This window comes from Marinomonas ushuaiensis DSM 15871 (genome assembly GCF_000521805.1).
GTDB lineage: Bacteria > Pseudomonadota > Gammaproteobacteria > Pseudomonadales > Marinomonadaceae > Marinomonas > Marinomonas ushuaiensis.
This window is the reverse complement of record NZ_JAMB01000001.1, coordinates 1-57,671: the sequence shown is the minus strand read 5'-3', so window position 1 is coordinate 57,671 and position 57,671 is coordinate 1. Positions and strand designations below refer to the sequence as shown.

The 57,671-nt window shown below is 41.2% G+C and carries 45 protein-coding genes, 1 tRNA gene and 1 riboswitch (1 of these 47 running past the window's edge); of the genes, 26 read left to right on the top strand and 20 right to left on the bottom strand.

The window, feature by feature from the left end:
- From MUS1_RS00225 to MUS1_RS16005, 3 genes are all read left to right on the top strand, one after another.
- Nucleotides 1–989 carry the 3' end of a bifunctional diguanylate cyclase/phosphodiesterase gene (locus tag MUS1_RS00225; RefSeq protein WP_036157449.1) on the top strand. 1,216 nt of this gene lie to the left of the window's left edge, so 989 of the gene's 2,205 nt are visible here — the last part of the coding sequence; the start codon falls outside the window, past its left edge; its stop codon occupies nt 987–989.
- Nucleotides 980–2,893 (top strand): sensor histidine kinase, encoded by a 1,914-nt coding sequence (locus MUS1_RS00220; RefSeq protein WP_245595698.1) that lies wholly within the window; start codon nt 980–982, stop codon nt 2,891–2,893. The genes MUS1_RS00225 and MUS1_RS00220 overlap by 10 nt, the downstream gene beginning before the upstream one ends.
- Before the next feature lie 200 nt (nt 2,894–3,093).
- Nucleotides 3,094–3,252 (top strand): hypothetical protein, encoded by a 159-nt coding sequence (locus MUS1_RS16005; RefSeq protein WP_156924841.1) that lies wholly within the window; start codon nt 3,094–3,096, stop codon nt 3,250–3,252.
- Between the two features lie 40 nt (nt 3,253–3,292).
- Here the strand turns inward: MUS1_RS16005 and MUS1_RS00215 are convergent, their stop codons facing one another.
- The 3 genes from MUS1_RS00215 to MUS1_RS00205 all read right to left on the bottom strand — a co-directional run bounded on the left by MUS1_RS00215 (nt 3,293) and on the right by MUS1_RS00205 (nt 8,120).
- The gene (locus MUS1_RS00215; protein ID WP_036157447.1) at nt 3,293–4,576 is read right to left on the bottom strand and encodes a hypothetical protein; all 1,284 of its coding nucleotides are present in this window, start codon (nt 4,574–4,576) and stop codon (nt 3,293–3,295) included.
- Nucleotides 4,577–4,818: 242 nt separating this feature from the next.
- Nucleotides 4,819–6,516: a sensor domain-containing diguanylate cyclase gene (locus MUS1_RS00210; protein ID WP_036157442.1), complete on the bottom strand. Its 1,698-nt coding sequence runs from the start codon at nt 6,514–6,516 to the stop codon at nt 4,819–4,821.
- A 737-nt stretch (nt 6,517–7,253) separates the two neighbouring features.
- On the bottom strand, nt 7,254–8,120 hold the full coding sequence (locus MUS1_RS00205; protein ID WP_036157439.1) for a YicC/YloC family endoribonuclease: 867 nt from the start codon (nt 8,118–8,120) through the stop codon (nt 7,254–7,256).
- A 173-nt stretch (nt 8,121–8,293) separates the two neighbouring features.
- Between MUS1_RS00205 and rph the strand changes: the two genes are divergently transcribed.
- From rph to MUS1_RS00190, 3 genes are all read left to right on the top strand, one after another.
- On the top strand, nt 8,294–9,013 hold the full coding sequence (rph, locus tag MUS1_RS00200) for a ribonuclease PH (protein ID WP_036157436.1): 720 nt from the start codon (nt 8,294–8,296) through the stop codon (nt 9,011–9,013).
- A gap of 177 nt (nt 9,014–9,190) precedes the next feature.
- Nucleotides 9,191–11,593: a putative bifunctional diguanylate cyclase/phosphodiesterase gene (locus MUS1_RS00195; protein WP_051436009.1), complete on the top strand. Its 2,403-nt coding sequence runs from the start codon at nt 9,191–9,193 to the stop codon at nt 11,591–11,593.
- Nucleotides 11,594–11,707: 114 nt separating this feature from the next.
- Nucleotides 11,708–12,214, top strand: a complete 507-nt coding sequence (locus tag MUS1_RS00190; RefSeq protein ID WP_036157433.1) for a hypothetical protein — start codon at nt 11,708–11,710, stop codon at nt 12,212–12,214.
- Between the two features lie 106 nt (nt 12,215–12,320).
- On the opposite strand, the gene ushA is transcribed toward MUS1_RS00190, so the two are convergent.
- Entirely contained in the window at nt 12,321–13,928 is a 1,608-nt protein-coding gene (gene ushA / locus MUS1_RS00185; RefSeq protein ID WP_036157431.1) for a bifunctional UDP-sugar hydrolase/5'-nucleotidase UshA, read from the bottom strand.
- A gap of 413 nt (nt 13,929–14,341) precedes the next feature.
- On the opposite strand from ushA, the gene MUS1_RS00180 reads away from it, so the two are divergent.
- Nucleotides 14,342–15,313 carry a carbohydrate kinase family protein gene (locus MUS1_RS00180; RefSeq protein WP_036157428.1) on the top strand — a complete coding sequence of 324 codons (972 nt, stop codon included), beginning with the start codon at nt 14,342–14,344 and terminating at the stop codon, nt 15,311–15,313.
- A 277-nt stretch (nt 15,314–15,590) separates the two neighbouring features.
- On the opposite strand, the gene MUS1_RS00175 is transcribed toward MUS1_RS00180, so the two are convergent.
- The 10 genes from MUS1_RS00175 to MUS1_RS00130 form a co-directional block, all read right to left on the bottom strand.
- Complete coding sequence (locus tag MUS1_RS00175) at nt 15,591–16,304, bottom strand: 3'-5' exonuclease (RefSeq protein ID WP_036157426.1); 714 nt, start codon at nt 16,302–16,304, stop codon at nt 15,591–15,593.
- Nucleotides 16,305–18,161 carry a DUF294 nucleotidyltransferase-like domain-containing protein gene (locus MUS1_RS00170; RefSeq protein WP_036157422.1) on the bottom strand — a complete coding sequence of 619 codons (1,857 nt, stop codon included), beginning with the start codon at nt 18,159–18,161 and terminating at the stop codon, nt 16,305–16,307.
- Nucleotides 18,162–18,213: 52 nt separating this feature from the next.
- A complete protein-coding gene (locus tag MUS1_RS00165) occupies nt 18,214–18,780 on the bottom strand; it encodes a TMEM165/GDT1 family protein (protein ID WP_036157419.1) in 567 nt (188 codons plus the stop codon).
- Between the two features lie 9 nt (nt 18,781–18,789).
- A riboswitch (yybP-ykoY riboswitch) is annotated at nt 18,790–19,007 on the bottom strand.
- 111 nt (nt 19,008–19,118) lie between these two features.
- Complete coding sequence (locus MUS1_RS00160) at nt 19,119–20,702, bottom strand: BCCT family transporter (RefSeq protein ID WP_036157417.1); 1,584 nt, start codon at nt 20,700–20,702, stop codon at nt 19,119–19,121.
- Nucleotides 20,703–21,090: 388 nt separating this feature from the next.
- Entirely contained in the window at nt 21,091–22,260 is a 1,170-nt protein-coding gene (gene hemW, locus MUS1_RS00155; RefSeq protein ID WP_036157414.1) for a radical SAM family heme chaperone HemW, read from the bottom strand.
- On the bottom strand, nt 22,257–22,877 hold the full coding sequence (gene rdgB, locus MUS1_RS00150; RefSeq protein WP_036157411.1) for an RdgB/HAM1 family non-canonical purine NTP pyrophosphatase: 621 nt from the start codon (nt 22,875–22,877) through the stop codon (nt 22,257–22,259). The genes hemW and rdgB overlap by 4 nt, the downstream gene beginning before the upstream one ends.
- A gap of 81 nt (nt 22,878–22,958) precedes the next feature.
- Nucleotides 22,959–23,549 carry a methionine biosynthesis protein MetW gene (metW, locus tag MUS1_RS00145; protein ID WP_036157407.1) on the bottom strand — a complete coding sequence of 197 codons (591 nt, stop codon included), beginning with the start codon at nt 23,547–23,549 and terminating at the stop codon, nt 22,959–22,961.
- On the bottom strand, nt 23,549–24,706 hold the full coding sequence (gene metX / locus MUS1_RS00140) for a homoserine O-succinyltransferase MetX (RefSeq protein WP_036157404.1): 1,158 nt from the start codon (nt 24,704–24,706) through the stop codon (nt 23,549–23,551). Before metX ends, metW begins: the two co-directional genes overlap by 1 nt.
- 158 nt (nt 24,707–24,864) lie before the next feature.
- Nucleotides 24,865–25,491, bottom strand: a complete 627-nt coding sequence (gene rsmD / locus MUS1_RS00135) for a 16S rRNA (guanine(966)-N(2))-methyltransferase RsmD (protein WP_036157402.1) — start codon at nt 25,489–25,491, stop codon at nt 24,865–24,867.
- Nucleotides 25,488–26,816: a peptidase M16 family protein gene (locus MUS1_RS00130; RefSeq protein WP_036157399.1), complete on the bottom strand. Its 1,329-nt coding sequence runs from the start codon at nt 26,814–26,816 to the stop codon at nt 25,488–25,490. Before MUS1_RS00130 ends, rsmD begins: the two co-directional genes overlap by 4 nt.
- A gap of 173 nt (nt 26,817–26,989) precedes the next feature.
- Between MUS1_RS00130 and ftsY the strand changes: the two genes are divergently transcribed.
- The 4 genes from ftsY (at nt 26,990) to rpoH (ending at nt 30,926) form a co-directional block, all read left to right on the top strand.
- Nucleotides 26,990–28,201, top strand: a complete 1,212-nt coding sequence (ftsY, locus tag MUS1_RS00125) for a signal recognition particle-docking protein FtsY (RefSeq protein ID WP_036157396.1) — start codon at nt 26,990–26,992, stop codon at nt 28,199–28,201.
- A 48-nt stretch (nt 28,202–28,249) separates the two neighbouring features.
- Nucleotides 28,250–28,921: a cell division ATP-binding protein FtsE gene (gene ftsE / locus MUS1_RS00120; protein WP_036157394.1), complete on the top strand. Its 672-nt coding sequence runs from the start codon at nt 28,250–28,252 to the stop codon at nt 28,919–28,921.
- Nucleotides 28,922–29,929 carry a permease-like cell division protein FtsX gene (gene ftsX, locus MUS1_RS00115; RefSeq protein ID WP_036157389.1) on the top strand — a complete coding sequence of 336 codons (1,008 nt, stop codon included), beginning with the start codon at nt 28,922–28,924 and terminating at the stop codon, nt 29,927–29,929. It abuts the gene before it with no gap.
- A 130-nt stretch (nt 29,930–30,059) separates the two neighbouring features.
- The gene (gene rpoH / locus MUS1_RS00110) at nt 30,060–30,926 is read left to right on the top strand and encodes an RNA polymerase sigma factor RpoH (protein ID WP_036157385.1); all 867 of its coding nucleotides are present in this window, start codon (nt 30,060–30,062) and stop codon (nt 30,924–30,926) included.
- Nucleotides 30,927–31,022: 96 nt separating this feature from the next.
- Here the strand turns inward: rpoH and MUS1_RS00105 are convergent, their stop codons facing one another.
- From MUS1_RS00105 to metK, 5 genes are all read right to left on the bottom strand, one after another.
- Complete coding sequence (locus MUS1_RS00105; protein ID WP_036157382.1) at nt 31,023–31,883, bottom strand: energy transducer TonB; 861 nt, start codon at nt 31,881–31,883, stop codon at nt 31,023–31,025.
- A 6-nt stretch (nt 31,884–31,889) separates the two neighbouring features.
- Nucleotides 31,890–32,837: a glutathione synthase gene (gene gshB / locus MUS1_RS00100; RefSeq protein WP_036157379.1), complete on the bottom strand. Its 948-nt coding sequence runs from the start codon at nt 32,835–32,837 to the stop codon at nt 31,890–31,892.
- A 287-nt stretch (nt 32,838–33,124) separates the two neighbouring features.
- On the bottom strand, nt 33,125–34,624 hold the full coding sequence (locus MUS1_RS00095; RefSeq protein ID WP_036157376.1) for a TolC family outer membrane protein: 1,500 nt from the start codon (nt 34,622–34,624) through the stop codon (nt 33,125–33,127).
- A gap of 108 nt (nt 34,625–34,732) precedes the next feature.
- The gene (locus MUS1_RS00090) at nt 34,733–35,467 is read right to left on the bottom strand and encodes a 16S rRNA (uracil(1498)-N(3))-methyltransferase (RefSeq protein ID WP_036157373.1); all 735 of its coding nucleotides are present in this window, start codon (nt 35,465–35,467) and stop codon (nt 34,733–34,735) included.
- A gap of 106 nt (nt 35,468–35,573) precedes the next feature.
- The gene (gene metK / locus MUS1_RS00085) at nt 35,574–36,737 is read right to left on the bottom strand and encodes a methionine adenosyltransferase (RefSeq protein WP_036157370.1); all 1,164 of its coding nucleotides are present in this window, start codon (nt 36,735–36,737) and stop codon (nt 35,574–35,576) included.
- A gap of 365 nt (nt 36,738–37,102) precedes the next feature.
- Here metK and tkt point away from each other — a divergent pair, with 365 nt between their 5' ends.
- The 11 genes from tkt (at nt 37,103) to serA (ending at nt 51,202) form a co-directional block, all read left to right on the top strand.
- Nucleotides 37,103–39,103: a transketolase gene (gene tkt / locus MUS1_RS00080; RefSeq protein WP_036157367.1), complete on the top strand. Its 2,001-nt coding sequence runs from the start codon at nt 37,103–37,105 to the stop codon at nt 39,101–39,103.
- A 113-nt stretch (nt 39,104–39,216) separates the two neighbouring features.
- Nucleotides 39,217–40,236 carry a type I glyceraldehyde-3-phosphate dehydrogenase gene (locus MUS1_RS00075; RefSeq protein ID WP_036157362.1) on the top strand — a complete coding sequence of 340 codons (1,020 nt, stop codon included), beginning with the start codon at nt 39,217–39,219 and terminating at the stop codon, nt 40,234–40,236.
- Between the two features lie 45 nt (nt 40,237–40,281).
- Entirely contained in the window at nt 40,282–41,445 is a 1,164-nt protein-coding gene (locus MUS1_RS00070) for a phosphoglycerate kinase (RefSeq protein WP_036157359.1), read from the top strand.
- A gap of 281 nt (nt 41,446–41,726) precedes the next feature.
- Nucleotides 41,727–42,794, top strand: a complete 1,068-nt coding sequence (gene fba, locus MUS1_RS00065) for a class II fructose-bisphosphate aldolase (protein WP_036157356.1) — start codon at nt 41,727–41,729, stop codon at nt 42,792–42,794.
- Nucleotides 42,795–42,936: 142 nt separating this feature from the next.
- Nucleotides 42,937–43,021 (top strand) — tRNA-Leu (locus tag MUS1_RS00060).
- Between the two features lie 242 nt (nt 43,022–43,263).
- The gene (locus MUS1_RS00055) at nt 43,264–44,319 is read left to right on the top strand and encodes a type 1 periplasmic-binding domain-containing protein (protein WP_245595697.1); all 1,056 of its coding nucleotides are present in this window, start codon (nt 43,264–43,266) and stop codon (nt 44,317–44,319) included.
- Complete coding sequence (locus MUS1_RS00050; RefSeq protein ID WP_036157349.1) at nt 44,307–46,880, top strand: hypothetical protein; 2,574 nt, start codon at nt 44,307–44,309, stop codon at nt 46,878–46,880. The genes MUS1_RS00055 and MUS1_RS00050 overlap by 13 nt, the downstream gene beginning before the upstream one ends.
- A 29-nt stretch (nt 46,881–46,909) precedes the next feature.
- Nucleotides 46,910–47,605 carry a 5'-methylthioadenosine/S-adenosylhomocysteine nucleosidase gene (gene mtnN / locus MUS1_RS00045; RefSeq protein WP_036157346.1) on the top strand — a complete coding sequence of 232 codons (696 nt, stop codon included), beginning with the start codon at nt 46,910–46,912 and terminating at the stop codon, nt 47,603–47,605.
- 45 nt (nt 47,606–47,650) lie between these two features.
- The gene (locus MUS1_RS00040) at nt 47,651–48,583 is read left to right on the top strand and encodes a hypothetical protein (protein ID WP_245595696.1); all 933 of its coding nucleotides are present in this window, start codon (nt 47,651–47,653) and stop codon (nt 48,581–48,583) included.
- Nucleotides 48,584–48,687: 104 nt separating this feature from the next.
- Nucleotides 48,688–49,782: a tRNA (uridine(54)-C5)-methyltransferase TrmA gene (gene trmA / locus MUS1_RS00035; RefSeq protein ID WP_036157339.1), complete on the top strand. Its 1,095-nt coding sequence runs from the start codon at nt 48,688–48,690 to the stop codon at nt 49,780–49,782.
- A gap of 190 nt (nt 49,783–49,972) precedes the next feature.
- On the top strand, nt 49,973–51,202 hold the full coding sequence (gene serA / locus MUS1_RS00030; RefSeq protein WP_036157336.1) for a phosphoglycerate dehydrogenase: 1,230 nt from the start codon (nt 49,973–49,975) through the stop codon (nt 51,200–51,202).
- 69 nt (nt 51,203–51,271) lie between these two features.
- Here the strand turns inward: serA and MUS1_RS00025 are convergent, their stop codons facing one another.
- A complete protein-coding gene (locus MUS1_RS00025) occupies nt 51,272–53,245 on the bottom strand; it encodes a methyl-accepting chemotaxis protein (protein ID WP_245595695.1) in 1,974 nt (657 codons plus the stop codon).
- Nucleotides 53,246–53,581: 336 nt separating this feature from the next.
- On the opposite strand from MUS1_RS00025, the gene MUS1_RS00020 reads away from it, so the two are divergent.
- The 4 genes from MUS1_RS00020 (at nt 53,582) to MUS1_RS00005 (ending at nt 57,525) form a co-directional block, all read left to right on the top strand.
- On the top strand, nt 53,582–54,694 hold the full coding sequence (locus MUS1_RS00020; protein WP_036157333.1) for an extracellular solute-binding protein: 1,113 nt from the start codon (nt 53,582–53,584) through the stop codon (nt 54,692–54,694).
- 77 nt (nt 54,695–54,771) lie between these two features.
- On the top strand, nt 54,772–55,854 hold the full coding sequence (locus MUS1_RS00015; protein ID WP_036158987.1) for an ABC transporter ATP-binding protein: 1,083 nt from the start codon (nt 54,772–54,774) through the stop codon (nt 55,852–55,854).
- Nucleotides 55,847–56,734, top strand: a complete 888-nt coding sequence (locus MUS1_RS00010; protein ID WP_036157329.1) for an ABC transporter permease — start codon at nt 55,847–55,849, stop codon at nt 56,732–56,734. The genes MUS1_RS00015 and MUS1_RS00010 overlap by 8 nt, the downstream gene beginning before the upstream one ends.
- Nucleotides 56,731–57,525 carry an ABC transporter permease gene (locus tag MUS1_RS00005; protein ID WP_036157324.1) on the top strand — a complete coding sequence of 265 codons (795 nt, stop codon included), beginning with the start codon at nt 56,731–56,733 and terminating at the stop codon, nt 57,523–57,525. Before MUS1_RS00010 ends, MUS1_RS00005 begins: the two co-directional genes overlap by 4 nt.
- Nucleotides 57,526–57,671 lie beyond the last annotated feature (146 nt).

Genomic DNA, 57,671 nt, shown 5'->3' with positions numbered 1-57,671 from the left:
ACTATGACGAAACGTCGCTTGAACGCATCATACATACGAATATTGATGTGGAAAATTCACCACATGCACTCGACTTAACCATCAGTTCTGTTGATTTCTCTGAATTCCCGGCATATGAAGCGGAACAACTGGTTAGCGCCGGAAAAAGCACGTTAGAAAGAGCCAAATACGATGGCATTTCTTATTTGGCTTTTTCGAACGAGCTAGCAACCGCGATGTTTGGACGATATGAGTTGCTAAAAGATTTACGTGAAGCTATTTCAAATGATGATATTGTCATTTACCTTCAACCTAAGATGAGCTTGACGACTAATGCTTTAGTTGGTTTTGAAGCGTTAGCGCGTTGGAATCATAAAAATGGCGGTTTGATTCCTCCTGATCAATTTATTCCTTTGGCAGAAAGTAGCGGTTTAATTGATAAGCTCGATCAACAGATGCTGCAGCAATCATGTCAGGCGATTAATGCATTAAAAAGCATTGGTATTAATGTGCCTATTTCTGTCAATGTCACTGGTAGTGAAATTATTAGACCAAATTACTTCGAGAACTTTAAAAAGCTATTGGAAGACGAAAAAATTCCGTATGACATGATTGAATTGGAGATCACTGAATCTCAAATTATCGAAGAGAAAAGCTCAATTAACACACATCTCTCAGTATTAAAAACGCTAGGAGTACGAGTAAATGTTGATGATTTTGGAACAGGGTATTCTTCACTTGCGTATTTGTCTACGCTCTCTGTATCAGTTCTTAAAATAGATCATAGCTTTGTTTGGCGAATGGAAGAATCAGAAAAAGATTGGCAAGTTTTGAAAATGATTATTGAGCTAGGCAATTCATTGGGATTGAGTGTTATTGCAGAAGGTATAGAAACGCAGCAACAAAGAGAGCATCTTCTTTCATTAGGGTGCGAAAATGGGCAAGGCTATTTATTCTCTAAGCCGATGCCATTAGATAAGACCATTGATTGGATTAAAACGTGTCTGTGAATTCTATGTTGTTTAGGTCGCATAATATTAAGAAAAAACCATTGTTGCTGATCTGCGTATCGGCAATTTTGTTGTTTGTTTTTTTATTAAGTTGGGGGAGCTATCGGTTTTTTCTTGAACATAAAGTGAGTGAACTTGCTGGGAATGAATCTGAAGTGTTATCTCGCAGTGTCAGCGTGTTTAGTCGGGAAATGGGATACATAAAACGCGTGACATTACTGTTGAGAAACAGTGTGAATGCACGTTTAGCATCACAAACAGAAGCAGAAAAATTCACGAATAATTGGAAGAGTCAAATTACAGAAGAGTTTGAGATGTTTGCTCAAACATCTGATCTTATTTCACAAGTGCGTTGGGTCATGCCAAATGGGAAAGAGCTCATTAGAGTAAACTCTAAATCAGGCGTTATTACCAAAGTTCCTGATGGGCAACTGCAAGACAAATCAGACCGCAGTTATATGGAAAATGCACCTAACAGTATAGATAATGGCGTTTATATATCTTCGCTTGATTTAAATATAGAAAACCAAGAAATTGTACGACCTTTTCAGCCGACCATTCGAGGTGTGGTGAAAGTGGAGACCTTTGTCACAGGTTTTTTAGTTGTGAACTATGACTTAAGTAAATTGTTTGAGCTTATGCGAACTTTTAGTAATGACAATGTACTTTTAGAAATATTGGACAGTAATGGCGATTGGGTTCTATCAGTAGATAAGTCATTAGAATGGGGAGGGATTTTACGTCCTAATAATTCCTATTTTAATATTGAAGCTCATTTTCCAGACATTTGGACATTTATTAATAGTTCAGACGGGCTCGAACAGCATTTTTATGGCGACCATTTATGGAGTTTTTTAACACTGCGTATTGATGAAAACTATGTCAATAACCAGAGTGGAGAAACGCCCCTTTTGTATTTTGTGGCTAAGTCGGATCGACAACAATTTCTTCAATGGCGTATGTCTCTTTTATTGATGATTTTTGCCATTGCTAGTGTGAGTTTTGTGATTCTTACCTGGTTATCTTGGCGACTAATTGCGGCAAGATTTGAAACACATCGATTATTAGAGCTGATACGACAGGAAAAATTTCAAGCAGAACAGGCAAATAGGAAACTGAGCTTTACGAATAAACGTCTTGTTGACTTACAAGATGAGTTAGTAGAAACCAGTAAGCTGTCTTCTTTAGGGCTTATGGTCGCAGGACTTTCCCATGAAATGTATACGCCATTGGGTGGCGTCAGAATGGCGTTGTCATCTTATAAAGTATGGTTAGACAGAGAGGCTGAAAACCTGTCTCCCGAAAGCCTCGTTAAAATGAATGACTCCATACTTATTGCAGAAAAAAATCTTATGCGAGCATTAGATGTTGTGGTCAGCTTCAAGCGAATTGCATCGGATCGAACCGCACAAGATATTCAGCCATTTATGTTTCATAACGTCCTAAACGACATTGTTTTTACCTTTAAGCCGATTTTGAAACAACATGAAGGCATTAGTATTAGGACTGAGTGTGCAGAAGATATTGATATGCAGGGCTTTCCCGGAGCGACTTCTCAAATCATTCAAAACCTTATCGACAATGCGCTTGGATATGCTTTTCAAAGGCCTGCTCAAGGCGTGATTTCAATTATTGCAAACAAGGAAGGCGACAACCTAGTTTTCACAGTGGAAGATAATGGAAACGGTATTTCTCCTTCTGTTCTAGACAGCATTTTTGAACCATTCGTAACAACAGGTCGTAAAAATCAGCATACAGGATTAGGTTTATATTTAGTTCATCAATGGGTTTATAAACTCATGAAAGGGCGAGTTGAAGTTAAGTCTGAGTTAGGCGTAGGCACAAAATTTACCTTTATTATTCCGTTGAAACAAATTTCAGAAACGGACAGTGAATCAAGCTGAATGTCAGCGTGTTCGGGAGGTAAGAATATACGTCATAGCAATGTGCCTTTTATTGATCGCTGGAAAAGTACTTTGAATAACCTGAAAGCACTGGAATAGCTTTCCATAAATACGCTATGACTGGATAGGGAGAGTTCAGCCTACTTAGTTGATAATGGTTTGATCTTTTCCGCTGCTTCACAACATATTTCTGGTCAGTGATGCCTGAGTTTCTCTGTCAGGAATACATTGCCAAAGGTGAATTAGTGGAACTGCCTTCTCCTATTGGGGCCAGAGAAATCACTTACTATTTAATTTGGTTGCCAAGTGCATTACGTCAGGTGCGAGAGGCCCATGCGCATCAAACCCTACTTAATTAATTGGGGGTAGCGGAGCCGTCCCGCTGAGTTTGACGATAAACTAGCTTGTAGATAATTTTACACGCTCAAGTTTTTCTATATTTGAATGGGATACTTTTAAACGATATCGCTCTATTTTGTGATTATTCAGACGAACAATGATGTTGATATCATGCAACCTAGAGAATTTACGTTTTACGAGCGCACCCTTTTCAAAACTAGAGTACCTTAGCGTCGTATCTGGCAGCAGTTCCAGTAAGGTACTAAGGTTAATATTCATTGTGTCTCTGATTTGGGAAAAACCGTTCAGGAACTTATCATTTACATCGTATTTTTTCTTGTAATAGATCACCACTTCACCTTCTTCTTTTTTAGTGAATTTCCCTTTCCCTCTAATGGCTAATATGTCCTCATCCGGTGTCGTAAATTCAGCAAGATCATAACAATGCCCAATGGTATGTTGCTCACTATCAATCAAAGTGCTTTTAACACTGTACTTTCCTTTTCCCATTTTTTTAGCAACATAATTACGGAACAACTCTTTGAACCTGTCCTTAAAAATGTAACTGACACAAAGGGCCATAAAAACCGCAAAAGACACGGTGCCATAACCTCTTTGAAAGTAAAATACGATCAATGTCGTTAACGACATTGATAAGAAAGCACTGATGCTAAAGGCAATTTGCTCTCTCATTAGTCCTAACGCCCGATTCTGTTGAGAGATGTTAATGGATTTACAGAAGAGGTCTTCTTTTTTGCGCATGTATTGAGCTTCTTTGGATTTTAAACCGTATTTTTGCTTTCTGTATTCTCGCTCTTCACTAACGAAATGAATAAGCTCGTCAAAGTTCACACCACTGACCTTTCTTTTTTGGCATTTATCATAATAGGTAAGCGTCATTTGTTCCGCGTAATAAGAACAAAGCTCGTCGGCAGAGCAGAAATCTTTTAGATTAACATCCGTAGTTGGAGTGCTTCTGAGGTCGTTCAATAATGACTCGGCGACTTCCAAAAACTCTCCACTTTTAGTTTTCGCATTGCTGGCGGTAATTTCCTGAATTACCTTAGAGAGCTTTAATTTGAATGCTTTCAAAAAAACAGGGAAATCGCTTTTACTTTCAGGTTTTTCTGCTTTTAACTTAAGCAAGGGGAATTTAGATTTAGAAACTGAGTAATGGTAGCGAGAAGCTTTAGAATCTAACAGTACACTGGCATTGATATCTCGCTCTCGTATCGCCATGTCTGTAGGTAAGAACACAAACATCTCAAGCAATGACTCTTTATTTTTAGTGACAGTCGTCCTTACTTCAATGGAAGTATCTAATACCTCAACATCTAACTTCACGCAGTGATTCATCCTTTTAATGAAATAGTTTAACTGAGAATAGCACCTTATTGATCTAGAAAGATTATTCTCCACAACTTAAACATGGCCTAAAAACGACAGGCTCGCAAGCAACTAATATTGTTAAGTTTTTTTTGGGAAGGCGTCGCCATTAACGCTGTTACCGTTATTTGATCAGACGTTTCGATTTACGATCTAGAGCCCGATTTAATTAGTGGACTTGTGTGGTGCTGGTGAGCTTCTTATTGATTAGTTTTATATACCTGAGTCTGATTCCGGCCATTATTCTTCGCATTATAAAGAGCTTTATCCGCTTGATTAATAGCGTCATCAAGGTCAATTTTTCTAGGTGATATTTCACTAATTCCCGCACTTATCCTAATACTTAAAGAGTGCTTGAGACCAATGTTCATTTTTTCGTTTTCGATGGTGGTTCGAATATTTTCTATCTGCGTCAATGCATCATCGAGTGTCGTGTTTGGCATTAAGATGATAAATTCTTCGCCGCCATAGCGAGCTAAGATATCTTGCTTTTTTGCTTGCGCACGAAATATATCCGCGGTTTTGATGATGACTTTATCGCCAGCAGTGTGACCGTACACATCGTTTACTTGTTTGAAATGGTCTATATCTATGATCGCGATACAAAGCGAGCCTTGTGATTCTTTTAATTCTTGATTTGCTGCAATACTGAAATATCGTCGATTGAACAGTAATGTTAATGGGTCTGTCGATGCTTGTAGTCGAAGCTCAGTTTGCGTCTCTTTTAAGCTCTTTATGGCTCTAATTCTATAGGCAATAATAAGCGATAAAACCAACGCTTCAAGGACGATACCAAGGCCTACACCATGGCTGTTTAGATAATTAAATTCGACTTTACCATTATAAAATAATAGGGCTCTCGTGCTGAAGATGAGGAAAAGAATATGTCCAATTAAGAAAAAACGGGCAATGACATGTTTTTTGATAAACATTGAAATGGATACTGAAAAGCTCACTAGCATCATGGCGCTTGCCAATGGACTTGCGATTTTTAGCGCATTCACTATGTCAAATAAACCATAGAGGAAGTTGACCATTAATAAAATCAGTATTGAGGCTAATGCCCAATGTTCAATTCGGTGCTTTTTCTTGGTTTCAAAAATATCCATCATGAAGAGCAATAGGAAAATAGGCATAGAAACCAGAGATAGATGCCATTTGAACGCCATTGAACCATATATATTGAAGAGGTCAGCCAATAGTCCGTATGAAAGAGCGATCCAAAATCCGCCCGATATTAAGTAGCATGAATAATAAAGGTGCTCTTTTAATCGAGACGAGAGAAATAATAAAAAATTATAAACAATCAGCGCAAGTAGCATACCCACGAGTAACGCAATATCTGTAAATTGACCTAACAAAGCTCTTTTGGACTCATTTTCACCATATAGATTCAAAGAAAACCATTGGTGAGAAAAAGACCAACTTTTTACAAATAGTGTTTTTTCTTGATTCGGACCAAGCTGTATATCGAATACGGCACTGCCTCGATACATCCATTCTTGGGTGCTTTTATCATCCATATCCAACAAACGCTTTCTGGTGAGCTTTCCGTCGACGACTTCATAAAGATCAACACCTCGGTTGTGATAGGCATAAGGATGATGAAGATAAACAGTAGTGGCGTTTGAAGTTGTATTTTTAAGCTCGATTTTTGCCCAGGTTGTTTTCGCGCTATCTCCTAATGAAATACTATTAGGAGATTCTTGAAAGGCTTGTTTTTCAATTTGTTCAAAAGACATCTGCTCAGTACGGTCAATATAATATCCAATGGTAAAGTCTGTTAATTCTGAAAAATTATCTTGAATTAATTGGGTGGGTGTATGTGAAAATGCAACCGAAGAACAGCATAGGAAAAATATTGAGAGAATTGTATTTCTCAATTGAAGTAAATCCATTTATTGAAGCCTAATAGTGAAGATTAAAAATTATAGTATAAAGGATTAGCATGTATTAATTGTGAATTTATAGCTTATATAACTGAGATTGATTTCTTCCGTCACGTTTTGCCTTATAGAGCGCCTGATCAGCTTGATTAATGGCTCAGACGAATCATTCTTAAGTTTAATTTTGGCCCAAGTCGATTTTGCATTCCCCCCAAGTGTTATTTTATTGGAGGATGGTTCAAAGCCTTGATGGAATATAATCCATTAATTTTTATCCATATATTAGGTTGTCATTAGAAACGAGCATCGTGCTTATTGAATTGAACTAATAATATCTTAACCGATCGATAAAATAAATTTGCATGTATAAAACAAATAAATGTGATCATCGTCAATGATTTTTAAATCGATGACTGTGTTGGGCGTCACGTATAAAAAAAGAGCGAACCGGTGACAAGGTTCGCTCTTTTTTTATGGATTACTTCATTAGGATGGAATGACAGGGCCGCCTTTAAGTGTTTGCATGACTTTATGTTGGCTAAGAAACACCTTTCCTGTTAAGTCATCAAAAATACCAGAACGTTTAAGTTTCTCTATGGTTGAGTTTCTGCACAGACCAGCTTCAAAGTTCACTGCAGAATATGGAAAAACTACTTATTAAGGAAAAAACATTACCCAAACTAGATAATAAATTCACACTGCCCAATCCAATTAATTCATTATCTGTGATTATTTATTATCATGGAAAATCACTCAATATTCTGGATCTGTTCTCTCATTTGTTCGATTAAAACCTTTAATTCTACGGCGCTTTGTGTGGTTTCGACGACGATGGATTTTGAGGATAGGGTGTTGGCTTCGCGGTTGAGTTCCTGCATGAGGAAGTCTAAGCGGCGACCGATTGGGCCTTTTTGTTGCAGTTGGCGGCGTACTTCTTTGGTGTGGGTGGCAAGTCGGTCTAGTTCTTCTGCGACATCGGCTTTTTGGGCCAGTAGGACAATTTCAGCTTCAACGCGCATTGGATCAAGGTCGGCTTTTGCCGCTTCTAGTTTGTCGATGAGGTTCTGTTTTTGTGCCGCGATGATTTCAGGCAGTTTGGCTTGTACTTCAACGACGATGTCGTCGATGGCGTCCAGGCGTTGTTCGATGATCTCTTTTAATTGTGTGCCTTCGCGTAGTCGCACTTGAATTAATTCATCCACGCTTTGATTAAACAGTTCAATAACGGCTTTCTTCATCATCTCAGCGTCTGTGCCTTCGTCGCTTAAGATGCCTGGCCATTTTAGTATATCAAGTGGGTTTGCTGGATCTAGGTCTTTAAACCAAGTACCAAGGGTGTCAATCGCAGTCGCTAATGCTTGAGCGTTGGTTGGGTTGATTTTTAGACTGGTTGCGGCTTTGTCTACTCCTTGAAAACGCAGTTGGCATTCTAGTTTTCCTCGGTTTAGCTTTTTGCGTAGTACATCTCGAAAAGAAAATTCAAGCTCGCGGAAGTTTTCTGGTAGACGAAAGTTAGGCTCTAGATAACGTTGATTTACGGAGCGAACTTCCCAGCTGATTGTGCCCCAATCGTATACGGCTTCTTGGCGTGAGAAGGCTGTCATGCTTGCAGTCATGTTGAGTACCTAGGTAAAAAATAAATAGAGAAAACAAAGGCGATATTGTAGCTCAACGGGAAGGAGTTCGACAGTTTCGCTTATTGTGACGTTTTCCGTTTGCTGAGCGCGCAATTTTGTGTGGGATCGTTATAATTGCGCCTTTATCGTGTTAATTAATAGAGAGAGCCAATATGCGTCCTAGCGGAAGAGCAGTAGATCAGTTACGTCCCCTTAAAATCACTCGTCACTTTACTAAGCACGCGGAAGGTTCGGTATTGATTGAGTGTGGTGATACCAAGGTTATTTGTACTGCTACTGTCGTTTCTGGTGTGCCGCGTTTTTTGAGAGGCAAAGGGCAAGGTTGGATTACAGCCGAATACGGCATGCTACCTCGTTCTACTGAGAAACGAGTAGACCGTGAAGCGACTCGAGGCAAACAAAATGGCCGTACAGTTGAGATTCAACGTCTAATAGGTCGTTCTTTACGTGCTGCTGTTGATCTGAAAAAACTGGGCGAAAATACCATCACAATTGACTGTGATGTGATTCAAGCCGACGGTGGCACTCGTACTGCGTCTATTACCGGTGGTTTTGTTGCTTTGGCAGATGCGATGAACAAGCTTGTTGAAAGTAAGAGAGTCAAAACTAACCCAATCGTTTCTCAAATCGCTGCTATTTCTGTTGGTGTTTATAAAGGTGTTCCTGTGTTGGATTTGGATTATCCAGAAGATTCAAACGCAGAAACGGACATGAATATCATCATGAATGACAAAGGCGGTTTCATTGAGATTCAAGGTACCGCAGAAGGCGAAGCGTTCAGTGATGAGCACATGGTTGGTATGTTGGCTGTGGCTCGCAAAGGTATTGCAGAAATCATTGCCGCACAGACAGCTGCGTTAGCTGAAAAATAAGTCACCATTATTTCTCGTTCTACTAAAATCTCGCTTCGGCGAGATTTTTTTGTTTTATTACTCGGTTCTTACCATTTCGTTTGAGTGCGTAGTGAAGGAAATATCTATGAAAAGTATGTTAGATTTGAGTATGACGATCTCTTCCCTTTCCACTGATTGAATGGAACACATATTTCTATGTCAACACTTCGAAAAAGTCTTTTTTATAGCCAAATAAAAAAATCTTTGTGGTTTTTATGCTTTTTACTGTTGATTATTAGTGTGTGTTTTATTCGAGAGGATTGGAAAAATCAAAAAGTTGCTCTTCAGAAACAAATTTTATCTTCCTTACGTAGCGTAGAGTATTTTGCATCAGAAGCTGTGGCAGGTTCAAACCGATCACAAGCGGAAAATGTACAGCAGGGGCTGATGAATCATCTAGCCTATTACGAAACTAGACTCGAAGATGCTCAAGGTAGGGTATTGGCAAGTACCTACCGACCTTTAGCAGATGTATCTACCCGTTGGTTTTCCGATCTCTTTTTTAGAGGGCTTCCTAAACAGTTTTCCTTGAATCTTATGGTAAACGGTCATCATGTTGGTAAGTTAATTACTAATGTGGATACCGCAGAGTTGATAAAAGCTTTTGTGATACGAAATCTTCGTGGCGCCTTGCTTATCTTTGGGTCAGCGGTATTGCTGGGAGGGATGATTTTCTTTTTAGTCTATGTGCAGTTGTCTCGTCCGTTATTTCGTTTAACTAACCAACTTAGTGTACTTGATGAAGCTGAAGTTGACCCAGAGCAAGTTGAGTTCAAAGAAGCGGCGCGGGATGATGAACTTGGTATATTAGCTCGAACGATTACGGCGCTTTGGCACAAACGCAGTAAGGTCGAAGCAGAGCTGGCGAAAAGTGAAGCCTACTTTAAAGCTGTTTTACACCAATCTAGCGAATCTATGTTGTTAACAGACTTAAACGGAAAAATCTTAGATACGAATGATCAAACCAGTCGGTTATTGGGCTATGACACAGAAACATTGCTTACTTTAAATATTCAAGAAATTGATCCGGAGCAAACACCGAGTCTTCTTAAACAATGGTCTGTTGCATCTATGCAGGATGCAAAAACCTATGAAGCGGATTATATGAGAAAGGATGGTAGTTACTTTCCTGTAGAAGTATGCGGCAATATTATTACCTTAGATAAAGACGACTTTTTCCTCGCTTCTTTTAGAGACATTACTCAGCGGAGAAAAGATGAAGAGCAAGTTAAGTTTCTTGCTTATTACGACGCTTTGACCTGCTTACCGAATCGTCGATTTTTGAATCAAAACTTAGCAAAGGTGATCGCTGAGGCTCGTGAAAATAATCATATTGGTGGGTTGATTTTTCTCGATCTTGATCGTTTTAAAAGTATTAATGATTCTATGGGACACCATGTTGGTGATGCACTTTTAGAAGAGGTTGCACAACGTATTGTTTCTTCTTTGTCTGAACCAGAAATTGCAGTTCGGATTGGTGGTGATGAATTTGTTTTATTACTTCCTGTGCTTGGTAGAAGTCTTGAAGAAGCACAATATAAGGTGTCGCAACTGGCGGAATCCTTGTTGTTTAAGCTTTCTCAAATGTTCCGCTTGGATGAAACCGATGTATTTATTTCAGCCAGTATTGGTATCAGCTTGTTTCCGTTGGAAAACGAGAATGACATCCAAATACTTCGTCAGGCAGATACGGCTATGTATGATGCTAAGGTGAAAGGGCGCAACCAATATTGTTTTTATCGTCAGGAAATGCAGCAAGAAGTGACGGAAAAACTCGCTTTAGAAAAAGCCTTACATGGAGCAATAAATAAAAACGAATTTTCTTTGGTTTATCAGCCCCAAGTCAATATCGACGGTCAACTAGTTGGATTCGAGACATTACTACGTTGGTTTAATGATGAGCTTGGACAAGTGTCGCCAAGTCGTTTTATTCCTGTTGCTGAAGAAGCTGGTTTGATTGAAGAAATCGGTTTTTGGGTGTTAGACAATGCTTGCCGACAACTAAAGGTCTGGCAGGAAAAAGGTTTGCCTGATTTGTTTGAAAGTATTGCGATCAACATTAGCCCTTATCAGTTTGCTAAAGGCGACTTTGTTGACACTATTAAAAGAGTAATAGAAAAGCATCAGATTAATCCTAGCTTGTTGGACCTCGAAATTACTGAGGGCATGCTGGTGGAAGAAATGTCTTCAGTGACTGATAAAATGTTACAGCTCAAGGAGTTAAATATACGATTCTCAATTGATGATTTTGGAACGGGTTATTCATCATTGCGTTATATACAGCACTTCCCACTCACTCAGTTAAAAATTGACCAATCGTTTGTCAGAGATCTATCTGGTGATAACAGCAACAGTTCGATTATCAATACAATCGTCTCTATGGCTTCTCATATGAATTTATCTGTCTTGGCTGAAGGTGTGGAAAGTCTTGAAGAGAAATTAATTTTAGAAAAAATAGGTTGTGCTCGATATCAGGGTTATTACTTATCCGTACCTCTTGAAGAAGAAGTCGCTAGCCAATATTTACATCAAGATGTTCGGTTTCCTTTGAGCTCCTAATTATAATCTGTCATAGGCTGGCGATAAATGTCAGTTATTGTGCGCGTTTTTGAGCCTCACAAGGTGATGGTTCTTTGCGATGATCTGTTCACAATAAAAATAAGGAGATATAAGGTGAACAAGTTTATCGGTATTGGTGTCGTTGCCATGATGCTCAGTTCAGGTGTGCAAGCATCTAATCTAGACGGAAAATGGATTCTACAAGATGCAGACAATACGCAAACCAAATTAGACGAAGCAGTTGAAAACGTTGCCCAAGAAATGAACTTCTTTATTCGTGCTTTGGCTCGTCCTGTTTTGAAGAAGCAAACTCAGGTTTGCCAGCAGTGGTTATTGAGCCAAACCGAAAATCAATTCCAGTGGCAATGTGACAGTGAAGAAACCGATACTATTCCGCTTTCTGCAAATGGTCAGGTCATTAAGAAAGACGAAGAAGGCGTTGAAATTTCTGGTACATATCAAGAAACAGAGAATTCAGTTGTCGTTGTTCTTGAATCCGAACGGGGAACACGAACCAATACATGGCAAAGTGTGAGAGAAAATGAACTGATTTATATCGTTAAGCTGGAATCAGAGAAGTTGCCAACACCGTTAACTTGGTCTTTAACCTATAAGAAATAATCCTTCCAACATAAGGCGATTTTTGAATGCTTTATTGGACGCAAAAAAATCCCCAGTAGACGATGGCTGCTGGGGATTTTTTGTAACCGATATTACTTAATTTTAATTAACGTTTAACTGCGCCAGATGGCGCGAATTCAGCCGCATCAATAGGAGAGTTGTTTTGGATGTATTCAACCAAAAGGTCTGCATCAACATAACCAGAGTTTACATAGTTAGGATGATCTGTGATTTTAGGATAGCCATCACCGCCTGTTGCCACGTAGCTGTTGATTGCTACGCGGTACGTTTTGCTAGCATCTAATGGGCTGCCATTCACAAGGATATTTGTCGCTTTGCCGTCTTTCAAAGTAAGTGCTACGCCATCGAATTGACCGAATGCGCCAGTACCGGCTTGTTTTGATGCAATAGCAGAAAGGTAATCTGTTAGCTCAGTTGCATTAAAATCAACATAAGACACCATGTTTCCGAAAGGTTGTACTTGCAGTACGCTCTTATACGTCACAATGCCTTTTGCTAAATTGTCTCGAACACCACCAGAATTCATGATGCCGATGTCAGCGTTTACTTTTTCTTTCATCGCCTTAGCAATTAGATTGCCCAGATTCGTTTCTTGATTACGGATAACACTGCGATCACCAATAAAATCACCTGTAGAGAAACCAATTTCTACATTAAGCTCTTTCTGACCATTTGCTTGGAAAGGCGTTAGCATATCAAGCATATCCGGGTCTTGTGCGATTTCGTCTTGAATGAAAACGCGAACCGATTTGCCATCAGCGTCTTTTACTTTTTTCTTAAGGTTAACTGGGATTAGTTCATATTCAGACCATTCGATAGCGCCATTTTTATAAATGAAATCCAAACGACCTACGTACTTTCCCCATTCGTGTGCTTGTAGAATCAATGTGCCGTTTTGCTCATCAGGTTCGAATAATGGGTTCTGAGAGTGACCACCCACAACAACATCAATACCAGGAACAGCACGAGCTAAGGCTACATCGCCAGGTGCGTTGCCACCATGGTTACCATTTGCATAATGGCCCATGTGAGTAACAGCGATCACGATATCTGCTTTTTTACGTAGTTCAGGAACCAATTTTGAAGCAACTTCAATAGGTGATTCTATTTTGATTCCCTCTAAATATTCTGGGTTACCTAGCTTAACTGTGTCGTCAGTAGTGAAACCAACAACCGCGATTTTAAGGTCATTTACTTGGAATATTTTGTACGCTTCAAACAGTGGCTTACCTGTTTTTTCATCAAGAATATTGGCTGATAAGAAAGGAAAACCAGCCCATTCCTGTTGCTTTTTTAGGACAGAAAGAGGGTTATCAAATTCGTGGTTACCTAATGCCATGGCATCATATTTCAGCATGTTCATGCCGCGGAAATCTGGCTCAGCATCTTGAAGGTCAGATTCTGGAACGCCGGTATTGATATCACCGCCAGAAAGTAGCAATGAATTACCGTCATTTAATGCCACTTCTTCACGGATGTTATCGATCAAAGTTTTACGAGCGGCCATGCCATATTCACCGTTGCTGTTTTGCCAAAAACGACCGTGGTGGTCATTAGTGTGCAAAATAGTCACACGATATTCTTTGCCTTCTTGCCAATCTGGTTGTTGAGGTCCCATCATAGAGCAGGCCGTTACAGACAGAGCGACGCCTGTAATCGCGAGATTAGTAATAAAACGTTTTGTTACTTTCATTGTTTAATTCCTTATCGTATCTAAAGTCGATAACTTTTTGTTTTGCCAGCTTCATAGCGGTATATGAACAGTCATGTAAACGGCAGTTATATGAAATGTATCTTATATTTGTGACAAGTTCGAGAGACCGTGCAGTAATTTTGACCATTTGTGCAGCAACACGTGTTTTTATAAGCAAAAAAAATGCCTATTTACAAACTGAATGTCGTGAACAGGCATCTTTGAGTCCATCAAGCCAGTGAGAGAGGGTGAACTAATTGCATCTATTGGTTGAATGGCCTTCTTGAGCGTTAAAGAAACAAAACTTTAAATAAATTAAATTGATTTAATGTTGCTTGCCCTGCATAATTTTTCATCTAACCTTATTTATATCTGCACAGCGTATGGCTATGTATCAAAAAGAGAGCAAAACAATGACAACAAAAGTGATGGCATTTGGCGAAGCCTTAATCGATTTCCTATCTAATGGCGCTACTCAGACCGGAGAACTTGAATCTTTTACGAAGTTTCCTGGTGGCGCGCCAGCCAACGTTGCCGTTGCTGTGGCGCGTTTAGGTGGAAATAGTCATTTTGTTGGACAAGTTGGCGATGATGCTTTTGGTCACTTTCTGAAAGACTCATTAAACAGCTACGGTGTGAATACTGAAAACATGTTAATGACGACTGAAGCAAAAACGGCTTTGGCGTTTGTTAGCTTGGATCAAACCGGTGAGCGTAGTTTTGAGTTTTATCGTAGTCCTTCGGCAGATATTTTATTCCGTGAAGGCGACTTTAACACTGCTTGGTTTTCTCAAGGCCAAGGTGTTTTTCACACTTGCTCTAACACATTAACAGATGCCGATATCACGAAAGCGACATTGGCGGGTGTAAGCATGGCGCGCGCCGCTCATTGGATTGTGAGTATTGATGTAAACCTGCGTGCTAACCTTTGGTCTAATGGACAAGTAGATAAACAACGTGTGATTGATTGGATGCAAAGTGGCGATGTCGTAAAAGCGAGTTTAGAAGAGCTTGCTGTATTGGCTGATGACCCATTTGTACTGATAGAAAAAACATTGGCGGCAGGTGTGACATTATTTGTTTTAACCGATGGTGGCAATGCCATTCGCTTTTATACGGCGGCCCATGGCGAAAGTGAAGTGGTAACACCGAAAGTAGAAGTAAAAGACACAACGGCTGCAGGTGATGCGTTTGTTGGCGGTTTGCTTTATAAATTGGCTGAACAAGGCGGTGATCAAGCTTCTTTGGCAGCATTATCAAAACAAGCTTTGATTGATATTGTTCGTTTTGCCGCAGCCTGTGGTGCTGATTCAGTGACAAAACTAGGTGCGTATCCGTCTTTGCCATCATTGGCTGAAGCCGAAGCTCAATTAGAGCGCTTTTGATAAAATATTAGAAAGCGGTTTCAGGTCAAAAGTCCACGCTAATCTCTCTATTAGAATAGAGTAGGACTCATTATCCAGATTCAAAAAAGCGTGGCTTGGCCGCGCTTTTTTTATGTCTGAAAAACGGGGTTAAAAAACGGAAAAAAACGTACAGAAATGATATTTTTAGGTCTATGTGAAGCCCAGGATAGGATTTTAGAAACCGAGCTTATGGTTTGAGAAAGTTGCCCTTCGGTTGAAAATCAGGAACCTGAAAACTAGAAACAGTCATGCCGCTTTATACCCAATAGTCTGAAATGTCGGCGGCAGGGTCCAAGTGATAAGCAATTTGAGCTTGTAGTAACTCTGCCGATGACAAAGCATCCGTCAACGCATGGTGTGCTTTGTAACGAGGTAAACGATAACGCTGTCGACAAGCATCTAAACGTAGCGAAGGCTGCTTGCCAAAGCGTTGCCACCAAGGTTTATGAATGGCTTGGTACTCAATTCCCATCGTATCAAGTACTGGGAAATACAGTGGATAACCGTATATTTTCATGGCCGCTTCAAGCAAAAACTGACGTTCAATAGAAACACAATGAACAACCACTACCTGCTTAGTCAAGGCGATTAAAATTTCATCGAGTATCGCTTCTAGAGGTGGCGCTTGTTCTAGTTCTGCATCCGTAATTTCATGAATGGTAACGGATTCTGCATGCAACAAATTCTCTGGCTTCGCCATCCAATATTGCGCACCCTTACAGCGAATGGTTTTGCTGCTTAAGGGAATTAACCCTAGACTGATGATTTCGTCTTTACTTGAATCCAGCCCCGTTGTTTCCAAATCCAATGCCAACAAAGGCGTATCTTCTAGCTTGGTGTTTGGGCTGATCATGCCAGCTTGATAATAACGCTTCAAAGGGCCTTCTGGCGCTTCTTCTGCCCATTCTGCAAACATGCTTTGCCAGTCTTGAACTTTTGTTGCTGGTGGTTTCTTTTTGAAAAATGACATCTAGCTGCGTTTTCCTGCGTAGCGGAATTTAATAAATTCTTGCTGACGGGTGACAATGTTAAATGCGTCCCTTAAATGGCGCTTTTCAAAAGAAGATAAATTTTCTGGATTAACGTGATTGTTTGGTTGTTCGCCTGCTTCGATCTGATCTTTCTGGTTTTTAATTCGGACCATGCCGATCATTTCTAATGCTAATGCTAAGTCTTTTGCGCGACCGTCAGGAAGCAACCCTGCGGCTTCGATGTCTTCAATGCGCTCTAATGTATTCAGTTTATCACTTCCACAAGCAAGGGCGTGTACACGAACGATATCAATAATGGGGGCGATACCTCTTTCTTTTAGGTTAAAGGTTCGCGACTGTTTACCTTCCCCATCTAGAACAAATTGTCTGAAAAAACCTAAAGGTGGTTTTCTTTGGTTGGCGTTACGAGCCATAAAGGTCAGAAAGCCAGAATGCTCTTTGGCTTCTTTACGAATATGTTGATTAAGGCGTTTTGCTAATGTTTTATCGCCATAAATGCCACGTAAATCAAAGAAAATAGACAAACGTAATAGTGCTTCGGCTTTTGGTTTTTGTATCCAGTCGCTGAAGTTTTCTTTCCAAACAGACAACGGCTGACGCCAGCGAGTATTCGACGCCATTATATCGCCAGTACAAAGTGTGTAGCCGCATTGGTCTAGATTCTGACAAACCCACTGGCTTAAAGCCTCGAAGTATTCGCCATGAATCTCTTCGTTATATTTATCACTTAAAATCAGTGCGTTGTCTTGATCCGTACTAATGGTTTGTTCTTCTCTTGCCTGTGAACCCAGCGCAATAAAACAATAGGGAACAGGAGCCGGACCGAATTTTTCCTCCGCAAGCTGTAAGAGGCGCTTCACAAAAGCTGTTCCGATGTGAGACATGGCATTACCAATCATTTGTGTATTGGCGTCTGCTACGACAAGCTGAGTAAAGGTATGGGTCATTTTTTGACTAATGGCTCGTAAGCTTTCAATGCTATTTTGTTTAAAAATATCACTGATTAGATAAATGCTACCATGGCTTTCTTTTTGAACGATGTCACCTGTACTGACAACGCCAATAGGACGACCATTTTTCATAATGGGAATATGATGAACGTTTCGTTCCATCATTTTCAAGACGGCTTCAGAAGCGTAGTCGTGGCTGTCCATGACAATCGGGTCGCGAGTCATAATTGCAGAAACGGGTGTGTCGTAATCTAGCCCTTGAGCAACGGCTCTAGTACGCAAGTCTCGATCTGTGAGAATACCGATTAGTTCATCGTTGTCTGTGATCAGTAAGCTGGAGACACGGTGCTCTGACATGCTTTGTGCTGCCATGCGAATATCCGAATCCATTTGGATGCTAATCGGTCGACGTCTGAGCAAGCTCACAACAGGGCAAGTCATTAACGAAATGTCTGAATTTTGCGAGTCCATGGCAACGCGCAAACGAACGTCGCGTTCTAGCTCAAAAAAATCAGAAAAGTTGTCGTTTTCTTCATAGAGTTTGAGAAACCAACGAGCAGGAATGCGATAGAGCAAACTGTCTTCCATGGTGCGCATGGATTGTGATGATTTACCGCCACGTAATAAAGACGCATAACCAAACAACTCGCCTTCATTCATTCGTCGAATTAACTTACCTTCTTTACTAAGCACTTCAATGGCGCCACTGCGAATAAAAAACAGAGTTTGATTTAATGATCCAGGGGCAATGATATCTTCATGTTCGCGTAGATACTGAATTTCGATATCCCTAACCATATCGTGAAGTTGTGGATCGTCAGCTATCTCATTGAATGGCGCATGTTGGCACAGTATTTCATGTATTTCTGTTAATTCGACGTCCATTATGTTGTTCCCATGTATTAGAAATAATGTATTAGAACGAATGTATTAGGATCTATTTAAGCAACGGTGACGCTAACGTTACTATGCCTATAATCAGAAAGAGAAAACAAGCCAGTAACCTTGTTTTATCAGCATTTACTTTGTCTATTAACCAGCGTCCAGCCAATACCACAGGAACGTTTGCCAACATCATACCGAATGTAGAGCCTAATAGTACCATCCAGACGCCACCATAATGAGCGCCAAGAAGTACGGTGGCAATTTGAGTTTTATCGCCTATCTCGGCGATGAAAAACAAGACAAAGGTTGCCGTAAAAGCACCATATTTCAATATATTACTTTCTTCGCTGTCATCCTTATCTGGAACCAATAACCATAAGCCAACGGCAATGAAACTCAGTCCTATTATCCAGCTTATAGCGTTTTCAGGAATCCAATGTGCGACTTCGACACCGAGCCAAGCAGACAGCGCATGATTGAATAATGTCGCAATAAGAATGCCGGAAATAATAGAGAGCTTAGACGTAAAACGGGTTGCGAGAAAGAGAGCCAAGAGTTGAGTTTTGTCGCCCATTTCAGCGAGAGCAACGGTGGAAATAGAGGTAAGTAGAGCTTCCATTTTTTCGTGAATCCTAGGTGGGCAATACAACAAAAGACAATATACCTGAGCCCACCTGAGCCAAGTCATTGTCTTAAGTCTCACCAATTCTGTTGATTGTCATCGAACTAGAACTTCTTTGCCACGAGCTTGAGGCCCAATTATGTTGACAAAGAATCTTTGCAGTACAAAACGTTGTAGTAACAGATTTGCATGTACAAAGAAGATTACTCCCCTAAGAGGGCGCGAATCATAAAAGATTAGTGTAGAAAAAACAATGCGAACGACAGTTAAACTGCCATTCGCATTTCATTTTCTATAAGCGCTCTATGCAAGCGCTTTATCTTATAAGTAAAAAGTTACTTATAAAGATGCAAGTCGCTGCGTAACCCTTTCCATAGGCTGATACACATGATCAACATTAGGAAAGTGAAAGGTAAGCCAATTGTGATCGCTGCTGCTTGGATCGCTCCAAGCGCTTCAGAACCACCACCGATCAACAACGCAATCGCAATGATACCCTCGAGTACAGCCCAGAAAACACGTTGAATCATTGGTGCATCGGTTTTACCACCCGCTGTGATGCCGTCGATAACCAAAGAGCCAGAGTCAGAAGAGGTTACGAAGAACACTAAGACTAGGACAATGGCAACAAAAGATGTGATAGAAGTCAGTGGCATGCTGGCAAACATTTGGAACATAGCCAGTGAAGAATCGGTAATGCCATTAGCAAGAGCACCAACACCACTTTCAACTTGATCAAGTGCAGAGCCGCCGAAAATAGACATCCAAACCAGTGATACAGCCGTTGGAACTAACAGAACAGCAACAACGAATTCACGTACAGTACGACCGCGAGAAACACGCGCGATAAACATGCCGACGAATGGTGACCAGGAAATCCACCAAGCCCAGTAGAACACAGTCCAACCATGGTAGAAGGTTTCGTCTTCACGACCAATCCAGTTACTTAGTGGAATGACATTTTCAATGTAGCTTAGGAAGAAGGTTCCTATTGCCGCGAAGATCGCGCCAGTGTTACCAACGATAACAATAAACAAAGCCAACACAGCAGCGATGATCATGTTTACGTTAGAAAGCAATTTCACACCGCCTTCTAGGCCACGAGCAACCGATATGATCGCAACAGCAGTCACAGCACAAATAACAATGATTTGTGTGGTAAGTGTGTTTGGAATACCGAACAAGAAATTAAGACCACTTGTTGCTTGTTGTGCACCAAACCCAAGAGACGTTGCTAAACCAAAGATAGTCGCAATAACGGAGATAACATCAATTATGTGACCTGTAGTGCCCCATACTTTTTCACCAAGCAAAGGATAAAACGCAGAACGAATTGTTAGCGGTAAGCCTTTATTGTAAGCGAAGAAAGCCAGAGAAAGACCAACAACAGCATAAATTGCCCAAGGGTGAAGACCCCAATGGAACATGGTGCCGCCCATGGCTAATTCTTTCGCTTCAGGCGTGTTTGCAACAACATCAAACGGTGTACCGTACCAGCCTGTGTAATAAGCAACAGGTTCTGCAACACTCCAGAACATCAAGCCAATACCCATACCAGCAGCAAATAACATTGAGAACCAAGTGATGGTTGAATGTTCGGCTTTGGCTTCTGTACCGCCAAGGCGAATTTTACCAAAAGGAAGCACAATCAGAGCCAAACAGAAGAGCACAAAAATGTTACCTGAAACCATGAAAAACCAGTCAAAGTTATTGATCGACCAGTTTTTTGCTCCGGATAATAATGCACTTGCATCCGTTGGGAATAAGATACTTCCAAGAATAAAAGCAAAGATGATAATTGCACTGGTACTAAAGACTGGGTTTAATACGTCTAGACCAAGAAACTGTACGTTGTCTTGTCCTACTTTATACGACGTGTTGTATTCAGCCCGACCGTCGTCAGGAACTTTATTACTCATAAACATTTTCCTTTAATTAGTAAAATCATTTCCTAATCTATTTTTCAGTCTGTTTAAACGAAAACCTACATGAGTCTTGGTTATGTGATTTCGTTGCTTAACCCTAAAAGAATTCTCATTATTAGGTTGCTCTTAATACGATTTATGTTGTTCTGTTACGGTTATTTTCTAACTTTAGAGAACTGTACTGCTTACTTTTTTATCGTATTGCTAGGGTAACTTAATTAATCGTTTTTTTAAGATTAAGTAAGATTGGAAAAATATCTAGATTGATCTTTTTCAATAAAACGAAAAAAAGGCCATCTACGAAGGCCTTTTTTTATTCTTTACAGGATAAAGGGTACATCAATTTAGTTAGATGTCAAATTATAGTAAATAAAATGATGTACTAGGGGAGGAATAATTCAAGCAGCTCATTAAGAAATAGTTTGCCTTTTTCAGTGGTTCTCACACGATTTTTCTTCCATTCATTAGCGTCTAATAAACCTTGTTTTATCGCCGTTTCACAAGCTGTTATTAAGTTCTTTGGTACTGATTGATAGGTAAAGCGTTCGTAATCCTTTAAATCAAACGTTTCGAACAATCGTAGGCGATTCATCATGAATTCCAATGGCAGATCTTCTTGCTCAATAGCCTCTTTGATAGCGAGGGCTTCGGGCAGATTTTTTAGATAGTGATTTGGGTGTCTTGTCTTTCGTGTACGAAATATTTGACCATTAACTAATGTGATCTTTCCGTGCGCACCAGCGCCAATGCCAATGTAGTCGCCAAAACGCCAGTAGTTCAAATTGTGTGCGGCGCGACGATTGGTTTTTGAATTGGCGGATACTTCGTATTGGGCGTAGCCGTGCTGAGTGAGCAGTGCTTGTCCTGCATCTTGGATTTCCCATAAGGTATTGTCTTCAGGCAAGGTTGGCGGCCGACGATAGAACTCCGTGTTTGGTTCTATGGTGAGTTGATACCAAGAAAGATGCTCAGGGTTTAAGTCGACCGCGATAGACAAATCTTCCATGGCCATCGCTTGGCTTTGATCCGGTAATCCATGCATTAAATCAATGTTGATATTATCGAAACCAGCGGCCCTAGACTTATCCACAGCGTGGATGGCTTCTTCTCGGTTGTGGATTCTTCCTAGGGTTTTCAACAGGTTTGGCTGGAAACTTTGAATTCCAATAGACAATCGATTGATGCCGGCTTTGCGAAAATGACTGAATTTTTCCTGTTCAAAGGTGCCCGGATTCGCTTCCATGGTGATTTCAGCATCGACTACCCAAGTTAGCTTGTCTCGCAGTGCGTCCATGAGTTTGTAGTAAAAATCTTCGCTCATTAAGCTCGGCGTGCCGCCGCCAATGAAAGCAGTTTGAATTGGGCGACCAGCGACATAAGGTAAATCAGCATCTAGGTCCGCAAGCAATTGCGATAAATAAGCGTCTTCTGGTAGCTGACCATTTGTTTCGAAACGATCCGCTTGATGTGAATTGAAATCACAGTAAGGGCATTTTCGTACACACCAAGGTAAATGAATGTATAAGCTCAGTGGCGGTAATGAGTGGCTCACAGGGTATCACTCTGCTTGAAAGTGTCTCTTCGAAATGTTGCCAATAGCTGTTGTAATGCTTTACCACGGTGACTGATTTGGTTTTTTACTTCTTTTGGTAGGCTTGCTGCGCTGCAACCGCATTCTGGAACATAGAATATCGGATCGTAACCAAAGCCTTCTTTACCTTCATCTGAGGTTAGAATTCGACCTTCCCACACACCATGAAATACCTGTGGAGTAGGATCGTCTTTATGACGCATATAAGCCAGAACACAATGAAAGCGGGCGGTACGTTCTAACACAGGAACGCCATCCAGTTTTTCTAACAGAAGCGCATTATTGGCTTCATTATTACCATGTTCGCCAGCAAAACGAGCAGAATAGATCCCTGGTGCACCGTCTAAATAATCGACTTCAATCCCTGAGTCATCAGCAAGCGCAGGTAAGCCTGTTTGAGCACAAGCATTACGGGCTTTTAAAATGGCATTTTCAATGAAGCTCAATCCGTTTTCTTCCGCTTCTTCTACATTGAATTCGCTCTGCGGTTTTACATCAATGCCGACACCACTCAATAGTGCGTTGAACTCTTTGATTTTACCGGTATTGTTACTGGCTAATACGATGGTTTTATTCACCGGAAGCTCCTGTGAGTTTTAAAATATGGGTCTAAGAAGTAGGCAACTAAATAGCGGCCTACTTTTCTTAAATTTCGTGGTTTAGCGACTGATATGAAAAATTGCTGTTTCACTGAATAAATTCGGCATAGAACGAATCCACCAATGGTCTTTTAAATGACCATCTACCGCTGCCCAACGAACAATTTTGATGTTCTTTTCATGGCACAAGCGTTCAAAATCTTGGAAGGTAAAAAAGTGGATGTTTGGTGTGTCATACCAGTTGTAAGGTAAGAATTCCGAAACAGGCATACGGCCTTTTACCGCAAGGTGAATACGGTTACGCCAGTGGCCGAAATTTGGAAAAGTGATGATACATTCTTTGCCAATACGAAGCATTTCATCGATCAATAGATCAGGACGACGAAACTGCTGCAAAGCGTGTGTCATCATGACTAAATCAAAACTTTGGTCATCGAAATTTTGTAAACCTTCGTCAATATTTTGTTCAATGACTGGAATGCCTTTTTCGATACAGGTGTTTAAATCCTTGTTGCGAATTTCCAGACCATAACCACTTACTTGTTTGTTTTTGATCAAATGGTGAAGGAGTTCGCCGGGACCACAAGCTAAATCTAACACACGACTGTTTGGTTGAATCCATTCGTCGATGATTTCTAAATCACTGCGCATTATTTGGCCTCCGGCGTTAAGTCATTCGCAATACGAGTTAAAAAAGTATTTAACACGGCCATGTAACGAGGAATTGGAAAGAGGAACGCATCGTGGCCTTCTGTGGCTTCGATTTTTGCATAAGAAACCGGCTTGCCTGCTTTTACCAAAGCGTTGACTATTTCTTCGCTGCGTTCTGGAGAAAAGCGCCAATCCGTTGTGAAAGACACAAGTAAGAATTCGCATTGTGTTTTGCTTAATGTCGCGGCTAAATCTCCATCGGTTTGCGATGCGGGATCAAAGTAGTCGAGTGCTTTTGTCATCAACATATAGGTATTAGCATCAAAGCGTTTGGTAAAGGCTTCACCTTGGTAACGCAAGTAACTTTCTACTTCAAATTCAATACCATAATTGTATTGGTATGTGTCATGACGCATCTGACGGCCAAATTTGGCGCCCATAGCATCGTCTGATAAATAGGTAATGTGCCCCAACATGCGCGCCAAACCTAAGCCGTTAGTCGGCACGGAATTGTTATCCAAATAGTTACCGTCAAAAAAGTCTGGATCACGTCGAATAGATTGTCTTGCCACTTCATTGAAGGCTATGTTTTGAGTTGATAATTTCGGCGCAGAAGCCACTATCACTGCGGACTTCAAACGATCAGGATAGCGAATGCTCCATTCCAGAACTTGCATGCCACCAAGGCTACCACCCACGATGGCGGCAAACGTTTGAATGCCTAATGAATCCGCTAAACGCGCTTGGCTTTCGACCCAGTCTTCTACGGTAACAAGGGGAAAGTCGGCTTCCCAGCGCTTGCCTGTTTCAGGGTTAATTGTGGTTGGGCCAGTTGAACCACAGCAACCACCGAGATTGTTCAATGCGATGACAAAAAAGTGATTGGTGTCGATGGCTTTGCCGGGTCCAATAGCGGAATCCCACCATCCAGGCTTTTTATCTTCCGTGGAATGGTAGCCAGCAGCATGATGATCGCCACTGAGCGCATGACAAATAAGAATTGCGTTAGAAGCGTCGTCGTTTAGTGTGCCATAGGTTTCAAAAACCAGCTGATACGATGATAAAGTGTGCCCGCAAGAAAGCACCAAAGGTGTTTCGAATTGCGCAATCTGTGGGGTAACAATACCTACAGAATCGGCTGGAATGACGTCCGGCATAGCGTTTTAGTACCCTAATGAGAGTGCTTACTTTTCATGTAGAAAAAACAATAAAAATGAAAAGAGAAGCGGAATGTTGATTGATAAATAATGACACACAGTCTAGCGGTTGCTCTGTGCGTCATCAAGCCATTCAAGTACTCGTTAAGTGTCTTCGTTTAGACTGTTTCGATTTCAAAAAGACGGTAAACAAGTTGTCCTGCGTTTTTTTCTTTCAGCAAAGACCAGTGAGCGGGCAAAGGAGGCAGATCTGCTTCCTTTTCCATTTCGATATACACCAAGGCATGATCAGCTAACCAGCCTTTTTCAAGCAATGGAATAATTTGACCCAGCCAGCCTTTACGAAACGGTGGATCAAGAAAAATGATATCAAGTGGTGTTGGTGTGACAGAGTCCAAATACACGGCGGCATTTTGTGCGGTCACGTCTGCATTCGTGGCGTTTAATGTGGCGAGGTTGTCTGTCATTTGTTGAATGACAACTCTTGAGTTATCGACAAAAGTAACGTGTTTTGCCCCTCTAGACAGAGCTTCTAAGCCCAGTGCGCCAGAACCACAGAAGAAATCACCGCAATTTGAACCGGGAATCCAATGGTTGATCCAGTTAAATAAGGTTTCACGTACTTTGTCTGGCGTTGGTCGTAACCCTTGAACATCAGGAATAGGAAGCTGGCGTGAACGCCATTCCCCAGAGATGATTCTGAGTTTTGACGATTTTGCCTGACTATTTTTAGTTGCATGATTTAACGAGTTCTTCGGGGTATTTCTTGGATTATTCTTTCTCATTGGTAAACCTGAATTTCTTGGTAAGACGATGGCTTCAGTAGTTGTTTCAAGGCAGTTTGATACTCTTCAATGGTAAAATTATCAACGGCTTGTTTATAGTCGTTAACAAATTCTTCAATGGTCAATTGGCTGTTCTCATGAGTCACTTGTGTGGCGATATAACTCCACCAGGTTGGTGATTGTACTTGTTGTTCAAGCTGTGTTTTGAAGGAGTTAAACAGCAGTTCAAAAGCTACTTCATCATTCGCTGAAGGGACTTTTTCAATGGATGTAAAACTAATTGCGTCCATTATATTGTTTGAGGTATTGCTTTTAGCTTTCTCAGTAAAATGGTTGGCGTATTGAATATTCCACTCCGTCCATGGTTGATGCTGGGAAAGCGTTAGAGCGAGCTGTACAAAATCAATATGTTCTTGTTGATTAAGCGTTGAGACAAGATCCGCGCCCCAAATTTGTAAGCTAAGCCATTCTTGTATTGATGATATTGGCGCTAGTGCCATGGCGCTTTTGGTTTGCCATAAATATTGGCCTTCGGTTGCTAGAGCAATGGAGCTGGCTTTTGTGTTTTGATCAGGCTCTGTAATCGATTGTGATAGTTGAAAATTTTGGCTGATGGTATTTAGTGCCACTTCGAGAGTTTGTTTAGCCTCAGTTGATAAATCACCTACAACGAAAATAGTACCGGCGGAATGTTGAAGGTCTTGATAAAAATCTGAGACCTGAATCAATGAGAGGTCTGCTACTGTTTGGCTGTTTTGTTTGCTTGTTGTATTAGAAAAGACAGTATTAGAATATACAGTCAGTTCTCGATTAGATTGTGCTGATGTATTAATCTGCTTTTGGTGTTGCCATGTATCAAATGTACGTTGTTTAAATGCTGGTTGCGAGAGCCAATTAGTGATTAAAGACAAAGTGGGTTGTAAATACTGAGGTTCGTTACTAAGTGTTAAGCCAATGACTTGGTTTTCGTGATCATAATAACTGCTTGCTCTTGCTGCCAAGGGTTCTAATCTTTGATTAATCGTCGCGGTGCTCAGAGACAGAGAATCACTCATTAATATGGCAAAAGTGGTTTGAACCAATGTGGTGTTATTTGTGTTTGAATGAAATGAAAAGCGAACCTCTAACTTATTGCTGTTTTTCCATTCTGATTGTTTTAGCCAAATAACAGGGATACCTGATGTGGTTGTCCATGTTTCGATGTTTGGTGAGGGCAGTTTGCTGTTCGACGACGCTAAATTTAAGACCCAAATTGCCAAGATACAAAAAAACATGACAAGAGTTAAAACAGGTCGACTGAATAGCGGTTTGTTATTATCAGGCATAATGAACCTTGAATCCTAGTAAATTGGGTGTATGTTGCGCGAAACTAGGCCTGTTTGCTAATCAGAATGATGGTAAAATAATCATTTTTGAGTATCCATGTGTGTGGCGCTGGATTCAATCATAGCATTTCACTGATGTTTACTGCATCAGTCAAAATTAAGAGACCGATTTAATGGAATTTGTTAATCAGATTATTGCGTTTTTTACACCTTATTTAGGTGACTATGCTCGTTATATTCCTATCGCTATAGGAACGATTTTAGCGGTTATTGCCTTTGTTATTCGACGTCGTTTTGTTAATAAAATGAATGCTGATATTAAAGCCGCTAAGCGTAAAGATGCAGAAGCTTTAATGTCTAGCGAAGAATTTTCTAGCCAAAAAGAGACAGATTCAGGTGATGACGCGAATCAAACTACAGACGCTCAAGTATCAGAGATTGTCGTTGCCGAGCCTGAATCAACTTTGTCTTGGTCTGAGCGTGTGAAATCTGGTTTGTCTCGAACTCGAAGCGGTTTAGGGAATGGTTTATCGACGGTTCTTGGCGGCAGTAAAAAGGTAGATGACGACCTATTAGAAGAATTGGAAACACAATTATTAATGGCGGACGTTGGTATTGATGCAACGCAAACCTTAATGAGTAGTCTGACAGAGAGGCTTACTCGTAAAGAACTTAAAGACTCTTCTGCATTGTTGACTAGTTTGAAAGCAGACATGACAGATATTTTGAGCCAATCGCAAAAAGAACTTAATCCGACAAATAGCGACGGCCCTTTTGTTATTTTAATGGTGGGCGTCAATGGCGTGGGTAAAACAACCACCATTGGTAAGCTGGCGAAAAAATATCAGGCCGAAGGCAAAAGTGTTATGTTGGCGGCAGGTGATACATTTCGAGCGGCGGCTGTAGAACAACTACAAGTCTGGGGCGAACGTAATAATGTCCCTGTCGTTGCGCAGCACACTGGTGCCGATTCTGCGTCTGTTATTTATGATGCAATTGAGTCTGCTAAAGCCAAAGGTGTTGATATTGTCATTGCGGATACAGCGGGTCGTTTGCAAAATAAAGCGAACCTAATGAACGAATTATCAAAAGTTGTTCGAGTAATGAAAAAGCTCGATGTACATGCGCCACATGAAGTGATGCTGGTGCTTGATGCAGGTACGGGGCAAAATGCCATCAGTCAAGCTAAGCTCTTTTCCGAAGCGGTTGGTGTGAGTGGTGTTTCATTAACCAAACTGGATGGAACAGCAAAAGGCGGGATCATTTTTGCCATCGCGAAGCAGTTTGGATTACCGATACGTTACATAGGTGTGGGTGAGCAAGCAGAGGATTTACGACCTTTCGTCGCTCAAGAATTTGTTGATGCTTTGTTTGATAGTGAGTAAAAAATAACGAGGCGCTTCTTTTTTTCAATTTAACGTCAGTGGGTCAACGTGGAAATCGAATTTCAACGAGTTGGTAAAAAGTACGAGAGTGGACAAGAAGCTTTGTCGCAGGTGGATTTTCATTTGCAACAAGGTGAAATGGCGTTTCTTACTGGTCATTCTGGTGCGGGCAAAAGTACCTTAATGAAACTTATGATGATGATTGAGCGTCAGACCTCTGGACAGATTTTAGTAGATGGTGTGGATTTGCGTACGTTAAGTCGTCGTGCAATCCCGCAACATAGGCGTCGTGTTGGTGTGGTATTTCAAAACCACCAATTACTGTTTGATCGAAGTGTGTTTCATAATGTCGCTCTGCCACTTCAAGTAAGCGGTGCGGATTCAGAGCAAATTGCAAAGCGAGTTCGCGCGGCATTAGATAAAGTCGGTTTATTGGATAAAGAAAAATATAACCCAATGGCTCTGTCTGGTGGAGAGCAACAACGTGTGGGCATTGCTCGTGCAGTTGTGAATAAACCTCAATTATTATTAGCCGATGAGCCAACCGGTAATTTAGATCCTCGTTTGTCTGCTGAAATTATGAATTTATTTCAAGAATTCAATCGAGTCGGCGTGACGGTTTTAGTCGCAAGTCATGATTTGGCGTTGGTTGCTCGTATGCGCCATCGAGTGTTGACCTTGAATCAAGGTCGAATGGTAAATGATGGAGGGTTTGGCTAAATGGCACAGAAGCCGAATCAACGAGGTGCAACCAGACAATCCATAAAAGCGACCAAGCATAATTGGCCGACACGTACTGTGTTTAACCCAGGGAAATATTTCCGACAACATCAGGCTACTTTTATCGAGAGCTTTATGCGCTTGGTGAATTACCCATTGTCGAGTGTGATGACAGTGATGGTGATTGCGATTGCTTTGTCTTTGCCGGGTGGTCTGTATGTTCTATTAAAGAATGTACAATCAGTGACGGATCAATGGGAACAGCAGTCAGTCATTACTCTCTACCTTTTTTCAGACTTAGAAGATACTCAAGCGCTTGCCTTGTCACACCGTATTTCTGCGCAACCAGATGTGGCGTCAGTGGAATACATTTCGAAAGAAGAAGGCCTGCGATACTTTGAGAGTTCGAGCGGTTATGAACAGATTCTTTCGTCTTTACCTGAAAATCCTTTGCCTATTGTGTTGCGTGTTATTCCAAAAGAGGTTGTTGATATTGCGACTATATCGAATTTACAGGCATTACGAGATCAACTGGCGTCTCAAAAAGAAGTGGAACACGCAGAGTTAGATGCACAATGGTTACAGCGTCTTGCGAACATACTGAGTTTTGGGCAGCGTTTTGTGTATGCCTTGTCGGTTTTACTGGTCGTGGCGGTACTTTTAATTGTAGGTAATACCATTCGAATGTCGGTAGAAAGCCGTCGTGATGAAGTACTTGTAATGAAGCTAGTCGGTGCAACAGACAGCTACATTCGTCGACCATTTTTATACATGGGGTTTTGGTTTGGAGTGTTAGGTGGATTTTTTGCTAGCCTTTGTATTCTCTTACTTAGCTGGTGGGTAAGTGCGCCAGCAGAGAGATTGATTGAGTCCTATCAAAGTGGTTTCCAACTACAGACTTTTAATGCAGATGAGATCGTTTTGTGTTTAACTATTAGCGCGTTCGTTGGTGTGTTTGGGGCTTGGATTGCCGTTAACCGCCATATAGCAACGATAGAACTGCAGTGATTCATAAAGGGCTAGAATCAGTATTAAGGTAATAGCCATGATTTATTCACATTTATGCCACACACTTGCAGCGTTTACTTGGTAATATTTTTCCATATTAAATATGAACAACTAAGAAGGTGACACAGAGATGAGTAAAACTCTACAGCCTACAGACATGATGATTCCAGGCCAGAACCTAGAATCTTATATGCAAGCGATTGGTCGTATTCCTATTTTATCGGCCGACGAAGAAAAAGCATTGGCGGAACGTCTTTATTACAAAGAAGACTTAGAAGCAGCTCGAACATTGGTTATGTCGCATTTGAGATTTGTTGCTCATATTGCGAAAAGTTATTCCGGATATGGGTTGGCACAAGGTGACTTAATCCAAGAAGGTAATGTTGGCTTGATGAAAGCCGTGAAACGTTTTAACCCAGAAGTGGGTGTGCGTCTTGTTTCTTTTGCTGTGCATTGGATTAAAGCCGAGATTCATGAATTTATTTTAAAAAACTGGCGTATCGTGAAAGTTGCGACAACGAAAGCGCAACGTAAGATGTTTTTTAATTTACGTAGTGCGAAGAAAACCTTATCTTGGTTCAGTAATTCAGAAGTAGAATCTGTTGCCAGTGATTTAGGCGTGACGCCTGAAGTTGTTCGTCAAATGGAAGGGCGTTTAAGTTCTTCTGATATGGCGTTCGATGCGTCTGCAGATGACGATGATGAAAGTGCATTCCAAGCGCCATCGCAGTATCTTGAAGATCATCGTTCTGACCCAGCTACTCTACTTGAAAACGGTAATTGGACAGAAGATTCTAATCAACGCCTTGAAGTCGCTATGGCTGATCTTGACGAGCGTAGCCGTAATATTTTAGTTCAGCGGTGGTTGTCTGATGCGAAATCGACTTTGCATGAATTGGCCGATGAATATGGCGTTTCTGCAGAACGCATTCGTCAGCTTGAAAAGAACGCAATGAAGAAAATACGTCTTGCTATGGGTGACGGTCAATTCGATTGATGATGTTTTCATTGCGATAGTTGATAATCAAATTAGCTAAGACAAAAAAGCCCTCTGAGTGAGGGCTTTTTTGTGCTTAAAATTAACAGCCAACCGTTATTGACTGCGTAGCTGATTACCTGGAATAAAGCGCCATGTGCGAATAATCTCTAGTTTATCCACTTCTTTTTTAAGCTCACTTGGAAAGGTTTGAAAAGGTTCTGCTAAACGGACAATTCGCATGGCGGCATCATCAAGAATGCGAGTGCCAGAAGAGTGTAAAACCTCTATGTCATCAACATATCCATTAGGCGATAAAATCACAGCTAAGCGCAGTTCGCCATATACATGGTTACGCTTGGCTTCTTCTGGATAATGGATGTTACCGATTCGCTCGATTCTTCGTCGCCAATCATCAAGGTATTGAGCATCAATGGCGGCTTTAGCAGATACTGAGGTTAAACGACGGATTCTTGGGCGCTTAGCATAGGATTGGCGTTGTTGATCGAGAAGGGCTTCTAGCGTGGCTATGTCATTAGAAAGATGACTTGGGATTTGCGTTTCGCCGAGAAATTTTTCTTCAAGTGTTTTTGTTTCTTGTTCTGGTTCCTTGGCAACTTCGAAAACCGCTTCTTGGTCATTTGTTGCTAGCAAGCTAGGTTCATCGATAGGCTCTGCAGAAGCCAGCTGAGGCTGAACGGGTGGTGATATTTCTTGTATCTTGTCAGATAAAAAACGTGAGTTTTCTGTGGTGGTCAGTTTTTGTTTACGCAGTTCCGTTCCGCTGGCCTGTTGATTTGCCTGCGCAATAAAGTCAGCCTCAATAGGCGCTTTTGTCGTATGTTGAACTAGGGTTATTTCGAGCGTTTTTGGCTTTGGAGATGGAAGTGTAAAATCAAAGCCGACAGCCATCACCATTAGCACATGTAAGCTAATGGCGATGAAAAGCGCGACGGAAAATTTATCTATTGTTCGCATACTAAATTACTGAAGTCGCTTTTCTATGGCTTCTATCAGAATCATGGCAATGTTGAGACCAAACTGGTTATCCAGTTCTCGTACGCAAGTTGGGCTCGTTACATTGATTTCTGTAAGGTAATCTCCGATTACATCTAAGCCAACAAACATTAATCCTTTTTCTTTTAGTGATGGAATGACCTGATCGCAAATCCAACGGTCACGATCCGTTAATGGTCGTCCTTCGCCACGACCTCCAGCCGCTAAATTACCACGCGTTTCTCCAGATGCAGGGATTCGTGCTAGTGCAAAAGGTACGGGCTCACCATTGACGACTAAGATACGTTTATCGCCTTCTTTGATTTCTGGGATAAATTTTTGTGCCATTGTTTGTTCGGCGCCAAGTTTAGTGAGGGTTTCGATAATTACGCTGACGTTAGAGTCATCAGGCTTTAAGCGAAAAATAGAGGTGCCGCCCATGCCATCAAGAGGTTTGAAGATGACGTCACCGTGCTCTTTATGAAACGCTTTTAGCAAATCGGCTCTTCGTGTCACTAATACTGGTGGGCAGCATTGAGGGAATTGAGTCGCAAAAAGCTTTTCATTGCAGTCGCGTATACTTTTGGGATCATTTACGACAAGGGCGCCATCTCTTTCTGCTTGCTCGAGAATCATGGTGCTGTAGACAAATTCACTGTCAAACGGCGGATCTTTTCGCATTAAAATAACGTCCAAATCACCTAAAGGCGTTTTACTTTCTTCACCAAGATCGTAAAAATGTGCTGGGTCTTTATAGACATTCAGTGGACGAGACATAGCGTATGCTTTGCCATTGTCTAAAAATAAGTCCTTTTGCTCCATGTAGAATAATTGCCAGCCTTTTTCAGCGGCAGCCCATAACATGGCGAGAGAGGTGTCTTTTTTGTAGTTTATGGATGAAATTGGATCCATAACAATGCCGAGTTTGATAGTCATATGGTGTTTCCTAAAACGAAGCAGCGTTTTGTGCTTGAAAAATCTATTTAATAAATACTGATGCTATAGAAATATGGGCGCGCTGAGAAGGAAAAATACCTATCTTGTGCAGATACTTATGCTAGGAAATGTGAATTGGACATTGTAAGAGGGAAACTTAAATATTGAGTTGAGAGTTATCATTCGAAATACGAAGCTTTTAACAATTTGGCAAAAGATTAATTCATCGTTTTTATTGTGTTGTTACGATTAATCAATCTTTGCCTGAGAGAACCTAGAGTCGTTACTTACCAGCTACCAGAGTTTTCATTTGCTTCTAGGAATAGTTCACTTTCTAAATCACTTCCTGTGTTTTCAGGTATTGCTTGAACATCGGTATCAGTATTTAGCTGAGACGCTGCTTCCGCTTCTTGTAGTTCATTAATAGCGCTTTGCTTTTCTATTGAAGGTGCATTTTTTTCATCGTATGAGTCATTGAATCCAAGTAATTGAGGGCGATAAATACGGAATGCGCGCATCAACTCACCTTTTGCATTAAACAAACGAAACTCTGAAAAAAGCCCATCGTAGTCGGCATTAACGTAATCTTGGCGAGCTTGGAAAAGTTCGTTTTCACTATCGAGTAAGTCCAACAAGGTTCGACGGCCTAAGCGAAATTGTTTTTCATAAGCGAGTTGAGACTCTTTTGTCGCTATGACATATTGTTGAATGTGTTTTTTCTGACCTGTTGTGGCTTCATAGGCTGCCCATGCTAAGCGAGCAGTAAGTTCTGTATCTCTGATTGTATTACGACGAATTTCAGTTGCTTGGATGTTTTGCTGAACAGCGGCTTCTTTGTTGTTTTTATAAGAACCACCACTGTAGATATTGTAGTTCAGTCGTACCATGGCAAGAAGATCTTCACTAGACCCTTCATCACCGTCTATGTTGTTGTTCCATGTACGTTCTAGTACAAAGTTAACGGTTGGATACTTTTCCGCCTCTATTAATTTTGTACTGCTTTCTGTCGCAATAATGTCCCAGTAAGCGCCCTCAATCGCAGGGTTTTGTCTTAGAGAGTCGCTAATCGCGGTTTCTAAATCTGCTGGGAGTAAGTTGCGATCGGGTACTGGGTAAATAAGTTCTTCAGGAGGAAGTTCACCAACAATGTTTTTGTAGCTACTTTCAGCGTCAAGTAAATTGTTAATGGCTGCCAAATGGTTTGCGTGCGCTTTGGCAAGGCGGGCTGTAATTTGGCTTAGATCAGATTGGCGACCAATGCCTGAATCGCTTTTTAGTTTTATTTGCCCATAAAAACGCTGATGTGCTTCTAAATTCATCTCAGCAAGGGTGACAAGCTCCCGGTAACGCAAAATGTCAGCATAAACTTGAGCAACTTCTAGAGCAGTATTTTCTACAGAAATAAGTGCGCTCCAGCGGTCAGCCTCTGCTTCACTAAGCAATCTTTTCACTTCGTTTTCTGTTGAAAAGCCGCCAAAGATAGGCTGATTTAAAGCTAAGGTTAGCTCTCGACGAGTCAGGTCGACGTCTTGCGACGTTGAATTATAATCGTAGGTTGTTTCGTGACCTATTCCTGCGGAAAGGTCAATGCTTGGGTAATAGCCTGAACGGCGTGCTGCGTCAGCGCTTTCTTTAATTTCTCGATATAATGCAATGGCCTGCCTTACTTCCGGGCTGTTTTCTATTGCTGTATAAGTGGCTTCTTCTAGCGTTATTGCGTGTACGCTAGCCGATAAAAAAATAGCACTTATATAGCTTATGCAAGTTAAAGCGATTTTGTTAAGCATGTGATTATTTATCCTTAATTTTATACTAGTTTAATAATAAGCCCATTCTTAATCTGAATATGTAGTGATTCTGTTAGTCACTTATTATTTGATTTATCGTATGAAAATTTATGAAATGTCGCCCCATAAAGTATTAATGACACTTAATGCAACAACCGGAGCCGTCTCTGTTCTGAGGACTCGTGGACCAAGAGTAATAGCATTAAATCCTTTTTTTTCAGCGAGTTGCACTTCGTTCTCGGTGAGCCCACCTTCTGGACCTATCAGCAGACATATCTGATTACCGGAGGGGCGTGCAAAATTAGCAATAGGTTTTGCGCTATGGTGATGTAAGGTGAATTTTAACATTTCGTTACATTCTCCGACCCAATTATGCAATTCTTTCGGTGGATGGACTATAGGTATAATGCCTCTTCCGCATTGTTCTGCAGCGCTAATGGCGATTTGTTGCCAATGTTGTAAGCGTTTTTCAACTCTATCATTTTGCAGCTTCACTTCACACCGTTCGCTGAATAGCGGTTGTATCGCATAAACACCCGCTTCCACGGCTTTTTGGATCGCGTAGTCCATACGCTCACCGCGGGACAGAGTTTGCCCTATAGTAACTTGAATGGGCGATTCATTATTAAGAGGTTCGCATTGAGTAATGGAAATGTTTGCTGAGCGTTTTTCTACATCACATAAGGTTGCGTGAAATTGACCACCTTTACCGTTAAATACTCGAAGAGGGTGATCAGACCTTAGACGCAGTACTTTACATAGATGCTGAAACGTGGAATCAGGTAAGGCAATGACAGTATTTTCATTAAGTTCAGTGTCGATAAAAACTCGTGGGATACGCATACCTTGTCCTGTGTTTGAAAAATAGAAATGAAAAAGCCTTCTTTAGCTCTTACATTCTATTAAAAAAGTAAGGCAAAAGAAGGCTTTATATCTGAAAACTAGGAAATTATAAACCAGCGGCTTTGCGCAAGGCGTCAACTTTGTCTGTTCTTTCCCAAGTAAAGTTTTCACCTTCACGACCAAAGTGACCATATGCGGCGGTTGGTAAGTAAATTGGACGCTTCAGATCCAACATTTTAATAAGGCCTGCTGGGCGCAATTCAAAGTGCTCACGAACAAGCTGGCTTATGACTGCATCACTTACTTTGCCTGTGCCAAACGTATTGATACTGATAGACGTTGGCTCAGCCACACCGATCGCGTAGGAAATTTGGATCTCACATTTGTCCGCTAAACCGGCTGCAACAATGTTCTTCGCGACATAGCGACCTGCGTAAGCAGCAGAACGGTCTACCTTTGATGGATCTTTACCAGAGAAGGCGCCGCCACCGTGACGAGCCATACCACCGTAAGTATCAACGATGATTTTACGGCCAGTTAAACCACAGTCTCCAACAGGTCCGCCAATGATGAACTGCCCTGTTGGGTTGATGAAGTATTTGGTTTCTTTTGATAACCATTCTGCAGGAAGAACAGGCTTGATGATTTCTTCCATTACAGCTTCACGAAGATCTGCTTGTTTTACGGCCGCGCTGTGTTGTGTTGATAAAACGACAGCATCAATTGCGCATGGCTTTCCGTTTTCATCATAGCGGAAAGTGACTTGGCTTTTTGCATCCGGGCGAAGAAAACCAAGTGTGCCATTTTTACGAACTTCGGCTTGGCGTTGCACTAGGCGATGAGCGTAAGTAATAGGTGCAGGCATTAATACATCGGTTTCGTTAGTCGCAAAACCAAACATCAAACCTTGGTCGCCGGCACCAAGCTCTTTTTCGTTGGCTTCGTCAACACCCACTGCGATGTCTGCAGATTGTTTGCCGATGGCATTCATAACGGCGCAGGATTCCCAGTCGAAGCCCATGTCTGAACTGTTGTAGCCAATTTCACGAATCACACCGCGAGCAATTTCTTCAATATCGACCCAAGCGTTTGTACGAACTTCACCTGCAACCAGAACCATGCCTGTTTTGACCATGGTTTCACAAGCAACTCGTGCTTCTGGGTCTTCTGCAAGGATCGCATCAAGAATGGCGTCAGAGACTTGGTCTGCAATTTTATCTGGATGGCCTTCTGAAACAGATTCAGAAGTAAATAAAGAATATTCGGACATAAGGAGTGTTCCTCTTTAGCTGAGTTAGTCGCTAAACAGGCATAAAAAAACCTGTTTTGCATAAAAATGCTAAACAGGTTCTTGCGCATCTGTTTAGCTGAGTTTATATAGCGCCCGCAAGCCGAGACAAATCGACGCTGTTAAGTGGCGAATGATGAACTAGAGCGGGTTAAATATCAACCAGAGATGTGGATTTTAATGAGGCAAAAGGCGGTTTTTTTGTTACGATGGTGCAGATTTTATGTCATTTCATTTTCTTTGCTCATTGTTTGGGCATAACGGTGGTGCCAGCATTGCATGGTGGCTCTATCCTGTAGAGAATGTTCTTTCTATTTGTTCGTTAAGCCATCAGGAGTGGAATAACCATGCCGTCTCGTAAACAACTTGCTAACGCCATACGCGCATTGAGTATGGATGCCGTACAAAAAGCTAACTCAGGACACCCAGGCGCACCAATGGGTATGGCGGATATCGCTGAAGTGCTATGGAATGATTTCCTTAAGCACAATCCAAAGAATTCAAAATGGGTAGATCGCGACCGTTTTGTTTTGTCAAACGGTCATGGCTCTATGCTTATCTATTCTTTGTTGCATCTGTCTGGTTATAAACTGCCAATCGAAGAAATAAAGCAATTCCGTCAACTGCACTCTAAAACACCAGGCCACCCAGAGTATGGTTATACCGATGGCGTTGAAACAACAACAGGCCCTCTAGGTGCAGGTATCAGTAATGCGGTCGGTATGGCGATTGCTGAAAAAACATTGGCCGCACAGTTTAACCGTGAAGGCCATGACGTTGTTGATCACAATACTTATTGCTTCCTTGGTGATGGTTGTTTGATGGAAGGTATTTCCCATGAAGCCTGTTCATTAGCTGGGACATTGGGTCTTGGTAAATTGGTTGCGTTCTGGGATGACAACGGTATTTCTATCGATGGTCATGTTGAAGGCTGGTTTACTGACGACACACCTAAGCGTTTTGAATCTTACGGTTGGCATGTGATCGCTGACGTTGATGGTCATGATCCAGTGGCGATTAAAGCGGCAATCGAAGCAGCAAAAGCAGAAACAAACAAACCAACATTAATTTGCTGTAAAACGATTATTGGTTTTGGTTCGCCAAATAAATCTGGCAGCCACGATTGTCACGGTGCTCCATTGGGTGATGCAGAAATCGCAGCCGCTCGTGAATTCCTTGAGTGGCCACATGCACCTTTCGAAATTCCTGCTGATATTTATGCTGGTTGGGATGCTAAAGATAATGGTGCAACTCGCGAAGTTGAGTGGGATGCGAAATTCAAAGCTTATCAAGCCGCTTTCCCAGAATTGGCTGCAGAATTTGAACGTCGAGTGGTAAAAGGCGAACTACCTGCTGATTTTGAAGCGAAAGCTCAAGCTTTCATCCAAGAGAGCCAAGACAAAGGCGAAAATATAGCCAGCCGTAAAGCATCACAAAATGCGATTGGTGTATTTGGTGCTATGTTGCCAGAATTATTGGGTGGCTCTGCCGACTTAGCCGGTTCTAACCTGACGTTATGGTCTGGCTCAAAAGGTATTCAAGAAGATCCTGCTGGTAACTACATTTACTACGGTGTTCGTGAGTTTGGCATGAGTGGTATTATGAATGGCGTGTCTTTGCATGGTGGTTTCATCAACTACGGTGCGACCTTCATGATGTTTATGGAATACGCGCGTAATGCAGTTCGTATGTCCGCTCTAATGGGAATACAGAACATTTTCGTATATACCCATGATTCTATTGGTCAAGGCGAAGACGGCCCGACGCATCAACCAGTTGAGCAATTAGCTAACTTACGTATGACGCCGAATATGGTTGTATGGCGTCCATGCGATGCAGCGGAAAGTGCGGTTGCTTGGAAATCAGCAGTAGAGCGTCGTGACGGTCCAACATCGTTGATTTTCTCTCGTCAAGGTTTGCCTGCACAAGCACGTAGTGCTGAGCAATTAGCCAATGTGACGAAAGGTGGTTACGTTCTTCAGGATTGCCCTGGCACACCAGATCTTATTTTGTTGGCAACGGGTTCCGAAGTTGGTTTGGCTATGGCGTCAGCAGAAGCATTAACTGCTAAGGGCAAAAATGTTCGTGTGGTTTCTATGCCATCGACCAATGTCTTTGACGCTCAAGATGCAGCGTATAAAGAATCGGTATTGCCAAGCTCTGTTACTAAGCGTGTCGCGATAGAAGCAGCACATGCAGATTACTGGTATAAATATGTAGGCTTTAATGGCGCTATGGTTGCCATGACAACCTTTGGTGAATCTGCTCCTGGCGGTGATTTACTAAAACATTTTGGCTTTACGGTCGAGAATGTTGTTGAGACAGCTGATAAAGTTTTAGCCATTTAAGATAAATGGTCAATAAGAAAAAGAGGCGGTATTTTGTACGCCTCTTTTTCCTTTTTGAAAAGTGAAATGAAAAGCGATGTTGTCGGTTTTCGTTGCGATGAAGTAGTAGGTCTATGTTGCGAGTCGCTATTAATGGTTATGGTCGAATAGGGCGTTCGGTATTAAGAGCACTTTATGAAAACGGCTACCGCGACCACATTCAAGTGGTGGCAATCAATGAGTTGTCTGATATTGAGACAATCAGTTATCTAACGCGCTATGACACAACGCATGGTCGCTTTCCTAAGCCTGTATTGACAAAAGGTAATACTCTTCTGATTGGCGATGATGTGGTTACTTGTTTTTCTTGTGCTAAACCTGAAGGGCTAGAGTGGTCATCTCTTGATATAGATATGGTATTTGAGTGTTCTGGAAGCTTTTCTGATCGAGAGGGTGCTCAGGCCTATTTGAATGCGGGTGTGCCTAGGATTTTACTTTCTCAACCTGCTGCATCGGATGTTGATGCGACGATTGTATATGGTTTTAATCACGAAGAAATACAGTTGAGCCATGATATTGTTTCTGCTGCCTCTTGCACGACAAATTGCCTGATTCCAGTTTTGGATATTATTAAGCAATTTGCTGGCGTGGCACATGGCGCCACTCAAACCATCCATTCTGCGATGAATGATCAGCCTGTTATTGATGGTTATCACACAAAAGATTTGCGTTTAACTCGCGCTGCGTTGAGTTCAATCATTCCTGTGGATACTGGTTTGGCAAGAGGTATCACGCGTATGATGCCTGAGCTTGACGGGAAAATGGGTTGTAATGCAGTTCGAGTTCCTACTTTAAATGTCTCTGTTATCGATTTGGTTTTGCGTACAGAGCAAGACGTGACAGTAGAGCAAATAAACGCACAGCTAGAGCTTGCTGCTAACACAAAATATCTTGGTTTAATGGGGTTTACCAAAGAAGCACATGCTTCGGTTGATTTCAATCATGACCCGCGCTCTGTCATTATTGATAGTACGCAAACGCAAGTGATAGATAAGCGCATGGTTAAACTACTTTGCTGGTTTGATAATGAATGGGGTTACGCTAATCGCATGTTGGACGTGGCTAAGTATTGGGCCAATGTGATTAAATGCTAGTATTTGTATTACAATATAAAAAATTAAATGACGAGGACATCGTACATGACTGTAATTAAGATGAAAGATGTGGATTTGGCAAATAAGCGCGTATTAATTCGTGAAGATTTAAATGTGCCATTGAAAGACGGTAAGATCACAAGTGATGTACGTATTCGCGCAGCATTACCAACCATCAAACTGGCTTTAGCGGCTGGTGCAAAAGTGATGGTAATGTCTCATCTTGGCCGTCCAACAGAAGGTCAATACGAGGAAGAATATTCACTTCAGCCAGTGGCAACACATCTGTCTAGTTTGTTGGGTCAAGATGTTCCTTTGGTAAAAGACTGGTTAGACGGTGTTGATGTTGAAGCGGGTCAGCTTGTTTTGGTTGAGAATGTGCGTTTCAACATCGGCGAAAAGAAAGACGACGAAGCCTTGTCTCAAAAAATGGCCGCTTTGTGTGATGTGTATGTGATGGATGCCTTTGGTACCGCACACCGTGCACACGCTTCGACTCATGGTGTAGCAAAATTCGCACCTGTTGCTTGTGCTGGCCCGTTGTTATCAGCAGAGCTAGAGGCATTAGGTAAAGCGCTTGATAATCCGGCTCGTCCTTTGGTCGCTGTTGTTGGTGGTTCAAAAGTATCGACAAAACTAACGGTTCTAGAGTCTTTGTCTAAGCTGTGTGATCAACTGATTGTTGGTGGCGGCATTTCAAATACCTTTGTTGCGGCTCGTGGTTACAATGTAGGCAAGTCTTTGTATGAGAAAGATTTAATTCCACAAGCACAAAAACTGATGGCGGATTTAGATATTCCAGAAGTTACTGATGTGCGCGTGGGAACGGAATTTTCGGATACAGCCGTTGCAACGATTAAACCTGTTGATCAGGTAGCAGACCATGAAGAGATCATGGATTTAGGTCCAGATTCTGCTCAAGCGCTTGCTGATATTTTAAAGAATGCGAAAACCATTTTATGGAATGGTCCATGTGGCGTTTTTGAATTTGATAATTTTTCTAAAGGAACAGAGGTCGTCGCTCAAGCTATTGCTGATAGTGATGCGTTCTCTGTTGCTGGTGGTGGTGATACCTTGGCTGCAATTGATAAGTACGGTTTAGCAGACAAAATCTCTTATATTTCGACTGGCGGCGGTGCTTTTTTAGAGTTTGTTGAAGGAAAAGTGCTTCCAGCTGTTGCGATGTTAGAGTCACGCGCGCAAAATTAGTATCAAAGAATGACAAAAGATCATTTAAAATTATAAAGGCGTAAAGCCTACTTCGCTGGCATCGCTTAATTTTAAAAAGATATTAAGCGATGCTCGGTGATCATCACACTAGAGAGTGACCTATTCGGCGTTAAGATCGAATATGACAATAACAATAAGGCGTAAGCCTCATGATGTGCTGTGAAGCGATGTCGTGAATAAATAATCGGAGCGTTAGCTAAACACCCTAACTTTATCCGTTATAAATACAATATAAGACCAATTGTCAGAGGAAACCTTGTATGCCTTTAATTAGTATGCGTCAACTGCTAGATCATGCTGCCGAGCACAGTTATGGTTTACCAGCCTTCAATGTTAATAACATGGAACAGGTTAAGGCCATCATGGAGGCCGCTCACGAAGTAAATTCACCTGTAATCATGCAAGCATCAGCGGGAGCGCGTCAGTATGCAGGCTCCCATTTTCTACGTCATTTGATTGCAGCCGCTATTGAGGATTACCCTCATATCCCTGTTGTAATGCATCAGGATCACGGCACATCACCTGCGATTTGTCAGCGTTCTATTCAATTGGGCTTTTCATCTGTGATGATGGATGGTTCTTTGCAAGCCGATGGTAAGACACCAGCAAGCTATGATTACAATGTTGATGTGACTCGCCGTACGGTTGAGTTCGCACACGCTTGTGGCGTATCTGTAGAAGGTGAGTTGGGCGTTTTAGGCTCGCTAGAAACTGGCGAAGCTGGTGAAGAAGATGGTGTGGGCGCTGAAGGTGTTTTGACGATGGATCAAATGCTGACCGATCCTAAAGAGGCGGTAGATTTTGTTAATGCGACAGGTATTGATGCGTTGGCGGTTGCCATAGGTACAAGTCATGGCGCATATAAGTTTACTCGACCACCTACTGGCGACATTCTTGATATCGAACGTATTGCCAAAATTGTTGAATTACTACCTAACACACATATTGTATTGCATGGCTCTTCTTCTGTGCCGCAAGACTGGTTAGAAATTATTAATGAGTTTGGTGGTGAAATTCCAGAAACCTACGGTGTGCCTGTTGACGAAATTGTGAAGGCAATTCGTTATGGTGTGCGTAAGGTAAACATTGATACAGATTTACGTTTGGCTGCAACAGGTGCGATTCGTCGTAGCTTGGCTGAGCACAAAGGTAACTTTGATCCACGTAAGTACTTAACCGAGAGTATTAAGGCGATGAAAGCGGTTTGTATTGATCGTTATGAAGCGTTTGGATCTGCGGGTCAGGCTTCTCGCATTCATACTATGGATCTGGAAGAAATGGCTGTGCGTTATGAGCGTGGTGAGTACAACAATGGGCGTACTTTTTAAAAAGTATCGTTGAATTTGTTGAAGCGTTTTATGGATTAGGTGAGAAAGTGGGTAAATGACAGTGTTTTTAAGTTTTTTTGAAGATTTTTCAAAAAAACTATTGACCGTAAAATTCATTTACCTATAATGCTCGCCATTCCTTGCGGGAGTGGTGGAATTGGTAGACACGCTGGATTTAGGTTCCAGTGCTTCACGGCGTGAGAGTTCGAGTCTCTCCTTCCGCACCAAATTTAAAAAAAGCTGACTTTATGTCGGCTTTTTTTATGTCTTATTTCTGCTTTAGTCATATCAAAATCTCTGTTTTATTTTCCAATTGTCCTTTCATTTTTGTACTTACCTGTATTTTCTAGTTTCTGTAGTCACGAAAGTTCGTTAATTTGGTTAGAATGATGGTTCTAATGATTTTAATCGGGTCTAGCTAATGCGAAGAGTGCGTGCTTTTATTTTGTTGATGGTTTTAGGGGGCTTTGTGCCTTCAGGGCAATCTGCGAACATCATGTTGGATGTTATGGAAAGTCGTGACTTTTATCAGGCCATACCAAAGCAAGGTCCTTTAGCTGAACAGTTTACTTCGGTGGTAAATTCTCTTCCCAAACCAATTAGTATCGCTCAGAAAGAGCAGATTCGGGTCGCCATGCTATTGTTTGGTGATGTTGACTCATTAGAAAATAAATCGCTTCTATTGTCATTCAAAAGGCGTATGCGAGAGCTGGCGATTGATTATCGATTAGATATTTATATTGATGACGCTGAATACGGTCGCAATTTAAAGCCTTTTCAAAAAATGGAAAGGGATCAACCTGATTATATTGTCATGACGAAGATGGGCGCTGTGCAACGTCGATTTTTAGAACGTTTCTTACGCTCAAATAAAAGCAAAGTGATTTTGTATGATTTTGCCTCGCCATTTATTCATTGGATACACCATCCTCCATTGATGTATATCGGTTTTGATCAAAAAAAGGCAACTAAGGCGCTCGCAAGTTATCTTGATCGTCAACTGCTACCAGGTTCAAGTATATCGGCTTTAGTGTTACCTGCTGGTTATCTTGGGCATGCTCGTTGTGATTTATTTTTAGATGAAATGATGCGTTATGGTCGGCATGTTAGCCGCATTCGAGAGGTGTCTGATAATAGGCAAGATGCATTCGATAGTGCACGCATTTTAATTAAAGAGAATCCAACCGATTTTATTTTCAGTTGTTCTCAGAATATTTCTGCTGGTGTTGTGGGTGCGTTAAAGGAAAAAAATGCAGCCCATAATGTGCAAACGAATGCTTGGGGTCTGTTTTCTGATGGGTTAGCGGAGCCAGAACAGTCACGAGTAAAAGTGAGCGTATTGTTTATGATGGATGATTTGTCTATTGCTGTGGCTGAGGCTATTAAACTGGATCTTGAAGGGAAAAATATGCCAAATCTTTATGTTGCTAATTCCAATTTAATATCCACAGAGTTAGGTTACGAAAGTGTATTTTTGATGGTAGAGCAAGCTTATCATTACTCGGTGGATTTATGGCAAAAATAACGATTAGCTTACGTCACCGTTTATGGCAGAGAGTATCACTTTTAATTGGAGTGGCTTTTTTAATTATTGGATTGACGACACTGTATTTTATTGATTCTTTGAATAAATCTGCTGCCGAAAAGAATTTAGCGTTGAGGCATCAGGTGGCCGAGCAGGCATTTAATAATTACTTGGCTCGTGCGGAAGGCGAAATTAACTTTATTGGGCAGCGCTTATCTTTTAGTCAGTATGAAGAAGGTCGTGAATTGGATTTGTTATTTAGCCATCACGAAGTATTGTTTTTTGGCGGATTAGACTTCTTTTATATTGAGTGGGGCAATGGGGAGCGATCTATGGATCCTCGAGCTCGTTTGTTTACTGAGGTTGATCTTGATTCCGTGTTGCAAAAAGGGCTGATCAATAGGTGGGTGTTTTTTGTTACACAAGATGATTCTATTCTATTGATGTATAAGAAAAAAATGATCTCAGAAGAACGAGATAATATTGGTTTTTTATATGGCTTTATTTCATTAAATGACAATTTGACATTGGCAAGCGAGTTACTTGAAAGCACACCAGTGAACGGTGTGCGTATTTATGGTAACGGGCCTAATAATATTTTGCTCGAAGAATATGAAACAGGTATCGATTTATCTAAGCAGTCATTGGTCTCTCGCTTACCTTTAAAGTTTCCAATACAGGCGGATTTAGAGTTAGAGATTATCCAAGAAAATACACCATTTTCCACGACACTAATAAATGCAATTCCTTTGCTTGTAGCAATAGGTGGTGTTTTGTTGTGTTTTCATTTTTTGCTGGTTTATTTAATCGATCAATTGGTGTTTTCTCCACTTAGGGTAATCGTTCGTTCCAGTGAAGAGTACTTTTCGCCTTTCAGTGAATTGCAGCCAATACAGTTACAAAACAGCCAATATAGAGCATTAATTGAAGCGAAAGATCATAGATTTAAACTTTTAACGGAATCCATACACAGTGCGATTATTTTCTGCAGTGAAGTAACCGAAGTGGAAATAATTAATGCGGAAGCGAAGGTACTTTTTCCGGAATCAGAGAAAGCTCGGACAGTGTTTGATTTTATGCCTATATCTTGCCATCGAGCAATTAAGGAGGCATTAAAAGGCGGTGTAGGTATTACATTCGAACTCACTATTGCGAATTTAGGGCGTATTTACAAATGGCAGGCTTATTCATTTAAGAATGAAAGCTCTTATCGTGGACTATTGTTAGTGGGTCGAAACATGACTCAAGAAACTAGTTTGTTATGGCAGCTGGAACAGCTGCAACCGTTAGCCTCATCCGCACAAAGGCAGGTAGATACTAAAGCGCTATTGAGTGAGTTTTCTTACTTATCTTCCTTACCTCAGCATATTACCACTCAGCAGTTTCAAGGTTGGATATCCTTATTAATATCTACTCTCGATGATATCAGCCAGGCAGAAACTAAAGTGTCTTATACGCCATTGGGGGAAGTGCTGTGTGAAGAGAGTGCTCGTGTTATGTCGCTAATGGGCGTTGAGGCAAATAGGGCGTTATTAGATTGCTCACTCATTGACGGTGAAGCCGTCATTGAAGTCGATGCGAGCTTTAGAAGCCTAATGCGTGTGCTGTTTATGATGGTGATGTCGAACGATATGGCTGAACGTAGGCTAACGATTCGATTTAAGCAAAATGAACTGGAATTAATCGCGACACATGATATGACGTCTCGACCATTGTTTTTCTGGATGATTAAAATGCTAATGGATCATCTTGGTGGTGAACAGAAAACATTGCGAAATAACGCCTTGAAACTTAACTTTCTGACTCAGAAAATAGAGACAGAGGCTGAATTGGTGACATTGTCTCCGGGGCGAGTTGTTGCGTGGGTGGCAAATGATTATCCCAATTCGAATGCAATTAAGTCGTCATTAATTCGGTTAGGTCTAAAAGTCGAAGAATATGTGTCGGTCGACAGCTTTTTTACTCAGTTTAATACGGTTGTAAAATTTGATGCGGTATTGATTGGATGCGATAAAGGTGTTGATGTTCAGTCTGAAATGACTGGCGCGCTGAGGCTAAAATACAACCGTGTTACGCTCCCTATTTTGTGGCTAAATAGTATACCTCTTGAAGAAGTTGACCCTCACGTTTTTACATTACATGGATGCCCATTCGATTATAATTTACATCAATCATTGGTAAAGGCTTTTGAATTGGAAGGAATCGATCCGATTCGATCTACCGATAAAGGACGTTCATGGATTATGGTTGGAGGGAGTCGTGTTGCCAAAGCCATCTGGTATACCGAATTAAATCATTATGGGTTGTCTGCGCAATGGTTAACGGATCTATCAAACTATCGTGCGGTGTTGGCCTATCATGCGGATGCGGTTGTGGTGTTATTGGAGCCTCAATCATCCGTTTTTTTGAAAACCATTCATTCTAAGTTTCCTGAAATACAGTTCTTTTCGCTACAAAGCTGGCCTGAAATGCCGGATAATGTTGTCTTGTTTGAAATGAAGAAACCCTATTCTGGTGGACAAATACGATTATTTACTCAGGGTGTCATGCAGCAAAGTTAATAATTAAGACAAATAAATAGGAGTAGAGAATGAGTGTTATTGGATTGATTGGGGCCATGGATGAAGAAGTGGCTGTTATCAAAGCATGGATGAAAGATGTCCGTGAAGAGAGTGTTGCAGGCTGCGATTTTTTTATAGGGCAATTCGAAGGCAAAGACGTTGTATTGTTGAAATCGGGAATTGGCAAAGTGAATGCTGCTGTTTCTACCACATTGCTGCTTTCTCAATTTAAACCTGAATATGTTATTAATATTGGCTCAGCTGGTGGGTTTGACCCTGATTTACAAGTAGGTGACGTAGTGATTTCTGATCAAGTGGTTCATCATGATGTTGATGTCACTGCGTTCGGTTATGTTATGGGGCAAGTGCCAAGCATGCCAGCGACTTATGCCGCAGATGAAAACCTCGTTAATCAAGCGCAACTTGCGGTGCAAGCGGTGGCAAATGTTCAGGCCAAAGTAGGCTTGATTGGAACGGGTGACAGCTTTATGAATGACCCAGTTCGAGTTGATGCTGTGCGTACGATATTTCCGTCTTTGATTGCTGTTGAAATGGAAGCGGCTGCTGTGGCTCAGGTTTGTTTTAAATTCGGCACACCTTTTGTTGTCGTTCGTTCATTATCTGATGTAGCAGGCAAAGAATCCCCTCAAAGTTTTGAAGAATACCTTAAAGTCGCTGCTGAGAACTCCTCGCTTATGATTCAGAAAATGATTAAAGGCCAATAAAAAATGTCATGGAGGAGGGGCTGTCTAGCCGTTGCTTATGTAGCGATGTCAATATGGCCCTTATGTTCTTATTCTGCAGAAGATATGAAGAGTGAGGCTCTGGAAGAGGGTGATAAAGAGCAGTCTTGGTGGCACGCGACCCATGAAACGGTCTCTAAAACTATTGGTAGCTGGTCAGGTAATATCGACACTTTTTTATCTGGGCACCCGAGTAGCATTATGTCGGAAAGCCAGGTTGAGATCCGTTTTGGCCCAATTTTCGGTGAAGAGTCCAGCTCAGGTTTTTTTGATTTAAATGCTCAGCTGAAATTGCCAAATACACAAGATCGCTTAAGACTGGTCATTGAGTCGAATGGTGATTCTTTAGTACCTGAAAGTGAGCTAGGTGAATCTTCACAAAAAAATAATGTGATTAATTCGGCTTTAAGCTCCAGCTTCTCTGCAGCGGTACGTTTTGCTCGAGCAGATATGGGTGCTGATTTTGATGCCGGTGTGCGTATCGATTTCCCTTTGGACCCTTTTTTACGTTTGCGTTTCACGCAAGGTAATGATGTAAATGTTTTGGAGTGGTGGCAAAAACAGGAGGTTTTTGCTTATTATTCTGATGGCGTTGGTGCCAGATACGGTATTGGGCTTGGTTATAAACAAAGCCCGTCGCTACAGTACAGCACTGACTTTGGCGTTACTTGGCTCGATAAAGAAGGGTTGTTCTACGTAAGAGAGAACTTTTTCATTCGCCATGCTGTTAATGAAAAAAACAGGATGAGTTATCAGTTAAGTTTTTTGCAGTCCGGAAAAAGTGACATTCAACCAGACAGTTTTTTATATAACTTTTTGTATGAACGTTTGCTTTACAAAGATTGGTTGATTGGTCAGATAAAACCACAGTTCACCCATGAAACGGAAAACGATTACGATGGTGAGGCCTCGCTTACTTTATCTATTGCGATTCTATTAGGCCCAGAGTATTTACATTAAATCAGTGCGCCAATAGATTAGTGCGATTAGATTTGTGAAGAGGGAACTCGTATAATGCCGCGCTCTAAGATTATTAGTTCCTATCGCTTCCAAGAGAATGAGTCATGAGACCGGATCAAATCCAACCAGAAATGTACGAAGAGCAACTGCAAGAAAAGCAGGCTAATTTGGCAGAATTAATGGCAACCTTGTCATTGCCTGAAATCGAGGTGTACGCAAGTGAGCCATCCCATTATCGTATGCGAGCTGAGTTTCGGATTTGGCACGATGGCGATGATTTATACTATGCAATGTTTGACTCTGCTGATCCTCGTACTCCGATCCGGACAGACCAATTTCTTGCTGCCTCACGCCTTATTAATGAACTAATGCCAAAGCTGATTGACGCAGTTCGTGATGTCCCCGTATTGCGTTACAAGCTTTTTCAAGTGGACTTCCTCACCACTACCACAGGTGAAGCGCTCATTAGTCTGCTTTATCACAAACCAATCGATGAAGAATGGAATACAGCAGCACATCTATTAGACGCCGCTTTTCCTGCTTGTCATTTTATCGGTAGAAGTCGTAAGAAGAAGCAGATTTTGACGCGTGATTTTGTAATGGAAACACTTACCGTTCACGGTGAGAAATTTCATTACCAACAGGTGGAAAATAGTTTTACTCAACCGAATGCGGGGATCAGTGAAAAAATGTTGGAATGGGCGCTTGATGTAACAAAAAATGCATCCGGTGATTTATTGGAAATGTACTGTGGTAATGGTAACTTCTCAATTCCATTAGCACGACGTTTTGAGCGAGTGGTTGCGACGGAAATTTCGAAAGTGTCCGTTAATTCTGCACAGCTTAATATTGCAATTAATGGTATGCAGAATGTTCAAGTGGTTAAAATGGCCAGTGAAGATGTATCTGCCGCACTGAACGGCGATGTTGAGCTGCCAAAAACGCTTATCCAAGCGGGTGTAAATGAATTATCCCCTTCAGTTGTTTTGGTTGATCCTCCACGTGCAGGGTTAGATGATGCAACTGTTGAACTTGTTCGAAAAATTGATTCTATTCTTTATATTTCCTGTAATCCAGAAACACTAAAATCGAATTTAGAAGCCTTATCGAGTACGCATGACGTTATTCGTTATGCCATGTTTGATCAGTTTCCTTACACGCACCACGTGGAAACCGCAGTCTATTTGACCAGAAAATGACTAGAAAAATCACGGGAACAACCACCTTCTAATTGAAAGCGTCGAAAACGTATAAAGAGAATAAGCTTTATGAGTTTTGTTCTCTTTATAATGAATGACATTCCTGTACTGATCATTAGGTTACGGATTATTCTGTGTTAACATAACCGAATCATTTCCCCCCCACCACCATAGAGAAGTCGAACGAGCCATGAGTAATAACTCACTAGACAAAGACAAAATCAAAATCTTGCTATTAGAAGGCGTTCATCAATCTGCATTGGATGCGTTGCATGAAGCCGGCTATACCAACATCGAATATCATAAAACCGCCTTGGCAGAAGATGAGCTAATCGAGAAAATTTCGGAAGCGCATTTTGTTGGTATACGATCTCGTACTCAGCTGACAGCCAAAGTATTAGAGCATGCCAATAAGTTGGTTAGCATTGGGTGTTTTTGCATTGGTACAAACCAAGTCGATCTTGATGCGGCAAGCGAGAAAGGCATTGTGGTATTTAATGCACCTTTTTCAAATACGCGCAGTGTGGCCGAACTTGTTCTTGGCCAATTGATTCTATTACTTCGTGGCATTCCTGCTAAAAATGCGGCTTGTCATCGCGGTGGTTGGATTAAGTCGGCAGTGGGTTCTTATGAAACTCGTGGTAAGCGTTTGGGTATCATAGGTTACGGTAGTATCGGAACGCAATTAAGTGTCTTGGCTGAATCTTTAGGCATGGAAGTGTGTTTTTACGATATCGTTACTAAGTTGCCATTGGGTAACGCTCGCCAAATTAAAAGTTTGAAAGAGCTTTTGTCTACTAGTGACATTATTAGTTTGCACGTGCCTGAAACTAACTCAACAAAGTTGATGATTGGTGCGAAAGAAGTGTCTCAAATGAAGAAGGGTTCTATCTTTATTAATGCTTCTCGTGGAACGGTTGCGGATTTGGATGCTGTTGCAGAAGCCATTAAATCAGGTGATTTGAGTGGTGCTGCAGTAGATGTGTTCCCAGTTGAGCCAAAAGGTAACGACGAGGAATTCGTATCACCATTGCGTGGTCTAGATAATGTGATTCTAACGCCTCATGTTGGCGGTAGCACAATGGAAGCTCAAGAAAACATCGGTGTTGAAGTGGCTGAAAAGTTAATTAAATACTCTGATGTTGGTACAACGATTGCTGCAGTTAACTTTCCTGAAGTGGCCTTACCTGCACAAGCAGATAATCATCGCATCTTGCATATTCATGAAAACCGTCCAGGCGTACTTTCTAAAATCAATGCTATCTTTTCTGAGCATAATATTAACATCACAGGTCAGTATCTTCGTACCACGGAGAAACTGGGTTACATGGTGATGGATGTGGACGCAGACGATGCAGAGCTTGCACTTGAGAAAGTAAAAGAAGTCGATGGCACAGTAAAGGCGCGTGTCTTGTTCTAAGCTTCGTATAGAGATGTTAGTGAATGAAAAATCCAGCTATGGCTGGATTTTTTTATGCTTTTGTTTTGTTTATTTCTTGATACCTAATGTTGAAGTAATGTCTTGGATCTTTTGTTTAATGTTGTCGGTAACGTTTAGCATAAAGGTTTCTGATTCATTGGCTTGTTCTCTTATTTTTATAACTGCTGCATTTAAATTACTCATACCTACCTTTTGTTCTGCTGCGTAGCCAGTTGCTTTTTTCGCAAGATAACTGGATCGTTCAGATTTTTCGAGAATGTCTTGAGCGGATTCTCCAAGTGCTGTCGTTAAGCTAATTTGTTCTGAGGACGCATTCTCAATAAGATCTAAATTCGTTTTTAGTTTGCTGGTGGCTGATGTAAGGCGTGAGAAGATTTCGGTGATTTCTTCAAGTGCTTGCTGTGTACGGCTAGAAAGTGTCCGTACTTCTGAGGCAACAACGGCAAAGCCTCGTCCATGCTCGCCAGCTCTAGCTGCTTCGATAGCGGCATTAAGTGCTAACAGATTTGTTTGCTCAGAGATGTCTTTAATACCGCTAACGATGGATGAGGCGCTCAATACAGAAGTCTCTAAGTTATCTAAGTCGCTTTTACTGCTATTGAGACGTTCAACAGTCATTTGATTAGCTAACGCCAAAGAGGTTGCTTGGTCAACGCTGTGTGTCATTGCCGTGTTTGTTTCTGCTGCGTAGCTGGCTACTTCCTGAGCTCTCACTTCTGCTTTGTTGGCGAGTGTTTCAACTTGGTTTGAGAGCTCTAAAGTAACATCAAGACCTTGCTTTGATGTCATGCTGAGTTTATGAACCTGCTCAAAAGCATTTAGCATATCGTTGAGAGAGGTTGAAATGTTCTTTAGTTCGGTGTCTTTCTGTTGGCGTTGTATTGCGATTTGCTTTAAATAAAGATTTAGATATCGAGCAACATCAGACAGTTCGTTTTTATTTTTACTAACAACGAGAGCGTTTATGTCTTGATGCTCGACTAAGTTTCTAACGGCAGAGTATAAATCTCTAGCACTTTTTACCACGACTTTATTCTGAAATATATGTACAGAAATGGTGGTTAATACCATCAAAATAACGAAGCCTGAGAAGACAAAAAGAGTTTGCTGTTGCGTTGCCTTGGCGCTGTCTTGAATATTTTTGGTGCCTGTTTTTAGAATTGCTTCCAATTGACTTATCTGTGAACGTATTTTTTCCTGTGCAGCGAAAGCCTGCTGTATATTGATAAGGCTAGAGTCGACATCTTTCAAATATCGACTCGACCAAGTGTGTAATTCACTTTTGGTTTCTTCTAGAGGATCAATATCTTCTTGAGTCTCTTCTTCAGAGCTCCACCCCATTAATGATGATAAATCGTTAGCGCTATTTGTTTTCTCATCCTCATTTAGTATTAATACAGGAAGGAGGTTTAGGTTTTTTATATGAGACTGAAAAAGCTCAATACTTTGTTTCAAGCGCTGATAGTTTTCTTGTGTGTTGTTTGTTAAATAGTCGTTTTTAGCACTATTTACGTGTGCTATATCAGCATATAAAAGTCCCTGAATAGCAATATAGGGCATTGTTGAAGTTAGGTCATTTTTCGATTGAAATAATTGAACCTTATCCGCAAGCGTATCGAGAGACAATAGGGTTTGTCGTTCATTATTTTCTATTAGTGCGAAAGGGCTGCCTGATAATTTTCCTGCTGCTCTTATATCAGATCGGAGGCTTCTTTCAATCAAAGCGAGCTGCGCCGCAATGGGTTCTTGAATGTCGTTAGGTAAGGTATTGAGAGTTGGGTGAATGCTTTCCTGTATGAATTTTTCCGTTGCTTGTAAGCTTGATGCGTCACCAGAAGATAGATAACTTTCGATTTGTTGTTTTAAGTCGATTGATGAATATTCCCAGACAAGCGTGTAGGTATCGTTTTGTTCAAATGCACTACGGAATTTCATTAAGCTCCATAAAAGTAGCACAATCAACATGGTTGCAATGATGAGATAACTGGCCGTGGTGGTGCGGGTAACATGGGAAATCTTCAATTAAAAAACCTACCTTTTTTCAGGGTATTTGTTTACAGCGACTATTAAAGAGGATTACCTTAATACAATAAGGTTACAAAAAAGTGACATAAATTAGATCGTTGGAAATAGTGCTGATTTGATAACCAGGGAGGTTTTGTTGTCTAATAACAACATTATTCATGTGTAGTTGTCGGTTTTAATATTTATAAAAAACTGCCACAGTCACTTTTTTGTCATTATTTTGTCATAGAGTAAAAACATATTAAGTGAGTGCTTAGTAGAAACGTTTTTTAGGCATAAAGCCGTTGAGATAAAAAAATCGCAAACAACCATATAAATTAAAGGAGTTAAGAAATGACCCTTTCACGACGTCAATTTGTTAAAGGTGCTTCTGCAGCAGGTGCTGTTGCAGCAACGCCATTCGCAATGAATAGAGCCGTTGCGGCTAATAAAGAGTTACGTATTTATGCGTGGGCCGGTTACATTACAGATGAAATGTTGTCAGACTTTAAAGCGAAAACAGGTATAAATGCTACCTTTACGCCATACGGTACAAATGATGAGTTATTAAACTCTCTACGTGCGACCGATGGAACGGGTTTTGACATTATCATGCCAACCGTTGACCGTGTGCCTGGTTATGTGGACTATGATCTAGTTCAGCCACTTGACGTAAAACGCGTTAATTGGAGTGGTTGTTTAGACAGCGCTCTAGCAGGTTCAGATGTTGGTGGCATAGTAAACGGAAAACGTTACTTTGCACCATCAGATTGGGGAACAGAGGCCATTGCTTACCATAAGCAAGACGCAAGTGTTGACCCAAGTAATTTGAGTTACGGAGATCTTTGGAAACCAGAAAATGCGGGCGGTGTTACGGTTCGTGGCCATTCTGCATTAGTCGGTATTGGTTTATGGTTAGAAAAAGCGGGTAAATTACCTTACCCATTGCTTGAATCATATAAGAATGAAAAAGCAATGCGTGCGAACTTTGATGTGATTTTGAAAGTCGCATCAGAGCACAAAAGTTCACTTGCTCAATTCTGGTCAACTGAAAATGAAGCACAAGGCGCGTTTCGTGCAAATGGTGCCGTTATTGGTCAAACATGGGATAGCACAGCGTTTAAACTGCAATCTGAAGGCGAACCTATTGCTTACGGTGCACCAAAAGAAGGTGCGTTGGCTTGGATGGAAGGTTTTGTTATTCCTAAAAATGCCAATAACATTGATTCGGTTTATGAGTTCATTAACTGGTATTACACGCCAGAAGCTGGCGCAATGTTCGTAAAAGCGACCGGTTATAACTCAACGGCAAAAGGTGCTGATGCACTATTGCCAGAAGCAACTAAACAGTTCTTCCAAGACTCTTATAGCAAAGAAGATCTTGCCAACCTTTGGTGGTGGCCAATTCAAGAACCTTGGTATGTTGCATTACGTAACGAATATCAAGATCGTTACTTGTCTGCATAAGGCCTAGTAAAGCCCCTTGTGAGATTTACTCACAAGGGGCTTTCTTGTATCTAGAAAAAATAATCAGCGAGAGAGATATGGATAGTAGTGTTCATTTAGATAACACAGTAATGCAATTTGGTGACTTTACAGCAATACAAAAAACAGATTTGAAAATTGAATCTGGTGAGTTTTTTAGTTTTCTAGGACCTTCTGGTTGCGGAAAAACCACGATTTTGAACATGATCAGTGGTTTTTTAGATCCAACCCAGGGAGACGTGAAAATTGGCGGGCAAAGCATGAAAGGCGTTCCTGCTAACAAACGTCCTACGTCGATGATTTTTCAAAACCTCGCACTTTTTCCTCTTATGACAGTGGCTGAAAATATTGAATTTGGCCTAGAGGTTCGCGGTGTTTCGAAAAGTGAGCGCAAGAAAGCGTCGGATAGGTTGCTTGAACTTGTAGCGTTAGAAGACAGCGGTACAAAGAAAATTTCAGAATTGTCTGGTGGGCAGAAACAACGTATTGCCATTGCTCGAGCATTGGCGGTTGAACCACAAGTGTTATTACTTGATGAGCCATTATCTGCGTTGGATTTGAAATTACGTCAACATATGCGAACTGAGTTAAAAGAAATTCAGCGTAAAACGGGCATTACTTTTATCTATATTACTCATGATCAAGGCGAAGCTTTGACTATGTCGGATAGAGTTGCCGTTATGTCTGCTGGTCGGATTCAGCAAGTTGCAGATCCGATTACACTTTATCGTGATCCTCAGACTCCTTTTGTCGCTTCGTTTGTTGGTGAAAATAATGGAATTCGAGGGAAAGTGTTAGCGGCAGATTCTAACCTTGTTGTTTTGGATTGTGGTCCTTTAGGTAAACTGGCTGGTCGTTCTCAAGGTAGCTTGGCGGTTGGAAGTGATGCGACGCTGTTTATTCGTCCAGAGCATTTTAGACTTCAATCTGAAGGTGGTATGCATACATTGCAGGCGACTATTGATGAAGTAAACTTTGAAGGTGCTTATTTAACCTTGAATGCAAATACTCCTACAAATCAGGCTTTGTCTATCCAGCTTGGAACGCATCAATTTTCTGACTCGTTGAAAAAAGGCGCGCCAGTTAGTCTTTCTTATAACGAGCTAGATGCTATTGTTATCGCTGGAGAGGGCCATGTTTAAGCAGCTTAAGTCACGCTTTGGTAGTGGGTTGGCCGTTGGCATTGTAGGTATGGTTGGGGTTTGGTTGATAGCCTTGGTTATTTTGCCACAGATCTTAATGATCGATTATTCACTTCGTCCGAATTTATTACCTGCGGATATAGGTGGGCCAAAAGATACGTTTTCTTTGGTTAACTATGAGACGTTATTTAACAACAAGATACATTTATCCATCTTCTTCAAAACCCTTTGGTCGAGTGTTCTAGTAACGGCATTGACATTATTGGTTAGCTACCCTATTGCGTTTTATCTGGCGAAAGTGGCAACGCCACAAAAAGCAGCTTTATGCTTGTTGTTGTTAATTATTCCTTTTTGGATTAATGAGATTCTACGCACCTTCTCTTGGTATATTATTTTGGCTTACAAAGGGCCATTAAACGCTTTGCTGTTAGGTTTGGGGTTTATTGATCGTCCAATTCGATTCTTATCGGGTGATGGTGGTGTGTTAGTCGGTATGGTATACGCCTATATTCTTTTTATGATATTTCCAATTTATAACGCCATTGAAAGTTTAGATACAAATCAGATTAAAGCGGCTCGCAACTTAGGTGCTGGTTGGATTAGAACTCATTGGCGAGTTGTTATTCCTCATGCTAAACCTGGTATCGCGACAGGTTGTATTATGACTTTCATGTTGGCAGCGGGTAGCTATGCGGTTCCTGCATTGTTGGGTTCTCCAGGAAGTCGATGGTTCACTCAGATTATTTATAATTGGTTTTTTGAAGGCGGTAACTGGAACCAAGGAGCGGCTTACGCATTTTTACTTTTGGTTATGTGTATTGGTTTTATTGCTTTGGTAATGCGTGTCTTTAAAGTTGGGTTGGGGGATATTGCAAAATGAAGTCTGAAACCATTATGCGATTCGGTGTGCGTTTTTATATCGGCATCTTCTTCTTATACCTATTTACGCCACTTATTATCATGGGATTGGCGACGTTCAATGACAGTCGTTTTCCTACTGTATCGCCATGGAAAGGTGCAACACTCAAGTGGTTTGAAGCGCTAGCTCAAGATGGTGCGATGTGGGATGCGTTATGGACAAGTATTATTGTGGCCGCTGGCGTGTTAATCGTTGCCGTTCCAATTGGTATTTGTTGTGCCTTATTGCTATCTACTTACCAAGGGAAAGGTAAAACATTCATCTATACCTTGATGATGTCTCCGTTGCTTACACCGGGCGTTATTGTGGGTATTTCTACCTTGATTTTTTGGCGTAGTTTGTCTGTAAGTGGTGGTGTGTTTTTGACTGTTGTTGCTCAAACAACGTTTATTACTGCTTATGTCATGCTTATGGTGTTGGCTCGATTGCAGCGCTTTGATCGGACTTTAGAAAATGCAGCGTTAAGCCTTGGTGCAACACAGTGGCAAGCATTTCGTCGTATTCTGCTTCCGTATTTAAAGCCTGCTATTATTTCGGCCGCTGCCATTGCTTTCTTACAATCGTTTGAAAACTACAACACAACTTTGTTTGTGAAAGGTTATGACACAACATTAACTGTTTATATCGCTTCAAAAGTGCGAACGGGTTTGACGCCTGCCGTTAATGCACTTGGGTTGGTTATGATCTCAGTGACTATTTTGATTGCGATTGTTTATGAAATTAAACGGCGCAGAGAGTTAGCTGCAAAATAGAATATCTATACGGTTATTTTCAAAGCCCATTTTCCAATAGGAAAATGGGCTTTTTTATGTCCGTCAGAACCATTGTTGATTGTTATCTGACCTATTTTAGGTTGTTTTGATGCTTTATTGGCCAGAAAGTGTTTTTTTATCATTTA

What these genes read in the sequence shown, in the direction of transcription:
- MUS1_RS16005 (WP_156924841.1), top strand. Translation starts at nt 3,094, where the DNA reads ATGCCTGAGTTTCTCTGTCAGGAATACATTGCCAAAGGTGAATTAGTG.
- MUS1_RS00210 (WP_036157442.1), bottom strand. Translation starts at nt 6,516, where the DNA reads ATGGATTTACTTCAATTGAGAAATACAATTCTCTCAATATTTTTCCTA.
- MUS1_RS00205 (WP_036157439.1), bottom strand. Translation starts at nt 8,120, where the DNA reads ATGACTGCAAGCATGACAGCCTTCTCACGCCAAGAAGCCGTATACGAT.
- rph (WP_036157436.1), top strand. Translation starts at nt 8,294, where the DNA reads ATGCGTCCTAGCGGAAGAGCAGTAGATCAGTTACGTCCCCTTAAAATC.
- MUS1_RS00195 (WP_051436009.1), top strand. Translation starts at nt 9,191, where the DNA reads ATGTCAACACTTCGAAAAAGTCTTTTTTATAGCCAAATAAAAAAATCT.
- ushA (WP_036157431.1), bottom strand. Translation starts at nt 13,928, where the DNA reads ATGAAAGTAACAAAACGTTTTATTACTAATCTCGCGATTACAGGCGTC.
- MUS1_RS00180 (WP_036157428.1), top strand. Translation starts at nt 14,342, where the DNA reads ATGACAACAAAAGTGATGGCATTTGGCGAAGCCTTAATCGATTTCCTA.
- MUS1_RS00175 (WP_036157426.1), bottom strand. Translation starts at nt 16,304, where the DNA reads ATGTCATTTTTCAAAAAGAAACCACCAGCAACAAAAGTTCAAGACTGG.
- MUS1_RS00170 (WP_036157422.1), bottom strand. Translation starts at nt 18,161, where the DNA reads ATGGACGTCGAATTAACAGAAATACATGAAATACTGTGCCAACATGCG.
- MUS1_RS00165 (WP_036157419.1), bottom strand. Translation starts at nt 18,780, where the DNA reads ATGGAAGCTCTACTTACCTCTATTTCCACCGTTGCTCTCGCTGAAATG.
- MUS1_RS00160 (WP_036157417.1), bottom strand. Translation starts at nt 20,702, where the DNA reads ATGAGTAATAAAGTTCCTGACGACGGTCGGGCTGAATACAACACGTCG.
- metW (WP_036157407.1), bottom strand. Translation starts at nt 23,549, where the DNA reads ATGCGCAGTGATTTAGAAATCATCGACGAATGGATTCAACCAAACAGT.
- metX (WP_036157404.1), bottom strand. Translation starts at nt 24,706, where the DNA reads ATGCCGGACGTCATTCCAGCCGATTCTGTAGGTATTGTTACCCCACAG.
- rsmD (WP_036157402.1), bottom strand. Translation starts at nt 25,491, where the DNA reads ATGAGAAAGAATAATCCAAGAAATACCCCGAAGAACTCGTTAAATCAT.
- MUS1_RS00130 (WP_036157399.1), bottom strand. Translation starts at nt 26,816, where the DNA reads ATGCCTGATAATAACAAACCGCTATTCAGTCGACCTGTTTTAACTCTT.
- ftsY (WP_036157396.1), top strand. Translation starts at nt 26,990, where the DNA reads ATGGAATTTGTTAATCAGATTATTGCGTTTTTTACACCTTATTTAGGT.
- ftsX (WP_036157389.1), top strand. Translation starts at nt 28,922, where the DNA reads ATGGCACAGAAGCCGAATCAACGAGGTGCAACCAGACAATCCATAAAA.
- rpoH (WP_036157385.1), top strand. Translation starts at nt 30,060, where the DNA reads ATGAGTAAAACTCTACAGCCTACAGACATGATGATTCCAGGCCAGAAC.
- MUS1_RS00105 (WP_036157382.1), bottom strand. Translation starts at nt 31,883, where the DNA reads ATGCGAACAATAGATAAATTTTCCGTCGCGCTTTTCATCGCCATTAGC.
- gshB (WP_036157379.1), bottom strand. Translation starts at nt 32,837, where the DNA reads ATGACTATCAAACTCGGCATTGTTATGGATCCAATTTCATCCATAAAC.
- MUS1_RS00095 (WP_036157376.1), bottom strand. Translation starts at nt 34,624, where the DNA reads ATGCTTAACAAAATCGCTTTAACTTGCATAAGCTATATAAGTGCTATT.
- MUS1_RS00090 (WP_036157373.1), bottom strand. Translation starts at nt 35,467, where the DNA reads ATGCGTATCCCACGAGTTTTTATCGACACTGAACTTAATGAAAATACT.
- metK (WP_036157370.1), bottom strand. Translation starts at nt 36,737, where the DNA reads ATGTCCGAATATTCTTTATTTACTTCTGAATCTGTTTCAGAAGGCCAT.
- tkt (WP_036157367.1), top strand. Translation starts at nt 37,103, where the DNA reads ATGCCGTCTCGTAAACAACTTGCTAACGCCATACGCGCATTGAGTATG.
- MUS1_RS00075 (WP_036157362.1), top strand. Translation starts at nt 39,217, where the DNA reads ATGTTGCGAGTCGCTATTAATGGTTATGGTCGAATAGGGCGTTCGGTA.
- MUS1_RS00070 (WP_036157359.1), top strand. Translation starts at nt 40,282, where the DNA reads ATGACTGTAATTAAGATGAAAGATGTGGATTTGGCAAATAAGCGCGTA.
- fba (WP_036157356.1), top strand. Translation starts at nt 41,727, where the DNA reads ATGCCTTTAATTAGTATGCGTCAACTGCTAGATCATGCTGCCGAGCAC.
- MUS1_RS00050 (WP_036157349.1), top strand. Translation starts at nt 44,307, where the DNA reads ATGGCAAAAATAACGATTAGCTTACGTCACCGTTTATGGCAGAGAGTA.
- mtnN (WP_036157346.1), top strand. Translation starts at nt 46,910, where the DNA reads ATGAGTGTTATTGGATTGATTGGGGCCATGGATGAAGAAGTGGCTGTT.
- MUS1_RS00040 (WP_245595696.1), top strand. Translation starts at nt 47,651, where the DNA reads ATGTCAATATGGCCCTTATGTTCTTATTCTGCAGAAGATATGAAGAGT.
- trmA (WP_036157339.1), top strand. Translation starts at nt 48,688, where the DNA reads ATGAGACCGGATCAAATCCAACCAGAAATGTACGAAGAGCAACTGCAA.
- serA (WP_036157336.1), top strand. Translation starts at nt 49,973, where the DNA reads ATGAGTAATAACTCACTAGACAAAGACAAAATCAAAATCTTGCTATTA.
- MUS1_RS00020 (WP_036157333.1), top strand. Translation starts at nt 53,582, where the DNA reads ATGACCCTTTCACGACGTCAATTTGTTAAAGGTGCTTCTGCAGCAGGT.
- MUS1_RS00015 (WP_036158987.1), top strand. Translation starts at nt 54,772, where the DNA reads ATGGATAGTAGTGTTCATTTAGATAACACAGTAATGCAATTTGGTGAC.
- MUS1_RS00010 (WP_036157329.1), top strand. Translation starts at nt 55,847, where the DNA reads ATGTTTAAGCAGCTTAAGTCACGCTTTGGTAGTGGGTTGGCCGTTGGC.
- MUS1_RS00005 (WP_036157324.1), top strand. Translation starts at nt 56,731, where the DNA reads ATGAAGTCTGAAACCATTATGCGATTCGGTGTGCGTTTTTATATCGGC.